Annotated in this window: 40 protein-coding genes, 1 tRNA gene and 2 pseudogenes; 12 read left to right on the forward strand and 31 right to left on the reverse strand. The window is 64.4% G+C overall.

Features of this window, described 5'->3' with window-relative positions; genetic code table 11:
- Positions 1–267: 267 nt before the first annotated feature.
- The gene (locus ACREBX_RS11160; protein WP_431561820.1) at positions 268–1479 is read right to left on the reverse strand and encodes a Gfo/Idh/MocA family protein; all 1212 of its coding nucleotides are present in this window, start codon (positions 1477–1479) and stop codon (positions 268–270) included.
- Between the two features lie 95 nt (positions 1480–1574).
- On the opposite strand from ACREBX_RS11160, the gene ACREBX_RS11165 reads away from it, so the two are divergent.
- The 8 genes from ACREBX_RS11165 (at position 1575) to ACREBX_RS11200 (ending at position 9210) form a co-directional block, all read left to right on the forward strand.
- Entirely contained in the window at positions 1575–1967 is a 393-nt protein-coding gene (locus tag ACREBX_RS11165; protein WP_431561857.1) for a c-type cytochrome, read from the forward strand.
- Between the two features lie 16 nt (positions 1968–1983).
- The gene (locus tag ACREBX_RS11170) at positions 1984–3027 is read left to right on the forward strand and encodes a sugar phosphate isomerase/epimerase family protein (protein WP_431561821.1); all 1044 of its coding nucleotides are present in this window, start codon (positions 1984–1986) and stop codon (positions 3025–3027) included.
- Positions 3028–3072: 45 nt separating this feature from the next.
- Positions 3073–4371 (forward strand): MFS transporter, encoded by a 1299-nt coding sequence (locus ACREBX_RS11175; protein ID WP_431561822.1) that lies wholly within the window; start codon positions 3073–3075, stop codon positions 4369–4371.
- Positions 4368–5276, forward strand: coding sequence for a hydroxypyruvate isomerase family protein (locus ACREBX_RS11180; RefSeq protein ID WP_431561823.1), 909 nt, complete (start codon positions 4368–4370; stop codon positions 5274–5276). The genes ACREBX_RS11175 and ACREBX_RS11180 overlap by 4 nt, the downstream gene beginning before the upstream one ends.
- 11 nt (positions 5277–5287) lie before the next feature.
- Positions 5288–6115, forward strand: coding sequence for a 3-keto-disaccharide hydrolase (locus ACREBX_RS11185; RefSeq protein ID WP_431561824.1), 828 nt, complete (start codon positions 5288–5290; stop codon positions 6113–6115).
- Positions 6115–6675 carry a gluconate 2-dehydrogenase subunit 3 family protein gene (locus ACREBX_RS11190; RefSeq protein WP_431561858.1) on the forward strand — a complete coding sequence of 187 codons (561 nt, stop codon included), beginning with the start codon at positions 6115–6117 and terminating at the stop codon, positions 6673–6675. Before ACREBX_RS11185 ends, ACREBX_RS11190 begins: the two co-directional genes overlap by 1 nt.
- A gap of 68 nt (positions 6676–6743) precedes the next feature.
- Entirely contained in the window at positions 6744–7511 is a 768-nt protein-coding gene (locus ACREBX_RS11195) for a sugar phosphate isomerase/epimerase family protein (RefSeq protein ID WP_431561825.1), read from the forward strand.
- A gap of 22 nt (positions 7512–7533) precedes the next feature.
- Positions 7534–9210 carry a GMC family oxidoreductase gene (locus tag ACREBX_RS11200; RefSeq protein WP_431561826.1) on the forward strand — a complete coding sequence of 559 codons (1677 nt, stop codon included), beginning with the start codon at positions 7534–7536 and terminating at the stop codon, positions 9208–9210.
- Between the two features lie 149 nt (positions 9211–9359).
- On the opposite strand, the gene ACREBX_RS11205 is transcribed toward ACREBX_RS11200, so the two are convergent.
- The 8 genes from ACREBX_RS11205 to ACREBX_RS11240 form a co-directional block, all read right to left on the reverse strand.
- Entirely contained in the window at positions 9360–10598 is a 1239-nt protein-coding gene (locus tag ACREBX_RS11205) for a MipA/OmpV family protein (RefSeq protein ID WP_431561827.1), read from the reverse strand.
- Positions 10599–10727: 129 nt separating this feature from the next.
- Positions 10728–13088, reverse strand: a complete 2361-nt coding sequence (locus ACREBX_RS11210) for a TonB-dependent receptor domain-containing protein (RefSeq protein WP_431561828.1) — start codon at positions 13086–13088, stop codon at positions 10728–10730.
- Entirely contained in the window at positions 13075–14037 is a 963-nt protein-coding gene (locus ACREBX_RS11215) for a FecR family protein (protein ID WP_431561829.1), read from the reverse strand. Before ACREBX_RS11215 ends, ACREBX_RS11210 begins: the two co-directional genes overlap by 14 nt.
- Positions 14027–14593 (reverse strand): RNA polymerase sigma factor, encoded by a 567-nt coding sequence (locus tag ACREBX_RS11220; RefSeq protein ID WP_431561830.1) that lies wholly within the window; start codon positions 14591–14593, stop codon positions 14027–14029. The genes ACREBX_RS11215 and ACREBX_RS11220 overlap by 11 nt, the downstream gene beginning before the upstream one ends.
- 433 nt (positions 14594–15026) lie before the next feature.
- Positions 15027–15314 (reverse strand): DUF3325 domain-containing protein, encoded by a 288-nt coding sequence (locus ACREBX_RS11225; protein ID WP_431561831.1) that lies wholly within the window; start codon positions 15312–15314, stop codon positions 15027–15029.
- Positions 15311–16873 carry a PepSY-associated TM helix domain-containing protein gene (locus ACREBX_RS11230; RefSeq protein WP_431561832.1) on the reverse strand — a complete coding sequence of 521 codons (1563 nt, stop codon included), beginning with the start codon at positions 16871–16873 and terminating at the stop codon, positions 15311–15313. The genes ACREBX_RS11225 and ACREBX_RS11230 overlap by 4 nt, the downstream gene beginning before the upstream one ends.
- On the reverse strand, positions 16870–17178 hold the full coding sequence (locus ACREBX_RS11235) for a hypothetical protein (RefSeq protein ID WP_431561833.1): 309 nt from the start codon (positions 17176–17178) through the stop codon (positions 16870–16872). The genes ACREBX_RS11230 and ACREBX_RS11235 overlap by 4 nt, the downstream gene beginning before the upstream one ends.
- A 45-nt stretch (positions 17179–17223) precedes the next feature.
- Positions 17224–19347: a TonB-dependent siderophore receptor gene (locus tag ACREBX_RS11240; protein WP_431561834.1), complete on the reverse strand. Its 2124-nt coding sequence runs from the start codon at positions 19345–19347 to the stop codon at positions 17224–17226.
- Positions 19348–19531: 184 nt separating this feature from the next.
- On the opposite strand from ACREBX_RS11240, the gene ACREBX_RS11245 reads away from it, so the two are divergent.
- The gene (locus tag ACREBX_RS11245) at positions 19532–20179 is read left to right on the forward strand and encodes a DUF4198 domain-containing protein (protein WP_431561835.1); all 648 of its coding nucleotides are present in this window, start codon (positions 19532–19534) and stop codon (positions 20177–20179) included.
- A 165-nt stretch (positions 20180–20344) separates the two neighbouring features.
- Here the strand turns inward: ACREBX_RS11245 and ACREBX_RS11250 are convergent, their stop codons facing one another.
- From ACREBX_RS11250 to ACREBX_RS11285, 8 genes and pseudogenes are all read right to left on the reverse strand, one after another.
- Positions 20345–21775: an AMP-binding protein gene (locus ACREBX_RS11250; RefSeq protein WP_431561836.1), complete on the reverse strand. Its 1431-nt coding sequence runs from the start codon at positions 21773–21775 to the stop codon at positions 20345–20347.
- Positions 21772–22605 (reverse strand): hypothetical protein, encoded by an 834-nt coding sequence (locus ACREBX_RS11255; RefSeq protein WP_431561837.1) that lies wholly within the window; start codon positions 22603–22605, stop codon positions 21772–21774. Before ACREBX_RS11255 ends, ACREBX_RS11250 begins: the two co-directional genes overlap by 4 nt.
- A 3-nt stretch (positions 22606–22608) precedes the next feature.
- Positions 22609–23904: a diacylglycerol/polyprenol kinase family protein gene (locus ACREBX_RS11260; RefSeq protein WP_431561838.1), complete on the reverse strand. Its 1296-nt coding sequence runs from the start codon at positions 23902–23904 to the stop codon at positions 22609–22611.
- Complete coding sequence (locus ACREBX_RS11265) at positions 23901–24998, reverse strand: DUF3419 family protein (RefSeq protein WP_431561839.1); 1098 nt, start codon at positions 24996–24998, stop codon at positions 23901–23903. The genes ACREBX_RS11260 and ACREBX_RS11265 overlap by 4 nt, the downstream gene beginning before the upstream one ends.
- A complete protein-coding gene (locus tag ACREBX_RS11270) occupies positions 24995–27445 on the reverse strand; it encodes a PEP/pyruvate-binding domain-containing protein (protein ID WP_431561840.1) in 2451 nt (816 codons plus the stop codon). Before ACREBX_RS11270 ends, ACREBX_RS11265 begins: the two co-directional genes overlap by 4 nt.
- A 4-nt stretch (positions 27446–27449) precedes the next feature.
- Entirely contained in the window at positions 27450–28346 is an 897-nt protein-coding gene (locus tag ACREBX_RS11275; RefSeq protein ID WP_431561841.1) for a UbiA family prenyltransferase, read from the reverse strand.
- An 11-nt stretch (positions 28347–28357) separates the two neighbouring features.
- Complete coding sequence (locus ACREBX_RS11280) at positions 28358–29608, reverse strand: hydroxymethylglutaryl-CoA reductase (protein WP_431561842.1); 1251 nt, start codon at positions 29606–29608, stop codon at positions 28358–28360.
- 170 nt (positions 29609–29778) lie between these two features.
- Positions 29779–30371: pseudogene (locus ACREBX_RS11285) on the reverse strand (IS5 family transposase).
- 114 nt (positions 30372–30485) lie between these two features.
- Here ACREBX_RS11285 and hutC point away from each other — a divergent pair.
- The gene (gene hutC / locus ACREBX_RS11290) at positions 30486–31277 is read left to right on the forward strand and encodes a histidine utilization repressor (protein ID WP_431561843.1); all 792 of its coding nucleotides are present in this window, start codon (positions 30486–30488) and stop codon (positions 31275–31277) included.
- A gap of 6 nt (positions 31278–31283) precedes the next feature.
- Here hutC and ACREBX_RS11295 read toward each other — a convergent pair whose 3' ends face one another.
- From ACREBX_RS11295 to ACREBX_RS11335, 9 genes are all read right to left on the reverse strand, one after another.
- On the reverse strand, positions 31284–32018 hold the full coding sequence (locus tag ACREBX_RS11295; protein ID WP_431561844.1) for a PepSY domain-containing protein: 735 nt from the start codon (positions 32016–32018) through the stop codon (positions 31284–31286).
- Positions 32015–32719 carry a hypothetical protein gene (locus ACREBX_RS11300; protein ID WP_431561845.1) on the reverse strand — a complete coding sequence of 235 codons (705 nt, stop codon included), beginning with the start codon at positions 32717–32719 and terminating at the stop codon, positions 32015–32017. Before ACREBX_RS11300 ends, ACREBX_RS11295 begins: the two co-directional genes overlap by 4 nt.
- 11 nt (positions 32720–32730) lie before the next feature.
- Positions 32731–35433: a TonB-dependent receptor domain-containing protein gene (locus tag ACREBX_RS11305; RefSeq protein WP_431561846.1), complete on the reverse strand. Its 2703-nt coding sequence runs from the start codon at positions 35431–35433 to the stop codon at positions 32731–32733.
- A gap of 341 nt (positions 35434–35774) precedes the next feature.
- Positions 35775–36005, reverse strand: a complete 231-nt coding sequence (locus ACREBX_RS11310; RefSeq protein WP_431561847.1) for a DUF411 domain-containing protein — start codon at positions 36003–36005, stop codon at positions 35775–35777.
- A 48-nt stretch (positions 36006–36053) separates the two neighbouring features.
- Positions 36054–37124, reverse strand: a complete 1071-nt coding sequence (locus ACREBX_RS11315; protein WP_431561848.1) for a copper resistance protein B — start codon at positions 37122–37124, stop codon at positions 36054–36056.
- Complete coding sequence (locus tag ACREBX_RS11320; RefSeq protein WP_431561849.1) at positions 37121–38956, reverse strand: copper resistance system multicopper oxidase; 1836 nt, start codon at positions 38954–38956, stop codon at positions 37121–37123. Before ACREBX_RS11320 ends, ACREBX_RS11315 begins: the two co-directional genes overlap by 4 nt.
- A 100-nt stretch (positions 38957–39056) precedes the next feature.
- On the reverse strand, positions 39057–39641 hold the full coding sequence (locus ACREBX_RS11325; RefSeq protein ID WP_431561850.1) for an RNA polymerase sigma factor: 585 nt from the start codon (positions 39639–39641) through the stop codon (positions 39057–39059).
- Positions 39638–40075: a periplasmic heavy metal sensor gene (locus ACREBX_RS11330; protein WP_431561851.1), complete on the reverse strand. Its 438-nt coding sequence runs from the start codon at positions 40073–40075 to the stop codon at positions 39638–39640. Before ACREBX_RS11330 ends, ACREBX_RS11325 begins: the two co-directional genes overlap by 4 nt.
- Positions 40076–40077: 2 nt before the next feature.
- Entirely contained in the window at positions 40078–40344 is a 267-nt protein-coding gene (locus ACREBX_RS11335) for a hypothetical protein (RefSeq protein ID WP_431561852.1), read from the reverse strand.
- A 140-nt stretch (positions 40345–40484) separates the two neighbouring features.
- Between ACREBX_RS11335 and ACREBX_RS11340 the strand changes: the two genes are divergently transcribed.
- Together ACREBX_RS11340 and ACREBX_RS11345 are read left to right on the forward strand one after the other, a co-directional pair.
- Complete coding sequence (locus ACREBX_RS11340) at positions 40485–40868, forward strand: copper resistance protein CopC (RefSeq protein ID WP_431561853.1); 384 nt, start codon at positions 40485–40487, stop codon at positions 40866–40868.
- Positions 40869–40951: 83 nt separating this feature from the next.
- A pseudogene (locus tag ACREBX_RS11345) lies at positions 40952–41260 on the forward strand (IS3 family transposase); the annotation flags it as partial.
- A gap of 177 nt (positions 41261–41437) precedes the next feature.
- Here the strand turns inward: ACREBX_RS11345 and ACREBX_RS11350 are convergent.
- The 5 genes from ACREBX_RS11350 to mltG all read right to left on the reverse strand — a co-directional run bounded on the left by ACREBX_RS11350 (position 41438) and on the right by mltG (position 44565).
- A tRNA-Met gene (locus ACREBX_RS11350) sits at positions 41438–41514 on the reverse strand.
- Between the two features lie 62 nt (positions 41515–41576).
- Positions 41577–42062, reverse strand: a complete 486-nt coding sequence (locus tag ACREBX_RS11355) for a 2'-5' RNA ligase family protein (RefSeq protein WP_431561859.1) — start codon at positions 42060–42062, stop codon at positions 41577–41579.
- Between the two features lie 73 nt (positions 42063–42135).
- A complete protein-coding gene (locus tag ACREBX_RS11360) occupies positions 42136–42696 on the reverse strand; it encodes a peroxiredoxin (RefSeq protein ID WP_431561854.1) in 561 nt (186 codons plus the stop codon).
- Positions 42697–42838: 142 nt separating this feature from the next.
- Entirely contained in the window at positions 42839–43591 is a 753-nt protein-coding gene (locus tag ACREBX_RS11365) for an alpha/beta fold hydrolase (RefSeq protein WP_431561855.1), read from the reverse strand.
- A 32-nt stretch (positions 43592–43623) separates the two neighbouring features.
- Complete coding sequence (mltG, locus tag ACREBX_RS11370) at positions 43624–44565, reverse strand: endolytic transglycosylase MltG (protein WP_431561856.1); 942 nt, start codon at positions 44563–44565, stop codon at positions 43624–43626.
- Positions 44566–44772: the final 207 nt, after the last annotated feature.

Here is a 44772-nt window from a genome sequence, read left to right on the forward strand (position 1 = left end):
CGACCTGCCCGACACCTATTTCCGTTTGGGTTACGGCTGGCCGACACGCGAGGAAATGGAAGCGGGCCTTGTCGCCATCTCGGCGGCACTGCGCGGCTGACATAGCGGGCGTAAAATGGGGCGGGCGCCGACCGCGACGATCCGCGTTCCCGGCCGCACGAGATCCACCCTTCCACTGGGAAATCATCGACCGGTACATCCATCGCCCGTCGGCTGACCCTGCCATCGCCGATGCGCTGGTCATCGGCCTGCGAGCCGAGGCGAGCCTCAGCCTTTTGGGATTTCGATCGCGCTCGAAAGCGGGCGATCGTTCGGGACGTCGGCGAGTGCGGTCCATTTCGCTTCGCCGGCACTGTTTTCGATCACCGCTTCGACGAAGGTCATCGTCCGCAGGCCATCGCGGATTCCGGGGAACCAGTCAGCCGCGCCAGGCGGCGGCGGGGTCGAGGCGCCCGCACGAAGGGTGCGGCCGAAGCCGCGATAAAGGTTGGCGAACGCCTCAATATAGCCCTCGGGGTGCCCCGCAGGCGTGCGCAGCCGTGCCATCGCCGACGGATCGAGCCCAGGACCGCCGGCGCGGATCACCTCGGTCGGCCGGTCAAGCCAGCGGAGCGTCAAGCTGTTCGGCTCCATCTGCGACCATTCGAGGCCGCCTTCCTCGCCATGGATGCGCAGGCACAGGCCGTTTTCGTCGCCCGCGGCGATCTGGCTGGCCTTCAGCACGCCGCGCGCGCCGCCTTCGAGACGCAGCAACACCGCCACATCGTCGTCGAGGCGGCGGCCCGGAACATGCGTTGTCAGGTCGGCGCTGAGCGATTCGACCGCCAGCCCGGACACATGTTCGGCAAGCTGGAAGGCGTGGGTCCCGATATCGCCCAGGCAGCCGCCCAGTCCCGCGCGGGCAGGATCGGTGCGCCATTCGGCTTGCTTGTTGCCGCCCTGGTCGATCGGCCGGCTGAGCCAGCCTTGCGAATATTCGACCTGCACCAACCGGATCTTGCCGAAATCGCCGCGTGCGACGCGCACCCGCGCCTCTTCGATCAGCGGGTAGCCGCTATAGGTGAAGGCCAGGCCATAGAGCTTGCCGCTGCGGGCCACGGCCGCATCAATCGCCCGCGCCTCGGCGAGGCTCAGCGCCATCGGCTTTTCGGACAGGACGTGGAAACCGGCATCGAGCGCGGCGATCGCCATCGGAGCGTGCAGATGATTCGGGGTGACGATCGCCAACGCCTCCATCCGCTGATCCTCGGGCAGCGCGGCCTCGCCCCCCAGCAGTGCGTCAAGCGTCGCGTATGCACGAACGGGATCGAGCCCGAGTGCGGCGGCGCTCCGCCCATTACGTTCGGCGTCGCTGCTGAACGCGCCGCATACCAACGCAAACTCGCCGTCGAGCGCCGCGGCCATCCGGTGTACCGCGCCGATGAAGGCGCCTTCGCCGCCGCCAACCATACCGTATCGCGTTTTTGACTGCGTATTCATCGCATTCCCCCGGCATGAATTTCTAAAATTGTTTGCATAATTCGATTTCGAACGGTTACATGATCGCACCGGCTGTTGCCAGACGGGAGAGGATAATGAAATTTCTGTTCGCCCTGCCACTAGCGGGAGCAATATCTTGTGCGTTGACGCTTGCGCCTTCGCTGACTGTGCGGGCGGGCCCGGCCCAAGGCGCCGGCGCACAGGCTTTCGCAGCGTGCCGCGCCTGCCATACGCTGGAGGCCGGCGGTAAAAGCACCATGGGACCCAATCTTCGCGGCCTGTTTGGCCGGCAAGCCGGCGCGGTCGCCGGATTCAACTATAGCCCGGCGCTCAAGGCATCCAAGATTCGCTGGGATGACAAGTCGCTCGACGAATATCTCGCGGCTCCGACGAAAAAGGTTCCCGGCACGCGCATGGTCGTCAAGGTGACCGACCCGGCGCGCCGCGCGGCGCTGATCGCCTGGCTCAAGACCGAAACCGCCAAATGACCGGAAAGGTATCCGCATGAAGGGTCCGGCTATTTTCCTCGCGCAGTTCATGGGCGACTCCGCGCCGTTCGACACGCTGCCCTCGGCGGCGCGCTGGATGGCGAATGCCGGCTATGTGGGCATCCAGATCCCGACATGGGACAGCCGCTGCATCGATCTGCGTCAGGCGGCCGAAAGCCAGGATTATTGCGACGAGCTCGCCGGCACCTGCCGCGAGGCCGGTGTCGAGATCACCGAGCTGTCGACGCATCTGCAGGGCCAGCTGGTCGCGGTGCATCCCGCCTATGATGCCCAGTTCGACGGCTTCGCGCCCGACGCTCTGAAGGGCAAGCCGGCCGAGCGTCAGGCATGGGCGGTGGAGCAGCTTCATCTGGCCGCCAAGGCGAGCCGGCGGCTGGGCCTCGATGCCCATGCGACCTTTTCGGGCGCGCTCGCCTGGCCCTATCTCTATCCGTGGCCGCAGCGCCCCGCGGGACTGATCGAGGAGGCGTTCGCCGAACTCGCGAAACGCTGGCGGCCGATCCTCGACGCCTTCGACAAGCAAGGCATCGATCTCGCCTATGAGATCCATCCCGGCGAGGATTTGCACGACGGCGTGACCTTCGAACGCTTCCTCGCCGGCGTCGACAACCATCCGCGCGCCAACATCCTCTACGACCCCAGCCATTATGTGCTGCAGGCGCTCGACTATCTGCAGTTCATCGACATTTATCACGAGCGGATCCGCATGTTCCACGTCAAGGACGCCGAACTGAATCCGACCGGGCGCTCGGGGGTCTATGGCGGTTTTCAGGACTGGGTCGATCGCCCCGGCCGTTTCCGCTCGCTCGGCGACGGTCAGGTGGACTTCGGCGGCATCTTCTCGCGCCTGACGCAATATGGCTACGCCGGCTGGGCGGTGCTCGAATGGGAATGCTGCCTGAAGCATCCCGAGGACGGCGCGCGCGAAGGCGCGCCCTTCATCGCCGCGCATATGATTCGCAAAGCCGACAAAGCCTTCGACGATTTCGCGGGAGGCAGCGATCCGGCGCTCAACCGCGCGATGCTGGGGCTGACCTGACGACAGGGCAGACATGCAAACCATAATAACAAAGGGGACGCAGGGATGACGACATTGCACAAGGGGCGCTTGTTCTGGCTGGGTGTGCTCGCGCTGTTCACCGCCGCGGCGAGCCTTGCGATCCGCGGCGCGATCGCCAGCGGGCTCAAGGCCGAATGGATCGACCCGATCGCTCCATTGCAGGCGGGCGAGCTGATCGCCGCCGCGCTGGGCGCCGCATTCCTCAGCTTCGCGATCACCCTGTTCGTCGCCAGCGCACTGCTCGACCAGATCGGCATGAAGCGCTGCCTCGCCGGCGCGGGGCTGTGCTTCATCCTCGGCCCGTTGATGATCGTCACCGCGGGCCATGTCGCGACCGGCATGACCATCTATTGGGTCGTGTGGACGGGCATGCTGCTCAGCGGCATTGGCTGGGGACTGACCGAGGCGGCGATCAATCCGCTGACCGCGCAGCTCTACCCCCACGATACCACCCACCGGCTCAATGTGCTGCACGCCTGGTTCCCCGGCGGCATCATCGTCGGCGGGCTCGCCGGCTTCTTCCTGTCGGCGACGCTCCCGTGGCAGGGGATCATGGCGCTGGTCATGCTCCCCGCCGCAGCGACCGTCGTGATCGCCCTCACCACCACCTTTCCGCCGCCGCTGCGCAGCGAAAGCGGCGTCAGCTTCGGCGAAATGATGGGCGAGGTGTTTCGCCGTCCCAGTTTCTTCATCTGGTTCGCGGCGATGTTCCTGACCGCGGCGTCCGAGCTGGCGCCCGGCCAATGGATCGACGTCGCCTTGTCGAACCGTGTGGGCATGCGCGGCATCCTGCTGCTCGTCTATGTCAACGCGCTGATGTTCATATTCCGCCATTTCGCGGGCCGGCTCGCGAACAGGATCTCGAACCCGGGACTGCTGTGGGTATCGAGCCTGCTCGCCGCGATCGGCCTGTTCATGCTCAGCCAGGCGCAGTCGCCCGTCGCCGCAGTCATCGCCGCCACCGTCTGGGGCCTCGGCGTCTGCGTGATGTGGCCGACGATGCTCGCCTCGGTCGCCGAACGCTATCCGCGCGGCGGATCGTGGGCGATGGGGCTCGTCGGATCGGCGGGCGCGCTCGCCAGCTTCTTCGTACTGCCGCAGCTGGGTGCGATGTTCGATCGGGCCAAGATCGAGTTCGCCGGCGGGCCCGAAGCGTTCGCGGCGCTGACCGGCGCTGCGAAGCTGGCGGTCGAGGATGCCGCCGCGTCACTGTCGTTCCAGCGGCTGGCGATCCTGCCGGTGATCCTGCTCGCGGTGTTCGGCTTCATCTGGCTGCGCGAGCGCGGCAAGTCGCGCGCGACGCTCGCGGGCGAGGCGGCATGAGCCTTTCGCGCCGGGCGGTTCTGGCGGGCGGCGCCGTCGCGGCCGCCGCAGCGACGGCGACGAACGGCGCGATGGCGCAGAACGCGGCGCGCTTTTCGATGAAATATGCCCCGCACGAAGGCAGCTTCAAAAGCCGCGGAGGGCGGCTCGAACAGATTGCTTATGCCGCCGATCAAGGTTTCACGGCTTGGGAGGATAATGAGGCGGCCGGCCGTTCGGTCGTCGACCAGACCGCGATGGCGCGCGCGTTGCAGCAGCGGGACATGACGATGGGCGTGTTCGTCGCGAGCATGCCGCGATGGTCCGAGTTCCGGCCGCTGCTGGGCGGCAACGACGATGGCGATCGCGAACGCTTCCTTGCCGACATCCGCGCGTCGGTCGATGTCGCCAAGCGGCTCAATTCCAGGCATATGACGATCGTCACCGGCTTCATGGACCGCAAGCTGCCGGTCGATATCCAGACCGGGCGGGTGATCGACGTGCTGCGGCGCGGCGCGGACATCTATGAACCGCACGGGCTTGTCATGGTGATGGAGCCGCTCAATACGCTGGTGAACCATCCCGGCGTCTTCATGTCGACCGTACCGCAAGGCTATGCGGTCGCGAGGGCGGTGAACAGCCCGGCGATCAAGATATTGGCGGACCTGTACCACGAGCAGATTCAGGCCGGGAATCTCATCAACACGCTGGACAGCTGCTGGGACGAGATCGCCTACATCCAGTTCGGCGACAATCCCGGCCGGAACGAGCCCGGGAGCGGCGAGATCAATTATCGCAATATCGTCCGCTGGCTCCGCGCAAAGAAATTTTCGGGCGTGATCGGCATGGAACACGGCAATTCGGTCAATGGGCGAGCCGGCGAAGAGCGGCTGATCGCCGCCTATCGCGCGATCGACGCGGCATGAGGGAGACACGAGTGAGGCATATCGCATGGGCCGCAGCAATCGCGGTCGCCGGCACGGCGGGCAGTTCCGCTGCCGCACAGGAAAAGCCCGGATTCAAGGACACGCCGATGCTGCCCGACGGCCAATGGCGCGTGCACGATTCCGACCGCCGCCATCCGACGATCGTGACCCCGGGCACTGTTCCCGGCGCGGCGCCCTCCGACGCGGTGGTTCTGTTTGACGGCAAATCGCTCGACGCGTGGCAGGCGAAGGCAAGGCCATGGATCGTCGAGGACGGCGCGGTGACGTCGATCCCGCCGTTGGGCGGCCGCGGCGAGAATGCGCTGGTCAGCAAGCAAAGCTTCGGCGACGTCCAGCTCCACCTCGAATTCCGCTCACCCAACCCGCCGGTTCACAGCTCGCAGGATCGCGGCAACAGCGGCATCTGGTTCATGCAGCGCTACGAGATCCAGATCCTCGACGGCTATCAGAACCCCACTTATGCCGACGGCACCGTCGGCGCGATCTACGCCTGGAAGCCGCCGCTGGTGAACCCCTCGCGCAAGCCCGGCGAATGGCAGAGTTACGATATCGTCTTCGAACGCCCGCATTTTGGACCCGACGGCAAGCTGCTGCGTCCCGCCTATATCACCGCCTTCTTGAACGGCGTGCTCGTGCAGAACCGCCAGCCCTGGCTCGGCAGCACCGTCTGGCGCAAGGTCGCGCAGTATGAAGCGCATGGCGATGCCGCGCCGATCCAGCTCCAGGACCATGGTTCGCCGGTGTCGTTCCGGAACATCTGGGTGCGTCCGCTGCCCGAAGCCGCCGCGAGCCACGATTTCGAAGGGACCGTGAAATGATCATCGACCGCAGAGACGCGCTGGCCGGCATGGTCGCGATGTTCGGCGCCGGCCTGTTCGCCCCGATCGCGCGCGCGGCGGGGGCGGAGGCGGCCCCGATCATCAGCGACGGCCCACCCTCATCGCCGGTGTTCACCGCGCAGCAGCGCGCGCTGATGACCGCGCTCAGCGAACGCGTGATGCCGACCACCGACACCCCCGGCGCGATCGCCGCCGGCGTCCCCGAATATATCGAGAAACTGCTCGCCGATTGGGCGTCGCCCGACGATCGCAAGCCGATCCTCGCGGGGCTCGACGCAATCGAGGCGCGCAGCCGGACCGATTTCAAGGTCGCCGCCGACAAGGCGACGCCCGCGCAGCAGGACGCGCTGCTGACGCTGGCGATGGAAGGCAAGCTGGCCGGCGGCAAGGACTTCTTCGACAAGTTCCGCCAGCTCGTGCTCACCGGCTATTTCACGTCGGAAGTCGGCATCACCCAGGAGCGCGAATATCTTCCCGTCCCCGGCCGCTACGACGGCGCTTATCTCTATTCCGAGGTCAACAAGGTCTTTTCGTCATGATAATCAACAGACGGCAATGGATGGCGGGTGGCGCCGCGCTAGCAGCAACACTTACCGGGGCGCCCCTGATGGCGCGGAGTTCCAAGCCGAAGCCCATCGGCATCCAGCTCTACACCGTGCGCGAACTCTTCTCGAAGGATCCGATGGGAACGCTCGAGAAGGTGGCGGAAATCGGCTATAGCGAAGTCGAATATGGCGGCGGCGGCTATGACAAGATGGACCATGAAACGCTCCGCAAGACGATGGACCGGCTGGGGCTGACATCGCCGTCGATCCATGTCGCCTATGAGGCGCTCGCCAGTGATTTCGACGGCGCGGTCGCGATGACCAAGGCGCTGGGCGCCGACACGCTGGTCGTTCCCTACATGGTCGATGCGCATCGCAACGCCGAGGGATGGAAGGCAGCCGTCGCCAATTTCAACCGCTATGCCGAGCGGCTCAAGAAAGCCGGGCTGGGCTTTGCCTATCACAATCATGATTTCGAATTCACCGTGAAGCCGGGCGGCGTCAGCCTGTTCGACACGCTGATCGCCGACGCCGATCCGGCGCTGGTTCAGGTCGAGCTCGACCTGTTCTGGGCAGTCGCTGCGGGCGAAGATCCCAAGGCGATCATCCGGCGCTTGCCGGGCCGCATCTACGCCTATCATGTCAAGGATCGCACCGCCGATGGAAAGATGACCAGCGTCGGCAAGGGCGTGATCGATTTCGCCGACATCTTCGCGCTCAATGCCATCGCCGGCGTGAGGCATTTCTATGTCGAGAACGACCAGTCGCCCGCGCCCTATCTTCCCGACATCCGGACCAGCTTCACCACGCTCAACCGCCTTCGCGCGTAACCCGATATTCGAGGATCAAGATATGACCGACACGTTCGATGCGATCGTCATCGGCTCCGGAGTGAGCGGCGGATGGGCCGCGAAGGAATTGACCGAAAAGGGCCTCAAGGTCCTGATGCTCGACCGCGGGGTGATGGTCGAGCATGGCGAGGATTATGATTTCGACGGCAAGCCGGCCTATGAGATTCCGGCGCGCGACACGATGCCCAAGGCGCTCGTCGAGAGCGACTATTTCATCGCCAAGCACGGCTATGTTTCGCCGTCGAACCAGAAATTCTACAACAACGACCGGCTCAACCCCTATGCCTATGACGAGGGCGAGAAATTCTACTGGATCCGGCCCGCCGCGGTTGGCGGCAAGTCGCTGATCTGGGGGCGCTGGAGCTTCCGCTGGTCGCCGGAGGACTTCGAGGCGAACAAGCGCGAGAATGTCGGGATCGACTGGCCGATCCGCTATGACGACCTCGCGCCTTGGTACGATTATGTCGAAAAATATATCGGCGTGTCGGGATCGCGCGAGAATCTGCCGCAGCTGCCCGACAGTGCATTCCAGCCGCCGATGCAGATGAACATCGCCGAAAAATGGGTGAAGGAACGGCTCGAGACGACCTCGCCGGGGCGCAAGCTGATCAACACCCGCCTTTCGAACATGACCGAGGACAAGGAGGATCAGGGCCGCAGCAAATGCCAGTTCCGCAACCAATGCGGGCGCGGCTGCTCGTTCGGGGCCTATTTCTCGACCCAGGCGGTCACCCTGCCCGCGGCGCGCGCCACCGGGCGGTTGACGTTGCGGTCCGACGCGGTGGTCTCCAATCTCGAATATGATCCAGGGACAAAGAAAGTCACTGGCGTGCGCGTGATCGATGCGAAGACGAAGCAGGCGGAAGTGATACCCGCCCGCATCGTCTTTCTCTGCGCCTCGGCCATGGCCTCGACCCAGATATTGATGAACTCGCGCATCCCCGGCAGCGGCAAGAGCCATTTCGATTCCAGCGGAACATTGGGCCGCTATGTGATGGATCATATCTTCCGCGTCGGCATCTCGGGCGAGATTCCGGGGATGACCGACTTTATCGAATATGGCCGCCGTCCGGGAGGCGTCTATATCCCGCGCTTCCGCAATGTGGGCGGCGAGGAGGGCGTCGGCTTTCGCCGCGGCTATGGCTATCAGGGCAGCGCGCGCCGCGAACCAGCCAAGCCACAGGGCTTCGGCGCCGCGATGAAGCATAGCATGCGCGGTTATGGCCCATGGAAATTCAGCATGGGCGCCTTCGGCGAATGCCTGCCTTATGAAGATAATCGCGTCAGCCTGCACGCCGACAAGGTCGACCGGTTCGGCATCCCGCTGATGCGCTTCGACGTCACCTTCCGCGAGAACGAGATCCGCATGATGGACGATGCGCGCAGCGAAGGCGAAGCGATGCTGCGCAAGGCGGGCCTGCAGAGCGTCACCAGCGAGCGCAGCGAACATGTACCCGGCGACGCCATCCATGAAATGGGCGGCGCCCGTATGGGAGCCGATCCACGCCAGTCGGTGCTCAACAAATGGGGCCAGGCGCACGACGCCGCCAATCTGTTCGTCACCGACGGCGCCCAGATGGCATCGATCTCGTGCGTCAACCCGTCGCTCACCTTTATGGCATTGACCGCGCGCGCTGCCGACCACGCAGTAAAGCTGCTCAAAGCCGGCAGCATCTAGGGGCGGTCGGTTGTCCCCACCGCCCCGCCCCGCCCCTTTGGCCGCTTCAATCTTTCCTATCGCGATTGCCAGGCTATCTGTTCAGCGCAACGCTGCAATATGACTTCACCGATCCTCTGTGCGGATCGCTGACGGGGAACACCCTAAACTCAGAAGCTATAGGTGACCGCGAAAACCCCGTAGGGACGTGTCTTGTGATAGACGATCGGGCTGTCCTTCGCGTCGCCGAGCAACGACGACACGCCCCCCACCGCCATCACTCCGATGCGATCGGTCAGGCGGTAGACAACGGCAAGTTCGGCCTTGGCATCGACGAGCCCGCTGCCCGCCCGATATTGCGGAAGGCCCGACGCGGCGGATTGCTCCGCGGTCACCCCGAAATAGCGGTTGTTATGCTTGCGGTCCCCCCAGGTCGTGCCGATCGACGGGACCAGCGTGAGCTTGTCGCTTGCCGTGATCGGATAGGCGAGGCTGGCATCCGCGATGACGCCTTCGGTATTGCCAGTGATGATCTTGGTCGCGCCGAGCGTCGCTTCGAAGCCGCCCTGCCGAAGCTTCACGAAACCGCGCCCGCCGAGGCCCAGCGACAGCTTGCCGATGCCATCAGGCGCATCCTTCGCGCGGTAGCCGCCGACCGGGGTAAGTCCGACGCCAACGGTCACATGTTCGGAATCGAGGATATTGGCCCCGATACCGTCCTGCAGATTGACGAAGAAACGGCCCCATCTCACATCGACCATGGGCAGCGGCTGGAACCTGTAATCGTCCGCGCCCTGATAAGCCGGCGCATAGAGCCCGCCGATGCCGATTGTGATCTGGTCGCTGCCGTCGTCGGGACCATCCGACGGCCCCTGAATCGGCGACTGCGTCTGCGCCGGGACGGCGGCGGGCGCCATCGCGAACGGGAGCATCGCGAGCAAGAGGGTGGAACGCGTTCGGGGAGTGGAGAAATTGCGCATATTTTCCTTCGCTATGCTGGGGGGAATAAGGGATCGGATGGGTCCGGACGCCGGGGCTGTGAACGGGAGGGGGCAGCCCGGCGCCCGGTTTTCCGCACGACGCCGGACAAAGCTGCCGACGCGGACGCGAAAATTATTCTGTATTCGATGCGGCGCGATCAGCCGGTCGATCGCTTCCTTCTGCCGGGCATCATACCCCGCGTGGCAAAGGCGATCGCATTCGCCTTGTGGAAGGCTTTGCTTCGACGTCCGGCTCAGGATCGCATAGCGCCGCAGCGCCTCGAGCCGGGGATTGGCGAGCGGAAGCGACGTCACCCGGTGTCCGAAAAACCACAGAAAGACATTGCTGCGTGGCATCAGGCTGGAACGCGGATCGCCGAGGGACAAGGCGATCACTTGCTTTTCCAGCGGCGTCAATTCGTCGGCCATCGGCGGCTTCTCCTTCCCCCCTGAGACGCCGAAAGGAGAGCCGTTCCTCATCAAAAAAATGACGGACGGCTTTGCCGGGACGCAAAATGGCGGAAAATCCCGCCGTTTCGGCCGGAGCGGCGTCAGGGGTCAGAAGCGGGCGTCGATCCCCAGACGGATCGTGCGCGGACGCACGGGGGTTATCTGGTTCCGACCCGCCAGCCCGAACGGGTTGCCGAATGCGAAGCTGTTCGCGCGCGTGTCGCGAAGGTTCGAGATGTCGAGCGACAGGCCGAAACGGGGAAACCCGAGCCGCGCACCGATACCGACGACCCCGTAATTGCCTTGCGAGACGTCGAGCAAGCGCCCCACGCCCAGGTTCGACTTGCCGAAACCGCGAAACGATGCATCGACGGTGAGACTGGCGTTCCGTGCCAGCCGGGTGCGCCACGCCACCCCGAGCCGCAACCCGTCGTCGGGAATATTGGGAAGCGTGTTCTTGTTCGGCTCCCCGAATTCAGGCGGGACGTCATAGAGAAAGCTCTGGTTGAGGAACGCCGCCGCGGTCAACGTCAGCGACGGCGTCGCGCGCCACTGAATTTCGCCGTCCAGCCCGTATATCCGGCCGTTGCCGATATTCGCCGTATAGGGCAGGCCGCCCTCGTCGACGAGATCGGCCTGTACATTATTCCAGTCGACCGCGAACAGGGCGGCGCGAAGCGACAAACGGTCGCGATCCCTGTCTCGCCACCGGACGCCCAGTTCGACCTGACCCAGTTCGTCGCTCCGAAACTCCTGGCCGCCCGTCGCCGATCCGGCAGGCGCAACCGCGAAGCCGCCGGCCCTGAAACCTTCCTGGTAATGCGAGTAGATCGACAATGACGGACTGAGGCGCCAGTCGAGCGCAACCGTTGCCGCGAACTGCGCCCGCCGCTTGGATGTTTCCTCGGGTCCGTCGGAGCCGTCGCCGACCAGTCGCCCCGCGCCGCGTCCCATGGAGAGGCGCCCGCCCATCGTCAGGTGCAGCGAACGCGTGACCGGAAGCGTCGCCTGTCCAAAGAGCGAAAGCTCCAGCTGGCGGTTGCGTACCCCCGCGATCTGCTCGGGCGCATCGGGCGGTCCCAGCCACCGCGACACGCGGCTGACATTATGGATAGCCGCGAGGCCCGCAACCCACGGCGTTTTCGCGCCGCCACCCGAAAGCCGCGTTTCATGCGACCAGAAGGTGAAATCATTTTGCTCCTCGAACCGCCGCGGCGCTGCCGCCGCGCCGGTCCCCGTCGCGTCGAACACCGTCGAGAGATCCTGCCGTGCAACCGAGCTCGTCGAGACGAGTTCGCCCCTCCCCATCGGTCGCCGCGCGGTGACATAGGCGAGATGATATTCGTTCCGGAACGGCTGCGACAGGCTGTTGCGACGCTCGAGCGGCGGCTCGCCGCGCAGCAGATATTGTCCGTCATCGGACCTGATCCGCTGATTTACCCCGCCGACGTCGACGGTCCATCCCGCGACATCGTCGATGCGCCAGATCAGCCGCTGGCCAAAATTGTGGCCACTATTGATGTCGCGCCGTTTTCGGCCCGGGTCATCGATATAGCCGGCCTCGCGCGCGCCATAGGCGACAACACGCAGCCCCATCCGTCCCTGCGCCAGCGGCAGATTGACCATGGCGGCGACATCGCCGCCAACGCCGCCGAAGCGGGTCGCACTGACGCCGACCGAAGCGCTTGCAAAAGCCGAGCTGCTGTCGGGCCCGTTGGGCACGAGCCGAACGATACCGCCAATCGAGCCGGCGCCGTATAACGTTCCTTGCGGCCCCGCGAGGACCTCGACGCGATCGAGGTCGTAAAGGTTGAGGTCGGGATCCGGGGCATTGTAGGAAAGACGGACATCGCCGAGATATTGCCCCACCGTCGCCTGGGTCGGGCCGTTGAAACTGCTGTCCGCGATACCGCGCACATAGATTTTATTGCGCCCCCGGCCAAGATTCGTGGCGTTGAGCGTCGGCAGCACGGCGGTGATGGCAGCCGTTCCGCCGGGCGCGCTGCGTGCCAGCCAATCGGAATCGAGCCCGACAATTTTCGCGGAACCCGGAAAACTGTCGAGCGGTACATTCTGCTTGCTGGCGGTGACGACGATATCGGTCGGGTCGACCTGTACTGCTGGCGCCTTCGGCGGTGCCGGTTTCGGTCGGGGCGGCCGCTTCGGCACCGCGCGGCCGCGGACGAGGCGGACGGTCGTCCGATCGTAAAAGATAGCCTCCGCGCCGGTTCCCTGCAAAGCCCGGTCGAGCGCCTCGCGAACCGGAAAGTCGCCCCTCACCCCCGGCGACCGGCGCGCCGCGATATCGGGATCGGGAACGGCGATGGTAATCCCGGCCTGCGCGCCCAGCCGGGCCGCCACCTCACCGAGCGGGCCCGGAGGGATGTCGAACGATCGCGCATGGGCCGGATCGGTCGCCGCAAGGCCGAACAGGGCGACCGTCGCCGCCGCCCACCTATGGTGCGGCACTGCCGGCCGACCCCATGATCCACCCGTCCGGCCGCTCTTCAACGGCGACGTTCAGTGCGGGACTCAGCCGCCTGAGCTGCCCGACGCCGCTGCCGTCGAGGGTGATCGTCCCCGAAAAAGGCCGGTCGGCAATCGATGGCGCGGCGGCGATGCGCACCCCGAGCGCGCGGCTGAGCTCCTCGGCGACGCGCGACAGCGGAGCCCCGGCATAGACGAGCGATCCCGTCTTCCATGATCCGACCGCCGCGATCGGGACATCGGTCACCCTGACATTTTTTGCGCCGCGATCGACGAGGCTCTGGCCAGCGTCGAGCGAGACAGCCCCCGCCCCGGGATTATAGACGATCTTGCCTTCCGCAACGGCGACGCGGACCTCGCCCTGCTCATGCACGACGTTGAAGACCGTTCCCGCATCCTCGACGATATTGGCGCCCACTTCGAGCCGGAACGGGTTCCGCACGTCGTGCCGGACCCGAAACAGCGCTTCGCCCGAGGCGAGCGAAGCGAAACGCGGGTCGTTGCGGTCGAACGTCATCCGCGTCGCGCCGTTGAGCGTGACTTCGGTCGCCGCGTCGAGCGCGACCACCCGCCGTTCGCCCGGCGCCGTCACGACATCGTAGCGGCTCGGCGCGGGGCTGGAAAACAGCAGAACGGCCGCGGCGACCGACGCCGCGATCGTGCCGCCGACAAGGCCCCGGCGCCATCGACGCCGCGCCGACGGCTGGACCGGCTCGTCGAGATCGTTCGCGGCTTCGCGAATGACGACGTGCGGCAACAGGGGATCGATCGCCTGATCGGCCGCTTCGACCGCATCATACGCCTCCGCGTGACGTACGTCTTCGGCGAGCCACTCGGCGAATGCCTCCCATGTCGCATCGTCGCCATCGCGCAGCCTGACATGCCACTCGATCGCGCGCGCGCCGATACTGTCCTGTGACTCACGTGGCATGGCGGTTTCTTTCACCTGTGAGATGTCGCCGATCGGGGCGATCCTCATCCCATCGAAGCCGCGCCGAGGTAATGGCTTCATAGGCCCGCGCCAGATGCTTCTCGACGGCGCTCACGCTGATCCCCAATTCCTCCGCTATCCGGCGCTGAGGCTCGCCATCGATCCGGAAGCGGCGAAAGATAATCCGGCTCCGTTCGGGCAGATCGTCGAGCACGCGTTGCAGGATGGCGAGCTGTTCCCTCGCGATGAGTTCGGTCTCGACCGACGGCCGTTCGTCGACCTCGCCGTCGCGCCCGCCATTGATCCCCGCCCAATCCTCCTCGCGGCGCGCCCGCCGGCCCGCGGTGCGGCGATGCATGAGGAAATGATTGTTGGTCATGCTGTAGAGATAGGCACGGGCCTGGGAGACCGGGCCGATATTATCCGCCAGCAGCTTCATATGGATGTCCTGAAGAATATCCTCCGCCTCGTCGGACGACGCGCCGCGCGCCATCAGATAGCGCGCCAGCGCCGGACGCAGCTCGCCGAACAACAGGACGAGTCCCCCGTCGGTCATGACGGGTTCGCAACAGGGGTGCGAAGCGTCGGGCAGCAGCCGAATGGATGTATTTCCGTCCATAGCTGGGGGGCGTCGCGAAGGGATAGCCGGTACGGCAATCGGGTAAGGATCGCCGCCGAGTAGAGGGCGCATCGAAACTGTCTCATTCGATCGAGAAATGCCGTCAAAGGCGGCTCCAAGTCCTTACAAATAGCAGGTAATGGCGATCCACACGACCAGGCCGCGGCCCGAGGGCCTATCCTACTCGTTCTGTGGGCGCAACCCGTTCGGCCATACCACCTGATCGAGCCACCATGCATTTTCCGGTTTGCGGAGCCATGGCCGAGGTGGCAATTGGCGCGTTGCTGCCGGGCATCTTGCGGCCAAACTGGCCGTTTGGAGACCGGCCGCTTTGAGACCCTGCCTCACGAAAGCGCCCCCCACATGAAGGTCAGCGCGCCGACGTAATGCGTCCCGATCGGTGCGAAAGTAGCGCCATCGTCAGCACCGCGCCCATGCTCGACAGACCGAGCCATTCGAGCGTGCCGACGGCCCATCCCAAGCGGCTGCCCGCGAGCGCGAATGCGACGGCAAGGATCAACACTCCGCTCCACCGCGCGTAATTCGCCGCCCCAAAAGCAAGCTGGCGGCCGATCAGATCGCGTTGATGCCGCGCGCGCGAAAGACAAAGCAGGCCGAAGCCCGCGGTAACGAGAAACAGAAGGAGTAGGTGGATCATGCGCGCTCCGTCGCAGGCGACGCCTTTTCTCGCCTGCCCGTTCCGATCATTGGCCGTGACGCTCGACGCAGCACCTTTGAAGCCGCCCAACCGAAGCCGGCAGCGACGATCAACATTGTCATGTCGAAGCCCGCAAAGACCCGGTCACCGGCTGCCAGGCTGGCAACAATCGACCGGTCGGTCGTGAGCGCACTGACGATCGGCACCAAAGCGAATGACGCCGCAGTCACAGCGAGAGCTTCGACCCATGCACGCGATGACGGGCGGGCGACCGACCAGACAAACACGGCGCCCCATGCGATGAAGAAGGCCGCGATCTCGCTGTCGCTTCTACCCGCGCCGCCAAGCGGCAAGAGGCGGTTGGCGAGAAAATATACAGCCATTGCGAAGGGCAGACCGGCAATCGCGCCGATATTCAGCTTCTCGACAAGGCGAAATCCGAAATGCGGCCGCTCCGGATCGGGTAATTTGGCGCGGCGCTTTACCGTCCACAGGATAAGTCCTGAGGCGACCATGATGCAGCCGGCAAGGCCCGAGAAAAAATAGAGGGCGCGCAGCAGGCCGCTGGAGAAGCGGCCGGCGTGCAGGCCGATCATCGTGCCTTCGGTCGATGTTGCCGCGCCCGACGGATTGCGCGCGGCGACCAGCTTCCCGGTCACCCCGTCGAAGGTCAGCGAGCGCGGCCGGACCGACATACCAGCGTCGGGAGCCGTCGATACGATGATCTGCGCCGTCCGGTCGCCCGGATTGAGGATGCGCAAACTTCCGGCGCCCGCGCCCCATGTGCGCTCGGCGCGCTCGACCAGCGGCGCCACCGCGATCAGTGGCGCCGGTCCCGCCTTTTCGGCAGGCGCCGGCCAGGGAAAAGTCGCCTCGAAGAATTTCTCTTCGTTGGCATAGTTGGCGGCGATCCCCCACGGCATATAGTGGGTCGCAAGGCTCACCAGCCCGGTATAGGTGATCATCAGGATGAACGGCAGGAAGAGTACGCTCGACGCATTATGGGCATCGAGCCAGCTCCGCTGTCCCTTGCCGAGACGAAGCAGGAAGAAGTCGGCGATGATCTTCTTGTGCGTGACGATGCCCGAGAAGATCGCGACGAGCATCGCCATCGCGGCGATCCCGACAATCCAGCGCGCCCAGTACCAGTTGATATAGTGAAGGTCATAGTGGAAGCGGTAGAGGAACTCGCCGCCCCGCGTTTCGCGTGCCTCCGCCTTGCGCCCTGCGCCGTCGAGCCGTGCGTCGGTCGGCGCGTCCGCCGGCGCATCGGGACCGTTGACCCAGTAGAGTTGCAGGCCGGCAGCGCGCTTGCCCGCCGAATAGATCGACCATTCGCTGGCGTCCGGCGCTTCGCGCTCGAGCCAGCGCGTCGCCGCCGCAAAGCTTTTCGGGCCGTCCGCCGGAACGCTGCGCACCTCGGGCGTCATCCAGGCGGTAATCTCTTCCTGAAAATAGGAAGAAGTGCCGGTGACGAAGATCGCGAACAGCAGCCAACCGAGCAGCAGGCCCGTCCAGGTGTGAAGCCAGGCCATCGATTGCCGGAAGCCGTTCTTCACAACCGGCCTCCCCAGACGATGAGGCCCCAATCGGCGAGGCCCACAGCCACGCCGGTCGCGATAAGCCCCGCCCACAGCCGCGAAACCGAGCGCACCGCGAATGCGGTCAACGCAACGCCCGCGAAGATGGCGAAGGACAGCATCGTCGCGCCGACCGACGCCTGCTGGGCACCGCCGGGCAAAAGCCGCGCGATCAGCATGGTCAGCGCACTGGTCACGGCATAGTTGAGCGGCACGGCGGCCAGCGCGCGCACAGCAACATCGCGCCACCCTGCGCCGCGCAAAATTTCGACCGCCTTGCTCATGGCGCCCCTATCGCAACATTGCGACTGACTCGCAATATCCCACAGTCAGAACCGATAGCCAATCGTTCCCATCACATTGCGCGGGGCGCCGACGAAGCAGTCGCCGCGCGCGAGGCAGGAAGCGAAATATTTGTTGTTGAGCAGGTTCGTCGCGTTGACCGCGAAGCGCCAGTTGTTCCAGCTGATCTCGGCCAGCGCATCGACCGTGGTGCGCGACGGCGTAACGATCGACCAGATATCGCTCGTCGAGACGCTCTTGCCGCTATAGACGACACCGCCGCCCAGACGCAGTTGCGCTTTGTCGACAAGGCCGAAGGTCTTCGTCGACCAGAGCGACGCGGTGTGGCGCGGCATATAGTCGAGGCTGGTGTTGGTTTCCGATTTGAGCTTGGAATAGCCGTAATTGGCCAGCAGCTCGAAATTGCCGGGCAGCGTGTGGCTGGCCTCGATTTCGAAGCCCTTGGTGTTCAGCTCGCCCGACTGGGTGGTGCCGCCGGCTGCGAGATACAGGACGCGGTTGCGTTCCTTGATCTTGAAGGCGGTGGCCGTGATGAGGGTGCCGGGCGCGGGCTGCCACTTGATGCCCGCTTCATATTGCGTGCCGGTCTGCGGCCGATAGGGATCGCCGAAGGTGCCGTCGCCATTGTCGATCCGGCCGGCGACCGGCAGGAAGCTTTCGGTGTAGCTGAAGAAGGGCGAGATACCCGCACCGATCTCGCCGATGATGCCGGCGCGGAAGGTCGTGGCATTGTCCTTCTGACCCGAGGAGCCGGTGACGCGGTCGCGGCGGGCGCCCAGCACGACGGAAACGCGGTCGTAAAAGCGGATTTGATCCTGGACATAGATGCCCAGCTGCTTCTGGCTTTCCGTGGTGAAGGGGCCGCTGGGATCATAGGTCAGCAGCGCATCATAATCGATGTCGTAGAGGTCGACGATCCCGGACCCGCCGGCGTAGCGCTTGGCGACCTTGTTCCAGCTATAGTCGATGCCGACGAGCAGCTTGTGCTCGATATTGGCGCCGGTGCCGAAATTGAACTGGAGATTGTTGTCGGTCGAGAAGACGTTCATCCGCGCGTCGCTGGCGTCCGCGATCAGGCCGATGGTGCGCCCGTCGGTGCCGTAGACCGAGAAGGGGTCCTGCGGGTTGGTGTAGCTGTCGGCATAATGGGTGTTATATTCGAGGTCGCTGTCGATATAGCGGGCTTTGAGGCTGAGCTTCACATTGTCCGAAAAGCGGTGCGTGATCGACCCGCCGCCCTGGAGCGAACGTCCGGAATAACGGTCCCAGCCGGCCTTGCCGACGAAGGTGTAGCGATCGAGCTGCTCACCAGCGACTATGTTCGGCCTGAACGTGCCGACGATGGGCAGGAATTGCGAGGTCGAGCCGGTGTCATCCTCCTGATAGACGCCGGTGAGCACGATGTCGGTGTCCGCAGTCGGCTGCCAGCGGATCGAGGGCGCGAACATCACGCGGCCGTCTGGGACATGGTCGACATAGGTGTCGGCGTCGCGGGCGCGGCCGACGAACCGGACCGCGAGATTGTCGGCGAGCGCGAGGTTGACGTCGCCGAGCACTTCCTTGCGGTCATAGCTGCCATAGACGAGGCCCACTTCGCCGCGCGTGGTGAAGTCGGGCGTCTTGCTGACGAGATTGACGAGGCCGCCGATCGACCCCTGGCCGAACAGCACGGAGGCCGGTCCCCGCACGATCTCGACGCGCGAGAAATTATACGGGTCCGAGGTGATCGAGGCATAAAAGGAGAAGATGTCGCGCATGCCGTCGCGGAACTGCAGCGCATCGAGGCCGCGGACGTTGAAGCCGTCGACGCGGGTGTCGCGTCCATAGGGGTTGGCGAGGACACCGGCGGCATATTTCACCGTGTCGCTGATGCTGATCGCGCCCTGCGCCTGATATTGTTCGGACGTGATGACCTTGATCGGCTGCGGCAATTCCATCAGCGCGGTATCGGTCTTGGTTCCGGTATAACCGGTGACGACGATCGTGTCCTCGCCGGTGCCCGTATCGCCTTCGGCGGCGGCGGTTTCGGCGGCCTCGGCAGCCGCGTTGTCGCGAGCGGCCGACGCTGCATCGCCCTCGCCCGCCCAGGCCGGATTGGCAGCAAAAGTCATTGCGACTGCTCCGCAGATCGCGATCATTCGGACGGTCATGGCGTTTCCCTTTTTGCGACTCAATCTCAATTAGGGCCGGCGGCTATAGCGAACCAGTCGCAATAGCAAGCTACTAATAATCGTTTGCAATAAGATGCGCCTGCGGCCACACGGCGGTCGCGGGGGCTTACCCCCTGCAGCAATCACGCCATCCAGGCATGTTCGGAAAGAGGGAGGTCCCCCCATGAAAAAGACTTTTGCGGCCTTGATGGCCTTCGGCTTCCTCGCGTCGCCCGCGGCGGCCCATGAAGTCTGGATCGAGCGCGACGCCACGGGGCCCGCTCGCATCTATCTGGGCGAACCGGCGGATGTCGTGCCCGATGCGGGTGATCCCGAGTTCCCGAACCTCAAGGCTCCGAAGCTCTTCCAGGCCGACGCCTCGAAGCCCGCCCCCCTCGTCCGCCGCGCGAACCATATCGAGGCCGCGGTTGCAGGGTCAGGCGACCTTCGCCTCACCGACGACAACGTCTTCGCGCCGTGGGAAGGCGAAGGCGGAAAATGGGAAGGCGTCGTCTATTATGCGCGCGCCGGGCGCGCGGAAGCCAGGACGGTTCTCGATCTCGAGATCAGCCCGGTCAACGCCAACGCCGACAGCTTTGCGGTCAGCTGGCTCGGAAAGCCGCTCGCGGGGGCAAAGGTCACGGTGGTGAACGCCGATCGCTGGCAGAAGAGCTTCATCGCCGACGCACAGGGCCGCGTCACGGTGCCCGTGACCACGCCGGGCCGATACCTGCTGTCGGTCTCGCACGATGTCGAAGGCGCGCGCGCGCTGGGCGGCAAGACGGTCGCGAAAACCATCCACGTTTCGACCCTGACTTTTGCGAAACAGTAGGTCCGGACCTGCGTATTGACCGAGGACGGGTTCCACATTTCGCCATGCGGTCCCGATGCCCGCGCACGGCGATGTTCCCCAAGGCGATGTTCATGCGCTGGGGCGCAGGCAGGCGCAGCAGCCTATCCCGATCGAGTCGGACGGCCCTGCGCCTGAGGAACCCGTTCAACCCGTCCGCTGTTCGAGCAATATCGCCAGCCGGGCCCGGTCGACCTTTGACCCATGGCGCCGGTCCATCGGAATTCGCGGTATAAGTACGATATCGGCAATCCCTATCGCGCTCGCGCAGCGTCTCCATTCAGCCGCAAGGGCACGATCTCCTTCTATCGCCAGTACGGCTCGTCCGCGCGAGGCCGCCAGCGCCGCCCGGCGCACGCCCGGCCAGTACCGCGCCGCCGCCTCGACCGAAAAAGGGAAGTGACCTTCGATACGTCCGTCCATGCGGCCAAGGAGCCAGAGGCGGCCGGTTGCGTCGAAGCGGCCTGCATCGCCCGTGCGATGCCATAACGTCCCGTCGTCATCGCGCTGTTTGGTCTCGGCATCACGCGCCGGGTCGAGATAGGTCTTCACGACATGCTCGCCCGTCACCTGAATCTCGTCATCGACGATCCGCACCCGCGCCGCATCGACCGGCCGGCCGGCCAATATCCCCTCGCCTCCCCGCATCGCGGCAAAATCGTCGGCTCCGATGTCAGCCGCCTCCACCTCGGCGATGGGCTCGGCTTCGGTCGAGCCATAGACCGCGACCATGCGGACGTCACCGCGCGCCGCGCGGACGCGCGCGAACAGGTCGGGGTACACCGGCCCGCCGCCAGTGAAGATGCTATGAACCGGCGCCGCGATCTTCACCTCCACCAGCCGTTCGACCAGCGCCGGATTTAACAGCAACCGCGTCACGTGGTGGCGTTGGATGCGAAGCGCAATCTCCTCGCCCTTGACCTTGTCGGTGCGCCGCAGCGACCAGTCGGGCAGAACCGACGTGATGCCCTGCCCCAGATTGGCGACCACAAATACCGGAAACCCGACGAGGTCGATTTCGTGATGCCCGCCGGTTCCGATCAACGGCGCGACCGCGCGTTCCTGGGCCGCCATGAAACCGTGGCTGCGCACGATCCCTTTGGGACGTCCGGTCGACCCGGTGGTGAAGCTGATCAATGCCGGCGCGTCGGCTTGCAGATCGGCGACCGGCGGAGGCGCGCCGCGCGCGGGCCGCATCGAAAGCCGCAGCGCGATCCCCCGCAGCGACGAGACAAAACACGGCAGCAACCGATAGAGGCCGCCCAGTAAGACTGCTCGCGGCGCCGCGCTATCGACTGCGACGTCGATGCCCTTCAAGCCCAGCGCCGGTTCAGGCAGCACCGCGACCGCGCCGATCCGCCACAGCGCGGCGAGCGCCGCATACAGGTCCGCCGAAAATCCGAGCGCCAGGAGAACCCGGTCGCCCGGGCGCAAGCCGCTCTGTTCCCATGCCGCCGCAAGCACCCCGGCGCGCTCCGCCAGCGCCGCGTAACTGATCGCGCGATCGCGCGGGTCGATGATGGCGACGCGGTCGGGATGCTCGGCAACCCTCGCATGGAAGGTATCGAGCAAATTCATCCGAGCTTTTTGCCGAACAGGGCATAGCGCCGGAAAACCGCGCCATCGTGTTGCGCGCTGCGCTCCAGCGAGATATTTGCCGAGTGCATCAGCGCGTGCACGACATGGCTAAAGCCCAGTTCGCGTGCGATTTCGTGAAAATGCCACGCGAGCAGATGCCCGACGCCGGGACGCATCGACGCATAGGTCTTGAGGATCGCCTGCGTCGGCCGCTGCCCCTGCAGAAAATCGGGCAAGCCAAAGAGAAATCCCGCAAGGCCGCCTGTCGCGTCGCGCGCGAACAGGACAAGGCGCGGGTCAACGGCCGCCAGCAACGGCATATAGAGCGAAAAAAATCCCGCACGATCGAGCGGCTTGAAGAAGAGCTTGTCGGCAAAGCTGCCGCCGGCGAGCGCGTGAAGCTGGCCAAGCAGAAGTTCGGCGCCTTGCCCGTCCCAGGCCGTGACTGATATGCCGTCAACATCCGGGCGCGGAAGGCCGGGGTGCGGGACCGGCGCCCTGCTCGAAACATAATATTCCAGCGGCACGAAACCGGCCGACAGCAACGCAACATGGTCGTGCCGGCCGCTTACCGGTTCCATAGCAAAGGGCGGCGAGCCATCGCTCTCGACGACCGCGCGGTAGCCATGCCAGCTATCGCCGTCCATCGGCGCGAGCACCGCATTGCATCCGCGCTCCGCCAGGTCCGAACAGGCGCGAGTCAGCAACGCGGCTGCGGCCTCGGGGCTGGTGCAGTGCAACTTGCCGATCGTCGCGACAGGCTTGCCGTTCCATTGCGGACCATCAGGAAACAATGTGCAAGTTGCGCCTTCAACTGCGATGTCTTCCATGGGCTATGCTCCTCCGGCGATATGGGCATAGGCCGCAAGCGGAACTGCGCTCGCCAAAACCATCACACGGGGCGGCCGCCATCGGATGAAGAATTGCGGCAGCGACAAGGTCGTCGCCGCGACAAGAGCGAGCGAAAGTATCGCAATCAGACGAAAATCGGCTGGCGGCGGCGCGGTGTGCCAACCGCTCGCCGAAAGCCCCACTACCGCACCCCACGCGAGCGGCAGCAGGATCACGGCATAGCGACGCGGCAAGGCGAGAAGCAGATAGCCGAGGACAAGGCCCGTCATCGCGAGATTGTAGAAGTGGATCGCGTTCTCACCGGCCGTCTGCCCGATGAACAGCCAGATCGCCGCCGCCGAACAGAGCGTGCCAAGAAAATCGAGATCGGGATGGCGCCCGCTGCCGGGCAGCCGCGAGCGCGTCAACAGATAGATGGCCATCGCAACCAGCGGGATCACCGCGCCGAACAGGTCGCCAACGCTGAGGAATATGAAGGCACCGACGCCGAACGCGCGCGCGGTCGATCGCGCGAGTCCAAGCCAGCTTGCGGCTGCCTGCGCCGCGAAGCAGGCCGCGAAAAAAAGCACCGTGACCAGCCCCAGCGTGGCGGGCGACGAGCCAAGAAACTCTTGAAGGAAAAAATAGATGGCGAGCGGCACGAACAAATTGTCGAGACCGCGCCACGATACCGCCTCGACCATTGCACCGAAGCTCGCGATCACCAGTCCCAGAACGATGACATGGCCGCGCGGCGCATCGCTGAAAAGAAGGAGCATCGTCATCGCGACGATCCATCCGACGAGGACGAAGGCGATCACGCCCTCCCAGCTCTTCGTGCCATCTTCAGTCGGAAAGCGGGTCCGGCCATAATGGCTTCCCGTCAAGGCGGCCGCGGCATCGGAAAGCGTGATGATGGCGAGCGGAAGACCGTAAAGAATGTAGGATCCGCCATATTGCAGGAAGAGGAAGCCGACTGCGATGGCGAGCCAGATGTCGCCAAGCCCCGCGCGTTGTACCGCATGGATCGCCGCCCCCGCCAGGTCGCTGAAATGCGCCGACAGCCGCAACACGAGCATCGCGCAAACGGCAAGCGCAACCAGAAACACCGCCGCCCCGCTGTCAGACAACAGGAAAGGCAACCCCATCGCAAACAGGCCGACCATCACGTGGACCAGTTTGCGCTGCACTTCGGCGTGCCACGCAAAGCGCGATCCGAGCCGGCGAATGAGCGCAATCGCGACCAGCAGGACGAGCACCGCGCCCGCAGCAAAGCCATAGGAGAGCAGGCCGGTCATCGCACCTCGTCCACATGGAAGGCCGAATAGAAGAACGCTCGGTCGCGCGCGGCGAGCGGGGCGGCAATATCGGTCCGGCGATGCATGCAGTCAGCAAAGCCGTCGGGCATCGCGCGGGGCGCCATCATGTTCCAGTAGACCAGCCGTGCACCCGGATTCGATGCGGCGACCAACGCCGCGTAACAAGCCTCGTGCCCAGACGGCGACATATATTCGAAGATGTCGGACAGGTTCCAACCATCGACCCCTGTCTCCGGAAAGGGCACATCCTCGATCGCGCCATGGAACAGGTCGATCCGGTCGAGGCGCCGCGCGATGAACGCATGATTTTCCGGTTCATAGCAATGCGGCAGCGCATCGCCATGCCGGCCCAGCATGATCCAGTGCAGATATGGATTCCGCCGCGGGTCGTTGACGACGAAGCTGTGCGCAATCTTGCGTGCGACATGGTCTGAAACGCTGCCGTCGACATGATCGAAGAACGCCGGATCGCGCCCGAGGGCGCCCATCGCGCGCCGGGAAAAGAACAGCCGCAGCAACAGCCGCCAACGCCAGTTGTTCCAGCGCCGCTCCAGAAATTCGCGTCGCTCCGCTTCGCTCCGCTCGGCAAAGATATTGCGAACGGTTTGCCTCGAATGGACCCACGGCAAAAGGCGGGTCCGGAACAGCCGGAAATAGCGCTCGAACTTGCCGACACCGCCCACGCCATAGAGCAGGACTGCCTCCCGCTGCGCCGCCCAAAAGTCGGCGGTGTTGCTGTCGCATGCCTTCAGCACCCGGTCGAACAGAGCGCCGCGACGCTCGCTGTCGCGCGATCCCATCAGTTCGATCAGTTCGCCATGCGTCAATATCGGCCAGGCCGCGAGGCGGAAGCGGATCGCGTAAAGCTGCGCCGCCGACAGGTCGGCCGCGATGACGCGCGCGGGATCGAGCGTGAGCAACGATAGCGCATTGTCGCCCGCCGATCCGATCGACACCAATGTCCCGCCCGGCCGGGGGCCGATGGCATCGCAAAGGACCGCGCCATCTTCCCACAATTGGGCGTAGCGGATGGCGTCGAAGCTGGCCTTGCCTGCGATTTCGGTCCGGCTCATACCGCGCCCCCCGCGCCATGCCGCTGGACCTGCCCCGTCGCACCATTGACCGTCACCAGTTCGCCATCCTCGATCCATTCGCACGCCCCTCGCAATCCGACGACGCAGGGGATGCCAAGCTCGCGCGAGACGATCGCCGAATGCGAAAGCAAACTGCCGCGTTCGACGACGATCGCCGATGCACTGGCGAACAGCGCGATCCAGCCGGGGTCGGTATTGCGCGCGACCAATATTTCGCCGGCGCCGATCTTTTGCGTCCGCGGATCGCGGATCACGCGCGCAATGGCGGTGACGCAGCCCGCCGAGCAGGCTGTCCCCTGCCGCTCCAGTCCCTCGTCCCCCCGAATCGGCGCGGCGGTGTTTGGGCGGCTGCCCAGCGGAACGCCGGTCAAGGTCAAACGCTCGGGGGGATCGGGCATCGCGGCGTAGCGGGCCATTTCGGATCCCCGCAAGTTAGCAAGGCCAGCCAGGTCAGCAGTCACCGCATTGCCCTCGATCGCGCCCAATATCTCGTCGACCGTCAGCAGGAATATGTCACGCGGGTCGTCGACATGGCCCTGCGCGTGAAGCTGGCGGCCAACCGCCAGGAACAGGCGGCGGGCGCGTCCGAAAATTCGCGTGCGCTCGTATCGCAGATTTTCTCGGTCACGCACGCGCCTTTTGGTGACGTTGAGCAATTTGCGGGCGATCCAGCGGCGGACCGGCCGACCGCGCATCGCGCCGGCGAGCGCGAGCATCGCATCAGGCCGTTCGACCGCGATGCGCGGCTCGCTTTGCGCGGCGGCGAGGATCGCGGCATGGAGCGGGCGCGGATCTTCGTCGAGCGTGACGCTTTCGAGCTTGAGCTCCTCGGTGCAGCGGTCGCCGAACCGATCGATATAGGCGCGAAGCTCCGCCGCGATTGCGGATGCCGCAATCCGGTCGCCGTCATTGATCTCCAGCGCGGCAAGCAGCGCCGCGTCGCCCCGCGCCAGGTCGCCCATTGCGCGGATCGCCTGCGCTGGCACTGCCGAAATGATGTCGCCCTGCCCGATCAGCACATCATTATGGATTTCGAGCCCCGCCGGGCCGCACCAGCGCTCGAGTAATTTGCGCGATGCGCCAAAGGCCATCATGCACAGAAAATCGTTGATGATCGGCGCGTCCCACCGGTCGAGCAATTCGGCCTCGATCGTCCGATATTCCTGCGCCAGCGCCGATGGCGGCATCTTGCCGAGCCGCTCGGGCGTCGTCGCGCCCAGCGCCCGGTCGAGCCGCCGACGGAAATCCGCGCCGGTCCGATCGAGGAGCATCCCCTCGCGAAACAGACCCCAGCCGACCGCAGCCAGCCGCAAATATTCGCGCACGCGCGCGCTGCGCGACAGTGCGTCGCGCCCGCCGATCTCGCTCGCCAAGGGCTCGGGCAGCGGTTCGCCAACCCCCATCATCGTTTCCATATGCGCGGCGTTCAACCGGTAGCCGGGAAGCAGCGCCAGCGCGCGATACCAATTGCCCAGATTATAGAAGATGCGGCCGTCGATGCGCGCCAGCATATTGTCGAAAACGGTCCGGTTCTGCGCGAGCCGCTGGCTGTCGACGCCGAGCAGCGCGAGAAAACTGGTGTAGACGCGCGCATAGGCATAGCGCGCGAAAGAAAAAGTCAGCGGCGAAACGATGCCCGGATAGCTCTCGATGATGTTGCTGTTGTCGAAAACGATCATGCGATCGTCGGGCAATTCCGCATCGCGGAGCGGCGAGGTGATCGGGCGAGCCTGCAGCAGATAGAGCTGCCCGTCGGCAATCGCCCATTCGATATCCTGCGGCATGCCGGCATCGCCTTCGACCGCGATGGCGAGCGCGGCGACGTCCGACAGTTCGGTGACGGTAAGATACTCCGGCCCCTCCTGCCCGACGACCTCGAAGCCGGCTCTCGCAATCCACCAGCTCGCGCCATCGACTTCGCCCGCCACCAACCGGTCGCCGAGCCCGTCGATCGCCGAAACGACCAACCGGTCGCGGCGGCCCGAGACCGGGTCGGCGCTGAACGCCACGCCCGCTTTCTCTGCGGGCACCATGCGCTGGATGAGCACCGCCGGCCGCGCCGACACATCGCCCCCGTTCAGCCCGCGATTTTCACGATAGGCGGCCAGCCCTTCACGCTCCGCCGACGCGAGCACCTGCCGCACCGCCTCGCTCAGCCCGGCTGCCGGGACGTTGAGTAGGCTCTCGTACTGGCCGGCGTGGCTATGCTCGTGGCCGTCCTCCTGCAGCGCGGAGGACCGTACGGCATAGGGACCCGCGCCAATCGATGCCGCCGCAGCGGCCAGCTCTTCCTGCGACGGGACATCGCCCTCGACCACAACGACGAAGGGCGGGACATGATAGCCCGCGCGGACGAGCCGTCCGAGCGCGCCCGCCTTGCCGCCCGAACGGCCATCGTCGCCCGCCTGATCGGCCGAGAGGATCATAGGGTCATCCTTGGAGGAACGGTGCGAAACCGGCCGCAATATAACAGGCGAAGACCCAAAGGCCCGCCGCGGTGTCGACGCCCTTCTGATGGGCGGGCGTCGGTGCGTTGCGATAGGCCAGCCCCGCGCGCGCGACAAAGAACGCCGCGACGAGGCCGATACTGATCGTCTGAAACGGCGCGCCCGTCGCAAAGCCGACGCCGGCCAGCAACGCAAGCGCTGCCATGATGCACAGCAGCCAGGCCGATATGGCCCGGCGCGGGCCATAAAGCGCGCTATAGCTTTCGACGCTCGCGCGCTCATTTTCGGGCGCCCACAGCTTGCGCCCGATCTCGAGGATACAGCCATTGACGAAGCTCAGCGCCAGAAACAGCCCTAGCCCCGGTGGCGGCATCCCGTGCGGCTGCCATTCGATCCCGGTGATGAACAGGTCGATCAACGGCATGATCGCCATATGCGACGCCATATAGGCAAGCGGGTGCGCCTTGAGCCAGCGCGGCACGAAAAATTCGCGCCCCATCAACAGCATCCATCCCCAGGTGAGTAGCAACAGTGGCAGCACATTCGGCGCGATCAGCGCGCAGGCGAGAGCCGCCACCCCGGCGCTGGCAATGCCCAGCCCGACGATGAGGCGCAGCGACACCAGCCCGCGCGGAATTGGTCGCTCGGGCCGATAGAGGCAATCGTCCTCATGGTCCTTGACCTCGTCGAACACGCGCAACTGGAAAAAGAAAAGCAAGGTCACGGCAAAGGCGAGGAGGAACGCCGGAATACCGGGTAAGGGGCGACCGGCGAAATGAGCCGATGCGCTGACCCCGGCGGCCGAAAAGACCGCCACGAGCAAGGCGGTCTTGCCCAGCGGGAAGCGCTCGGCCTGATATTGCCAAAGCCGTGTGGGCAAGGACGCGCTCCTCACCGCTCGCGCGCCAGTCGTCCGTGCGCGCGCGTGAAATGTCCGGCTGCGATCGCCGCCATGATCGAAATCTCGCCGGCGAGGCAGAGCGATGCCGCGACTTCGGCAAGCGCCGGCGCCTTGCCCTCGCCATAAAGCCCCATGAGGTCGAGCGCCGCGCGCGGCGTCGGCAGACCCGTGCCGCCGCCAACAGTGCCGACCATCAGGTTCGGCAGCGTCACTGACATGAACAATCCGCCCTCGCGCGGCTCCATCCGCGTAAATCCGACGGCGGATTCGGACACGCAAGCGGCATCCTGCCCTGTGGCGATATAGAGCGCCGCCAGCCCGTTCGCGAAATGCCCCTGCGCGCCGAATTGTCCCGACAGTTGCGCGCCGAGCGCCGCAACACGCGCATAAGCGAGCATCCGCTCGCTGTCTGTCTGCAGCAAATCGCCGATCAGCTTTTCCGGTATCGTGATGCTTGCCGAAACCTTGCGCCCGCGCCCGGTCATCAGCCCCAGATAGGTCGCCTTTTTGTCGCCCGAAAAATTGCCCTCGATGAACCAGTGTTTGGGCGTGACCGGTGCATGCTCCAGCAGATGGCGGCAGACCGCGTCGGTCGCGAGGGTCACCATATTCTGGCCCGACGCATCGCCGGTCGAATAGCGGCAACAGAGAAACACAACGTCATTGTCGATCACTGGGTCGATCTCGTCGAGCTTGCCGTGACGCGTCGTCGCCGCCACCGCCGCCCGGATGCCGGCCTCCTGCTCGGCGACCCACGCCACGAACTGGCCCGCCTCGAGAATGTCGGCGAAGACGAATGCGGGTGTGCGCAGCACGCCCTCGGAAATCAGCGCGGCTACCGCCCCGCCCGACCGCGTGATGACATGCGCGCCGCGCGCATAGGACGCCACCAGCGCCGCCTCGGAGGTGGCCAAGGGTATCAGATATTCGCCGAACGCGTGGAGACCGCGGACAAGAAGCGGCCCAGCCACCCCGACAGGCAGTTTTGCTATGCCAATGAAATTCTCGATATTGGCGCCATACTCGCCAGCCGAGCGCAAGGCATCTGCATCACAGAGCGCCGCAGCCTGCTCCTGCGGCCGGCCCTTCCAGAATCTTTCTGCCGCCTCGGGTTTCGCGCTGCGACCGAAGCGCGGGCGATCCGACGCAGTGGCCGGTTCCGCAAGATGCTGGCCCAGACGTTCGGCAGCGCGCGATCCGTCCAGCTTTTGCAGAAGGGACTTCAGTCGCCTGGAATACATGGCAATTTCGAAGATAATTTTTGTCGACGCATCGCTCTCCCCTGCTCCCTCGGTATGCGCTACCCGACCGTTGATTTGATGGGAGGCCCTCTGGAGCGGATCTACTTCATGCCAGTTAAATTGATATTAGCGAATGATACTTTGGCTAAACGAAGTGTTGGGCTGAGGACTCATAGCCAGAACAGTAGGGTAGCGGCGAGCGCGACGGCGGAGAGGACGGTTCTCGGGCACCTGTCGTAGCGTGTTGCGACACGCCTCCAGTCTTTGAGGCGACCGAACATGATCTCGATCCGGTTGCGGCTTTTGTATCGGCGCTTGTCGTATTTGACAGCTTTTGTGCGGGATTTCCGTCCGGGGATGCAGGGGGTGATACCCTTTTCCTGCAAGGCATCGCGGAACCAGTCGGCATCATAGCCCCGGTCACCCAGCAGCCATTGTGTTTTGTGGGGAGGCCGTCGAGCAGAGCTGCCGCGCCGGTATAATCGCTGACCTGGCCCGCCGTCATGAAGAAGCTGATCGGGCGGCCATTGGCATCCGTCACAGCATGAAGCTTCGTGTTCATGCCACCCGTTCTCAGGGAAACAATCCCCCGGATCGTTCCATACTCCCTCGGCGCGTCCCGCCATCTCAACCCGTTGCGATTGACGAAGATGATGCCGCTCAGAACGCGCCGGTCATCCACGCGAGGGCGGCCATGGCTCTTGGGAAAGAACGGCTGAAGGCGACCCATCTGCTCGTCCGTCAGCCAGAATAGAGCACTCATCAATCAGGCTCCTTGACCCGCCTGAATCATAATCACCGCCCCAAATCATTGGGTCCCGAGCCTAACCTGCCTCTTTTACCTAGCTGCCGATTGGTGAAGTTGTATAGACGGCTTATGAACCCGCCGCTCAATCGAAAGCCCCCCGTTTCCAAACCGCAAGATCGGGTGGGGACGCAAGCCCACGAACCGGGCGGCAGCGAACCGGCACCTCGCTACCTTGTGATAAAACAGAGCATTTGCGACGCCGTCCGCGACGGTCGTCTCCGCCCCGGCGACCGCGTGCCCTCTGAAGCCGAGCTCGTTCAGCAGTTCGACGTCTCGCGGATGACGGCAAACCGCGCTGTCCGCGAATTGCAGGCGGCAGGCGTCGTCGTGCGGCGCGCGGGAAGCGGTTCGTTCATCGCCGAACCGAAGCCGATCGGGCAGATGATCGAGATCCGCAACATCGCTGAAGAAATCCGCCAGCGCGGCCATGCCTACCGCGCGCGCGTGATCCAGAACCGCGAAGAGCGCGCCAATGTCGAAACCGCGCCGCTGCTCGAGGTTTCGGTGGGGACCAAATTATTCCATTCGATCATCGTCCATCACGAGGCCGAATTCCCGATCCAGATCGAGGAGCGTTTCGTCCTCGCGTCGATCGCGCCGGACTATGGAACGCTCGACTTCACCCGGATGACGCCGAACGAATATCTGACGCGCATCGCACCGCTCGAACGGGTGGAGCATCGCGTTTGCGCGACGATGCCCGACGAGCGGATGCGCGGCATGCTGGGACTGTCCGAGGGCGAACCGGTACTCCAGATGACGCGCCGGACATGGAGCCGGTCGCGCCTCGTGTCCCATGCCTGGCTGACGCATCCCGGCACCCGGTTCGAACTGTCAGCCGCTTTCTCGATCGACGATTGACGCCAATCAGCTGGTTCGGGCGACGATAACCGGTTTGCGGCGACGGCGCAGCCAGCGAAAATCGGCGCGACTGAAGCTTTTGAACAGCAGGTAGAAGCCGGTTCCTGAGAGCCAGAGCGCGCCAAAGGCAACAAAGATGATCAACGGGTGGTTGAAGCTCTTCCGGTTCAGATAGTCCATATTATGGAGCATCCAGAAGAAGTCCCACGTCCGCCAGGTATCGCCGCGCATCACGAGAAAACGCGCCGTGTCGAGCGAGACATAGGCGCTACTATTTTCGGCATCGTCGAAATCGACCCGCCACATCGCCCCTTCGTGATCCCGCGACTCAAGGTTCGCCTTGGCGAGTACGCTGACCTCGCGGATCGGCGCGTCGTTCATCATCGCCGCGACCTCGCGGGCCATCGCCACGTCGACGCGGATACCGATGCCGGTCGTGGCGTCGACGAGATGGACGCCCTTGGCCGATCGCACTTCATAGACGGGGCGGGCACCCAGGTCGCGCAGCAGGATCCCGGTGACTGCCTCGCCGCGTGGCAGCGCCGCGACGTCGAAATAATCCCCCGCGGGCAACGGGTGAGCATGGCTCATCGCGCCGCCATGACCGCCAACCTCGTCCTTGTCGAGGAGCGCCATCACCGAACCGCTCAAGGCCCAGAGCAGGAACTGGAGCCCGAGGATCAGGCCGACCCATTTGTGGATGCGCCGGAAGAAAAGCGGCGTGAAACGTACCTTCTTCATGCCTTTTTCCTTTTGCGGCGCGGGAACGACCAGATCAGCAGCCAGGCGCCGGTCAGCGCCATGGCAAAGGCGCTCCATGTCGCGACCCGAAGCAGCGGATTGTTGACGTCGGTGCGCTCATCATAGTCCATGATGTGCAGCATCCAGGCGACGTCGAAGACACGCCACAGCGCGTGGCGCCGCGAGATCAGTTCACCCGTCTGCGGCGACAGATAGAGCGTCGGACGGTTCCAGCCCTCGAACTCGACCTGCCAATAGGGCGGCTTGCGCGATTGCATTTCCTGCGGCGCTTTGGTCAGCAAGCGCACCGACACGATCTGGCCGTCGCCGGAGTAGATGCGCCGCGCCTGTTCGCGAACCTGGGACTCGGTCAGCGCAGGCAGCGGCGCACCCGAGCGGGCATCGAACAGCCGCGCCCCTTTCGGAGTTTCCGCGCGCCAGACGGGGCGATCGAAGAATCGCTGCAAGCGAACTTCCGACGCACCGGGCGCGGCCGCAACGATCCGCGACGGGGGCGCCAGGCCCGTGAGGTCGAATGACTGGGTCACCGGCGCGCGCACGAGATGGTCGCCATGGATGGTGTCGATGTGCACGATTACCATGTAGAAGCCGGTCAGCGTCCAGAGCAGAGCCTGGACGCCGACCACCAGAGCCAGCCATTTATGCGTTCGCCGGACGAGCAGAGGCCAACGGATCGCCATATCGATTACCCTCAGAAAGCCGTCCGGAAGCCGACGTAGAAACGCCGTCCGAGCAGATCATAGGTCATGGTGTCGGTGTTCGCATCGGTGAAGCTCTGGATATAGGGCGCCTTGCGATCGAAAAGATTGTCGACGCCGACCTGGAACCGGGTCTTCGCGTCGATCTCGAAAGCGACCTGGAGATTATGGTAGAAGACGTTGGGCGTGCTGTAGCCAATCTCTCCGGGAGCCGCATTGAAGTCGGTCGCCTTTCCGATCCACTGCGTCGACCAGGTCGCGCTGATCCCGTCCTTTTCGGCGGTCAGCACGCCATAGCCGCGCCACTTCGGATAACCGCCGTTGCCGCCGCCGATGAAGCCATCGAAGTCGATCGGCGCGCCGCCGGGGAAAGGCAGGACGACATATTTGTTTAGGTAGGTCAGATTGACGTCGAGCGAGATGTTCACGCTGCCGATGCCCCCCGCATAGACGAGCCCCAGATCGAGGCCATTCATCTCCTCGCGACCGGTGTTGATCGGCTGCGCGGATAGGAAGGTGACCTCGCCGGTCAGCGGGCTGCGCGTGAAATCATCGCAGAAGGGATGCGACAGGTTCGCACTGGCATAACAAATGGCAAGCTTCGTCGAACCAGGAATCGCGCGGATCGCGTCCTTGATCTTGATGTCAAACCAGTCGGCCGTCAGCGACAGACCGGGGACCAGCCCCTTGGGTGAGATGACGGTGCCGACTGTCCAGGTGGTCGAGCTTTCGGGTTGCAAATTCTCGTTGCCACCGACCGTCGTCAAAATCGTCGTACCAAGCTGAACATAGTTCGCCGGCACGCCCGAGGCTTGGCAGTTGGCGATCAGCCCCGCATTGCCGCTCGTCGAGTAACGCGAGCAGGGATCGGTCGTGGTGAGATTACCTTCGGACACCCCGCCGAACAGCTCGGGGACGTTCGGGATACGAAAGCCGGTGCCATAGGTGCCGCGCAGGCGGAAGCTATCGTTGATGACCCAGTCGAGGCTCGCCTTGTAGTTCCAGTCGCTACCAAACAGGTCGTAGTTCGAATAGCGAACCGCTCCGCCCGCCGTCAGCGCCTGAAAGAAGGGCGTATCGGCAAGGATCGGAACCGACAGTTCGAGATAGGCTTCCTTGGCGACGCTCGTCCCCGAGATCGGGCTCTGCTGATTGGTGTTGGCGATACCCAGCACGGTCAGCGGATCGGGGTCGCGCCAGCCTTTTTCCTTGCGATAGACGACACCCGCCGCGAAGGAGACGGGTCCGGCGGGCAGCTTGAACAGATCGCCGTTGAGGTCGGCGGTGACCGTTGCCAGCTCATTTCCGCCGCGATCACGCGACGTGAACAGGATATAGTCGAGAACTTCGGGGGTCAGGTCGCCGAACCCGAGATAGTCGGCGCAGGGTATCGTCGCACCGGCGGCAAGGCTGCACTTGGTCGTATCGAGCGTATTGGTCACGCGCTCGAGGTTGGCGATGTTGGTCGAACCATCGACCGCGGTGTTGCGGCCGAAAGCGCCCGCGACTTCCCAGCTCCAGCTGTTCGACAGCTTGCCGCGGAGGCCGAAACTGCCCTGCCAGGTGTCGGTTTCCTGAAAGAACTGGCGAGGACCCCGCTCGGCGAGGCGACGCTGGATGAGGACAATATTCTGCCCCGTCGGGTTGGTCCGATTGCTCGCTGCGATCGAGAGATTGCGCAGCGTACCCGGCGTCGCGATCTGATTCGACTTGCGGAAGGTGTAGAGGAACTCGCCGAACGCTTCGATATTGTCGGTGATGTCATAGTCGGCGAAAAAGGCCGTGCTGACGCGCTCAACGGGGCTGACCGCATTCAGGAACGGAGCCGAATTGAAATTATGCTTGGCGGCGCTGTAGGGCTCGAAGAAGTTGCCGTTACCGCCCAGCACCTGATTGAAGTTGATCTGCTGCCCGTTCGGCAGCACCGCGCGTCCGCCGATCGTCGAGGCGCTGTTGACGCATCCGAGCGTTCCCGGCGTGGTCTCGGCAAGCGAGCAAGGCGCGCGCGTCGCCATGTTGACCGCCTTGGTCTTCTGATAGGTGACCGCCGCCATGAAGCCGCCGCGGTCGTTGCGAATGCCCCAGAGCAGGTCGGCGGTGAAATCCGAGCCGTCGCCCTTTTCGGTGATCCCCTGGCGCACGCTGAGGCCGAGACCTTCATAGTCGGTACGGGTTACGAGGTTGACGACACCCGCCATCGCATCGGCGCCGTAGATCGCCGAGGCACCATCCTTGAGCACATCGGTACGCGCGAGCGCCGCGACGGGAATCATGTTGAGATCGGGCGACGAGTTCGCCCCGGTGCCACCCGCGACGAGGCGGCGACCGTTGAGGAGAACAAGCGTGCGCTTGATGCCGAGGCCGCGAAGGTTCACCTGCGCGGTGCCATAGCCATTGTTCGCCCAATAGGCGGAGCTCTGGTTGCCCGCGAAGCCGGCGTTGGCGGGCAGTCGCTGCAGCACGGTCTCGATGTTGACCAGGCCGGTATTCTCGATCTGCTCGGCGGACACGACCGTCGCCGGACCGACGCCAGCGAGATCCTGACGCCGGATTCGCGAGCCGGTCACGACGATATCGCTTCCGGCGTCGCTGGCCTCCGCCGCGGACGTGGGGGCCGCTCCATCCTGTGCGAAAGCTGGCGTTGCGATAGTTGCGACGACCGCGGCGCTCGCGAGCAATGATTTTCTGATCGACATGCGAAACCCCCTTTTGGTTACGTGATGAACCTTAGAGAGCATCAATTGTATATACAGGTCAATAGAAATAATCCTGTAACTTCAATATGTTAAATGCATGCCAAGAGGTTACACCGGATATTGCTAATACGCACCCCGAAGCGTTACCCCTCACCTGTAGAGACATTTTTTTCCATAGGTGGATCAACCGCGGATCAAACAGGCCGCCGCAGCCGAAATTCGAGTAATTTTATTACGAAAGCCCATGACATCCGTCAGTCGACCCACCACGCGTCGCGCCGCAGCGGCGCTCGCGAGGGCAATAATCTCGTCCTATAATTCTCCATTGCCGTTCCGGCGGGTCATGCGCGAAATTGCGAAACCTTACCGCCGTCGGCGAACGCCATCACTGCGAAGGCATCGGTGCTTCCATCCGCCATTTCCATTCCCCGGGATCCGCGCGGCATGCCGGGAACCGCGATCCCCCGAATATCGCGCGGCTTGTCGCGAAGAGCTTCGCGACAAGCGGCATCGGCACATGGCCCTCGATGGCATAGCCGCCAGCGATCGCCTGCAGCGCAAGGCCACGACAAGCTGGTTTCACGGCATTCCTCGTCGACGTGTCGCCACCCCGCGAATTTCTAGAACCAGGCCCGTATCCCCATGACAAAGCTGACGCCGCTGGCATCCTCGCCTGCCGCCCGCGCGAAGCGCGCGGTATCGCCGACCTTGCGCGCCCATTCGACGCCGACATACGGCGCGAATTCCTTCACGATCTCGTAGCGGAGGCGGAGCCCAAGCTCGAGGTCGGAAAGGCCCGAGCCGGTGCCGGTCTCGGGCACGTCCTGCAGCGCGAAGTTGAGTTCGGCCATCGGCTGGAGGATCAGTTTCTGCGTGATGCGCTGATCATAATAGCCTTCGAGCCGGCCGAGGAGATCGCCCTTGTCAGAGAGGAACAATGCGCCCTCGACCTCGAACCAATAGGGCGCGAGACCCTCGAAACCGATCGTCGCATAGGTCCGATCGGGGCCCGGCCCGAGATCCTGCCTGATACCTGCCTGGGCATTGAAATAAGGGCCTATCGCTCGGCTGTAGAGCGCCTGCACCTCGGCGCCCTCGATGCCTTCGCCAAAGACGCCCTCGCCTTCGCTCTTGATCGTGATCCGGTTGATGTCGCCGCCGTACCAGGCCTCGCCGTCCCAGCGGAAACCGTCGCGGCCCTTGCGTGCCTGATATTCGGCGAGGTTGAAGCTGATGAAGGCGATGGTCTGCGCACCATTTTCCTTCATCATCTCGTGGCGCGAGTGCTCCATCTCCGCCGCAGGATAGACACGGTCGGCATACCAGTCGCCCGGCGGTGGCGGCGCGGTGGCATCGCCTGGAGCAAGGTCGGTGCCGGAGGCGCCGACGGGCGGTTCGACCGCTGCGCCAGCCTTCGGGGTGCAATGGCCCATCTTCGCATGCTCGGGCAGACAATCGGGGTCCACCGGCGCGGCGGCCGGTTTGTCCATAGTCATCCCTGGTTTCGATGTGCCCGGTTCGGCCGTGCAATGGCCCATCGCGGCATGCTCCGGGGCGCAGGCGGGCGCGCCCGTGTCCGCCTGGCCCATCTCCATGCCGGGCTTCGACGAATGATCCATCGACTGCGCGGCAGCGGGCGATGCGAAGGCAAGCGCGGATGTGCCGGCGAGGAAAAAAACCGCGCGCGTCATGCGGCGTCTTCCCGCGGACGCACGCTCACGACGCGCATCATCCCTGCGTGCATGTGAAAGAGCATATGGCAGTGGAACGCCCAGTCGCCGATCGCGTCGGCGGTGAAGTCGAAGCTCGCCGTGCCCCCGGGCTGGACAAGGACGGTGTGTTTGCGCGGCGAGCGGTCGCCCTTGCCCGTGACGAGTTCGAAGAAATGGCCGTGCAGGTGGATAGGATGGCTCATCATCGAATCGTTGATGAGATTGATCCGGACCCGCTCACCCTCGATAAAAGGGATCGGCTCATGATGGTCGGACATCTTCACGCCGTCGAACGACCACATGAAGCGCTCCATGTTGCCGGTGAGGTGGATGTCGAGCGACCGCTCGGCAGCGCGCACGTCGGGATTGCGCTCAAGGGCCACCAGATCATGATAGGTCAGCACCTTGTGGCCGGCATTTTCGAGGCCCTGTCCCGGCTCGCCCATGCGATCGACGGGCATGGGCGAGATCGTCTGTACGCTGGGGTCGCGCTTGACCTGCGGCGCTACGCTGAAGTCGCGCATGCTGTGCTGCATTCCGCCATCCGATCCATGATCCATGCCCGCCATCGCGCCGCCTTCGGCGGCGGGGGTGCAATGGCCCATCTTGGCATGTTCGGGGGAGCAGGAGGGATCGCCTGCGGGCATCGGCATGGCGCCGACGCCCGAATGGTCCATTCCCGCCATCGAGCCACCCGACATATCGCCCATGCCCATGTCCTTCATGGTCGCAAGCGGCCGTTCGCGCAGCGGCGGGACGTCGGCAGCCATTCCCGCGCGCGGCGCCAGCGTCGCGCGTCCCATGCCCGAGCGGTCGTTTGCTTCGGCGACCAGCGTATAGGCGCGGTCCTCGACCGGGGTCACGATGACATCATAGGTTTCGGCAACCGCAATCTGGAATTCGTCTATCTCGGTCGGCACGACATTAAGCCCGTCGGCCTGCACGACGGTCATCCTCAGGCCCGGGATGCGGACGTTGAAGATCGTCATGGCGGACGCATTGATGATCCGCAGCCGCACGCGCTCGCCGGGATTGAAGAGCGCGGTCCAGTTGTCGCGCGGGCCGCGGCCGTTGACGAGGAAGGTATAGGTCGATCCATTGACGTCGGCGACGTCGGTCGGGTCCATGCGCATCGCGCCCCATTCGATTCGTTCCTTCAGCGACTGGTCCTTGCCCGCAAGCAGCCCCGACAGCGTCTGGCGCTGCATGTTGAAATGGCCGGGACTGACCTTCATCTTGCGGAAGATCGCCTCAGGCGACAGCTGACTATGGTCGGACAGCACGACGACATGTTCGCGGTCATAACTGATTGGGTCAGCGCCTGCGGGATCGATGACGATCGGCCCATAATGGCCGAGCTGCTCCTGGAGACCCGAGTGGCTGTGGTACCAATAGGTTCCCGATTGGACGACCGGGAATTCATAAACGAATTTCGAGCGCGGCTTGATGCCGGGAAAGCTGACGCCCGGCACACCGTCCATCTGGAACGGCAGGATCAGGCCGTGCCAGTGAATCGAACTGTCCTCGTCGAGGTCGTTGACCACGGTGAGCTTCGCCGTCTGTCCTTCCTTGAGGCGCACCAGCGGGGCTGGCACGGTGCCGTTGATGCCGATGGCACGGCTCAGCTTGCCGTCGATCCGCATCGTCTGCCGGGCGATGCGCAGGGTGATGTCGTTGCCCGAGACCGTTGGGAGCGGCGCCGTGATGCCCTGCGACACCGGCTGGGCCCACGCCGGAAACCATACCGCCGCCGCGGCTGCCGCCCCGCCGCCCAAAGTTGCGCTCACGAACCGACGCCTGTCTATCTGCATGTGTTTCCCGACCGTTTCCGAATGTTCCTAATGTCATACGCAGGGGCTGCGTCTGCCCCTCATCGACAGAATAAAAAAGAGCGGCCGGGCGCGTGAACGCTCAACCCTGATCGCGTTCGCTCGTTCCCGCAAGCAATGCCTTGAGACGGGTCCGCGCGCGATAGAGCCGGGTTTCAATCGTCTTTTCACTGACGTCCAGCATCGCCGCCGCTTCCGACTGGCTGACCTCGTCCATGCCGCGAAGGAGAAGTACTTCGCGCAAATTCGCGGGCAGTTCGCCAATCGCGGCGCGAACCCTCGCCAGCTCCAGCCGATCGCTCGCTTCCATGTCGGGCGCGGGCGTATCGCTCGCGACATGATGCGCGCTCTCAAGCGGCAGCGCGCGCGAGAAAAAGGCGCGCACCTTTCGCCTGCGGCCCCAGTCGCGACATTTGTTAAGAGCGATGCGCGCGATCCAGATGCGGAACGGGCGCTCGCCATCATAGCGGGCGAGCGCGGAGAATCCGGCAACAAAGGTTTCCTGCGTCAGGTCCATCGCTTCATCGGCGTCGCCGATATGTTTGACGATGAGCCGGTAGACCACCGCCTTGTAGCGGCTCAGCAACTCGCGATAGGCATCCTCATGACTCACGCGGGCGCGCGCCACGAGCTCCTGGTCGCTATACTGCGATAGATCTGGGCTCACCGCGCATCGGCGGTCAGCGCCTTGACCACGCTCTTGTCGAACATGCGCGCCTGGTCATTATCGAGGATCGCCCGCATCGCGAAGAGATGCTTAAGCGTTTCCTTCTGCAACGTCCCCATGACGTCGTGGGTATGGTCGATGGCCTCAGTGACCCGCGGTCCATAGCCATGTTCGGCTTCGATCGCTTGCGCGAGCCGGATGTTGGCTGCGCGCATTTCGGTCTCGAGCGTCCGGCGCCGTCCGGCAAATTTAGCCTCGATCTGTTCGAGCTTCGCTTCCTGCGCCGGTGTAAGGTCGAGCTCACTATGGAGAAGCGCATGCAGTTCAGTTTCGCTGGCTTTCGGCGGATCCGACACGACGCGGCCAATGAACACGCCCGCGATGGCGGCGGCGAAAGCGATTAATCCGACGATGAACAAGCGACGCAACGGCATCCTTACTGCGGGTCCAGCAAAGTCGAGGGCGCAAGCGCGCTGGCAGGTCCGAACGGGCTGATCGGGCTAGCCGCGACCGCGGGTCCGGGAAAGGCGCTGCCAGCGATAACGCCACCGCCCAGCGACACAAAGGCCGCCAGGGCCATCAGCCGGCCAATCGCCGCCGATTCGCGCCGGCTTGCCGCAAGGGCGCCGATAATGCGATCGTCCAGCGCGTCGAGCGCCGCCGGCAACTCGATCCTGTTCAAAATGCGAAGCTCTTCGTCCATCGACCTGTCTCGTCAATTCTTGTCATTGTTCATACGCACCAGCGACAATCATCCCTCACCGCTGCGTTCTTTTCATTGCGGATGAGGGTTATGCTCTCATCTTGCGTATTAACAGGACAGACACGCAATTGGAGTTTTTTATGTTCAAATCGCTTCTCCCCTCCGCGGCAGCAGCTTTCGCGCTGCTCTTCATGCCGGGCGCCGCAAGCGCGCATACCAAGCTCATCGGTTCGACGCCTGCGGCCAATTCGACCGTCTCGAAAGTGACGTCGGTCAACCTGAAGTTCAACGAAAAAGTGATCGCGTCGACCGTGAAGACCGAGTTCGTCATGACCGGAATGCCTGGCATGGCCAATCACGCGCCGATGAAAATCCCCTACACCTCGGCGATGGGTAAGGACGGCAAGTCGATGACGCTCGCGCTGAAGCGCGCGCTGGTGCCCGGCACCTACAAGGTCAAATGGTCGGCCGCGGGTGCCGACACCCACCGCATGGGCAGCGAATTCAGCTTCACCGTAAAGTAAGGCGGTGGGCGACCCCGTCCTGATCGGCATCAGGTTCGCACTTTACGCGGACTTGATGCTCGTCGCCGGTCTCGCCGATGATGGCGGTGTCCGAGCGGCGGCTGTGCCGCGTGCTCGGACAATACCGATCGACACAGCGCAAGGCGCCACGCGGGGCGGGTGACGAAGCAGCTCTCACCGAAGACATCATCGCGCTAGCTCGGCAATCTGGTCGTTATGGCTCTCGCCGGGTGACGGCGTTGCTGCGCGATGCCGGATGGCATGTGAACAGGAAGCGCGTCGAGCGCATCTGGCGCCGCGAGGGGCTGAAGGTGCCGCAGAAGCAGCCGAAGCGCAGGCGTCTGTGGCTCAATGACGGATCGTGCATCCGGCTCCGGCCGGAGTATCCCGGCCGTCCTGCGACTTCGTCGAGGGCCGGACGAATACTCCTGTGCCAAAAGAGAAATACATCTTATATTTGTGTTACTTAGCACACGGGTAAGCGCGGGCGTTTACAGGCAACTGTAAACGGTGTGTAAACGGCCCCATGGAGCAACACACATGCAACCATCTTAAATCATTGAAAAAATTGGTAGCGGAGGAGGGACTCGAACCCCCGACACGCGGATTATGATTCCGCTGCTCTAACCAGCTGAGCTACTCCGCCCCTGAAGGGCCGCCGCGATGGGCGAGCAGCGCCTATAGGCAGGGCATTGGCGCTGGTCAATATCATGTGCGCACTCCGCGAAAATTGCGTGCGAAGGCCGGTTGCCACGGCCCGCCGAGGTAGTGATGCGCCGCAAGACCGGCGATCATCAGCGCGCGCGGGCGGAAGTCTGCGGCGAGTTCGGCCAGCAGCGCGCGCGCCTCTGCGGGCTCCACCTTGTTCTGGACGGTGATGTGGAGCCGCGGCGTTCCCTGGTCCTGAAGGGTCAGCATTCCCGTGAAATGTTCGGCGATCCGCTCGCGAATCGCCAGCAGGCGGGGACTGTCGATGCGAAAGGCGACACCGCCGCCGAGCGAATAGATTTCGCGCAAACTGGCGGCGGGAGGCGGCGTGTCGGCGGCGATGCGGCGCATCAGGCGGTCGAGTTCATCAAGGCACGACGGCGGCAGCTGATGGAACAGCGTGATGTGCGCCGCCAGATGATTGCGCTCGGGCGGATAATAAGCGGCGCGCAAATTGTTGAAGTGGAGCTGGTCCGCCGCACCCATCGTCGCGGTCACGATGATGGGTACGGCGCCAGCGGCCCGGACGGGAGGGGGGGATGCCGGGCCGCTTATAGGATCAGGCCGCCTGCGACAGCTTGCCCCGGTACGGGTTCGCCTTCACCCATTCGAGCGCCTTTTCGGGGGTCGATTCGACATAGGGATCGCTGTCGGTGCCGACGTCGTTGATGCCGGGTTCGACGAACATCTGAACCACGACGCCGTCATCGACGATCGCGGTGTAGCGCCAGCTGCGCATGCCGAAGCCCACATGATCCTTGTTGATCAGCATGCCCATGCGGCGCGTGAACGCACCCGAACCGTCGGGAACCATTTTCACCTTCTCGACGCCGAGGCTCTTGCCCCAGTTGAACATGACGAAGGCGTCGTTGACGCTGACGCAGTGAATGTCGGCAACGCCGGCGGCGGCGAAATCGTCGTGGAGACGCTCGAAGCCCGGGGTCTGCTCGTTCGAGCAGGTCGGGGTGTAGGCACCCGGCAGGCCGAACAGGATGTGGCGACCTTCGCCGAACAGCTCGCCGGTGTCGACATCCTGCCAGCGGAACGGGTTCGGGCCGTCGACGGCTTCGTCGCGCACGCGCGTCTTGAGCGTCACGGCGGGAACGGGCTGATTGATCATGGGAGAGCCTTTCTCTTGTTGGTTTCGTGCGCCTAAGCGCATGAAAGGCTGCTGCGGTCCAATCGATAAATTGGCAGAGATTGATCGGATTTATCGATCAATCCGGATTGCAGAAATTCGAATGCCAAATGCGGGCCCCGGGCTATAGGCTGGCCCAGAATCTGCGCAGCGCAGCGGCGACCTCGGCGGGCCGTTCGGCGATCGCCCAATGCCCTGCCCCCTCGATCACCGTGAGCGGTGTGCCGGTGTTTGCGGCGAAGCGCTGCGCCACCGACAACTCGACATAGGGATCGCCCTCGCCCCAGATCAGCGCGCCATTCGCGGGCAGCTTGTCGATGTCGCGCGCCCAGTCGCGTTCGAAACTGAGGCCCCTTGCCGACCGATAGAGTTTCAGGATCGCGCGGCGCTTGTCCCTGTTCGCCCATTGCGCCGCCTCTTCGCGCGCGATGTCGGCGGGCATGCCCTGCGCCGCCAGCCCCTCGGCGAGCTTACCAGGCTTGCTGAGCGCCATGAAGATTTCACCAAGTAGCGGCGTGTTCCAGATGCGCGCGATACGGTGTCCGCGATATTCGGGATCGATCACGGCGTTGGACACCGCCCAGCTGCGGATCAAATCGGGGCGCAGCATAGCGGCGCGCTGTGCGATCAGCGCCCCCCAGTCGTGGCCGACGATGTCGATCGGGCCGTGCATGGCGAAAAGCGCCTCGGCCTGCCCGACCGCCCAGTCGGCATAAGCTTCCTTGGTCGCATCAAAACCGGCGGGCAGCGGAGCCGTGAAGCCGGGAAGCGCGGGCACCGCGACCGGCGTGTCGCCAAGGTCCAGCGCGGCGAGCAGCGGACGCCAGATGGCGGGGCTGTCGGGGACGCCGTGGATGAAGAGCTTCGCAGTTGTCATCGTTCGGTCCCCTCTATCGATTGTAGCGGCGGCTATTCCATCTCCCCGCGGTCGCGCCGCAGCTGATACCATTTCTGCACATTCGCATTATGCTCCGCGAGGGTGCGCGCGAAGATATGGCCGCCGTCGCCCTTCGCGACAAAGAAGAGATAGTCGTTCGCCTCGGGATCGAGCACCGCGGCGATCGATGCCTTGCCCGGGTTGGCGATCGGGCCCTGCGGCAGACCGATCATGCTGTAGGTGTTATACCCGTTCACCGCCTGGATTTCGGAGCGCAGGATGCGGCGCCCGAGTGGCTTGCCCTTGGTGATCGGGTAGATGATCGTCGGGTCGGCCTGGAGCCGCATGCCGACGCCGAGACGGTTGGTATAGACCCCCGCGACGGTGCGGCGCTCGGCGGCAACGCCGGTTTCCTTCTCGACGATCGACGCCAGCGCCATCGCCTGATTGCGGTCCTTGACCGCGGTGCGCGGCGTGCGTTTGGCCCAAAGCTCGTTGAACGCCTTGTCCATCGCCGCCTGCATGCGCGTCACGACCGCGGCGCGGCTTTCGCCGGTGGTGAAGGCATAGCTGTCGGGCAGGATGCTGCCCTCGGCGGGCACCGGGATTTCGCCCTTCAGCCGCTTTTCGGCCATCAGCCGTTCCCACACCATGATCGAGGGCATGCCCTCGGGGATCATGACCATGCGCTGGATCGTCTTGCCCGACTGGAAGAGTTCGAGGATGTCGCCCGCGTCCATCCCCTTCTCGACTTTATATTCGCCGGGCTTGATCGGATCGTCCGAACCGAAGAAGCGCGCCTCGTTGCGGAAGCTGGAGGCCGATACCAGCCCGGCATCCTCGAGGATCTGCCCCGCCTTCGCGATGCTCGCGCCCGGAGGGATCACTATTTCGGCGCCCTTTGGCGCGCCGCCCGAGCAGGCGGCGAGCAGCAATGCCAGGATCGCGATCGTCAGCCAGCGGAACGGATGCACTCTCTTCTCCCTGATTCCGCCCTTAAGGAGACAAAAGATACGGATGCACGCGTCCAGAATGTCTCCTTTGTCGCCTTAGGCCGGAGCCCGGCGACAGCGTGATAGAGCATGGCGGTGAAATGTAGGAAAGGGGTTTTAGTTCGTCATTGCGAGCGAAGCGAAGCAATCCAGGGCGTGGCAAGCCGCTCTGGATTGCTTCGCTTCGCT

Origin of the sequence: Sphingopyxis sp. (assembly GCF_050725655.1) — a bacterium.
Lineage (GTDB): Bacteria > Pseudomonadota > Alphaproteobacteria > Sphingomonadales > Sphingomonadaceae > Sphingopyxis.

Excerpts from the sequence above, each read along its gene's own strand:
- ACREBX_RS11270 (WP_431561840.1), bottom strand. The coding sequence starts at position 27,445 with ATGATCCTCTCGGCCGATCAGGCGGGCGACGATGGCCGTTCGGGCGGC.
- ACREBX_RS11260 (WP_431561838.1), bottom strand. The coding sequence starts at position 23,904 with ATGACCGGCCTGCTCTCCTATGGCTTTGCTGCGGGCGCGGTGCTCGTC.
- ACREBX_RS11355 (WP_431561859.1), bottom strand. The coding sequence starts at position 42,062 with ATGGGTGCGGCGGACCAGCTCCACTTCAACAATTTGCGCGCCGCTTAT.
- ACREBX_RS11235 (WP_431561833.1), bottom strand. The coding sequence starts at position 17,178 with ATGAGCAAGGCGGTCGAAATTTTGCGCGGCGCAGGGTGGCGCGATGTT.
- ACREBX_RS11220 (WP_431561830.1), bottom strand. The coding sequence starts at position 14,593 with ATGACCGACGGGGGACTCGTCCTGTTGTTCGGCGAGCTGCGTCCGGCG.
- ACREBX_RS11255 (WP_431561837.1), bottom strand. The coding sequence starts at position 22,605 with ATGGAAGACATCGCAGTTGAAGGCGCAACTTGCACATTGTTTCCTGAT.
- ACREBX_RS11200 (WP_431561826.1), top strand. The coding sequence starts at position 7,534 with ATGACCGACACGTTCGATGCGATCGTCATCGGCTCCGGAGTGAGCGGC.
- ACREBX_RS11250 (WP_431561836.1), bottom strand. The coding sequence starts at position 21,775 with ATGAATTTGCTCGATACCTTCCATGCGAGGGTTGCCGAGCATCCCGAC.
- ACREBX_RS11305 (WP_431561846.1), bottom strand. The coding sequence starts at position 35,433 with ATGTCGATCAGAAAATCATTGCTCGCGAGCGCCGCGGTCGTCGCAACT.
- ACREBX_RS11165 (WP_431561857.1), top strand. The coding sequence starts at position 1,575 with ATGAAATTTCTGTTCGCCCTGCCACTAGCGGGAGCAATATCTTGTGCG.
- ACREBX_RS11225 (WP_431561831.1), bottom strand. The coding sequence starts at position 15,314 with ATGATCCACCTACTCCTTCTGTTTCTCGTTACCGCGGGCTTCGGCCTG.
- ACREBX_RS11240 (WP_431561834.1), bottom strand. The coding sequence starts at position 19,347 with ATGACCGTCCGAATGATCGCGATCTGCGGAGCAGTCGCAATGACTTTT.
- ACREBX_RS11365 (WP_431561855.1), bottom strand. The coding sequence starts at position 43,591 with ATGACAACTGCGAAGCTCTTCATCCACGGCGTCCCCGACAGCCCCGCC.
- ACREBX_RS11280 (WP_431561842.1), bottom strand. The coding sequence starts at position 29,608 with ATGTATTCCAGGCGACTGAAGTCCCTTCTGCAAAAGCTGGACGGATCG.
- ACREBX_RS11170 (WP_431561821.1), top strand. The coding sequence starts at position 1,984 with ATGAAGGGTCCGGCTATTTTCCTCGCGCAGTTCATGGGCGACTCCGCG.
- ACREBX_RS11215 (WP_431561829.1), bottom strand. The coding sequence starts at position 14,037 with ATGCCACGTGAGTCACAGGACAGTATCGGCGCGCGCGCGATCGAGTGG.
- ACREBX_RS11315 (WP_431561848.1), bottom strand. The coding sequence starts at position 37,124 with ATGACGCGCGCGGTTTTTTTCCTCGCCGGCACATCCGCGCTTGCCTTC.
- ACREBX_RS11195 (WP_431561825.1), top strand. The coding sequence starts at position 6,744 with ATGGCGCGGAGTTCCAAGCCGAAGCCCATCGGCATCCAGCTCTACACC.
- ACREBX_RS11330 (WP_431561851.1), bottom strand. The coding sequence starts at position 40,075 with ATGCCGTTGCGTCGCTTGTTCATCGTCGGATTAATCGCTTTCGCCGCC.
- ACREBX_RS11180 (WP_431561823.1), top strand. The coding sequence starts at position 4,368 with ATGAGCCTTTCGCGCCGGGCGGTTCTGGCGGGCGGCGCCGTCGCGGCC.
- ACREBX_RS11160 (WP_431561820.1), bottom strand. The coding sequence starts at position 1,479 with ATGAATACGCAGTCAAAAACGCGATACGGTATGGTTGGCGGCGGCGAA.
- ACREBX_RS11335 (WP_431561852.1), bottom strand. The coding sequence starts at position 40,344 with ATGGACGAAGAGCTTCGCATTTTGAACAGGATCGAGTTGCCGGCGGCG.
- ACREBX_RS11265 (WP_431561839.1), bottom strand. The coding sequence starts at position 24,998 with ATGAGCCGGACCGAAATCGCAGGCAAGGCCAGCTTCGACGCCATCCGC.
- ACREBX_RS11205 (WP_431561827.1), bottom strand. The coding sequence starts at position 10,598 with ATGGCCGACGAATTGACGCCGCTGGAAAAGCAAGTGATCGCCTTGTCC.
- ACREBX_RS11175 (WP_431561822.1), top strand. The coding sequence starts at position 3,073 with ATGACGACATTGCACAAGGGGCGCTTGTTCTGGCTGGGTGTGCTCGCG.
- ACREBX_RS11295 (WP_431561844.1), bottom strand. The coding sequence starts at position 32,018 with ATGAAGAAGGTACGTTTCACGCCGCTTTTCTTCCGGCGCATCCACAAA.
- ACREBX_RS11340 (WP_431561853.1), top strand. The coding sequence starts at position 40,485 with ATGTTCAAATCGCTTCTCCCCTCCGCGGCAGCAGCTTTCGCGCTGCTC.
- ACREBX_RS11360 (WP_431561854.1), bottom strand. The coding sequence starts at position 42,696 with ATGATCAATCAGCCCGTTCCCGCCGTGACGCTCAAGACGCGCGTGCGC.
- ACREBX_RS11320 (WP_431561849.1), bottom strand. The coding sequence starts at position 38,956 with ATGCAGATAGACAGGCGTCGGTTCGTGAGCGCAACTTTGGGCGGCGGG.
- ACREBX_RS11245 (WP_431561835.1), top strand. The coding sequence starts at position 19,532 with ATGAAAAAGACTTTTGCGGCCTTGATGGCCTTCGGCTTCCTCGCGTCG.
- hutC (WP_431561843.1), top strand. The coding sequence starts at position 30,486 with ATGAACCCGCCGCTCAATCGAAAGCCCCCCGTTTCCAAACCGCAAGAT.
- ACREBX_RS11300 (WP_431561845.1), bottom strand. The coding sequence starts at position 32,719 with ATGGCGATCCGTTGGCCTCTGCTCGTCCGGCGAACGCATAAATGGCTG.